The 57671-nt window shown below is 65.5% G+C and carries 47 protein-coding genes (1 of these 47 only partly in view); 24 read left to right on the plus strand and 23 right to left on the minus strand.

Annotated features, from left to right (window positions below; genetic code table 11):
- Positions 1-13: 13 nt before the first annotated feature.
- Positions 14-1153, minus strand: a complete 1140-nt coding sequence (locus AQZ49_RS15765) for a phosphoserine transaminase (protein WP_067617610.1) — start codon at positions 1151-1153, stop codon at positions 14-16.
- Between the two features lie 193 nt (positions 1154-1346).
- Here AQZ49_RS15765 and AQZ49_RS15770 point away from each other — a divergent pair, with 193 nt between their 5' ends.
- Positions 1347-3218 (plus strand): tetratricopeptide repeat-containing sulfotransferase family protein, encoded by a 1872-nt coding sequence (locus AQZ49_RS15770; protein WP_067617613.1) that lies wholly within the window; start codon positions 1347-1349, stop codon positions 3216-3218.
- Here AQZ49_RS15770 and AQZ49_RS15775 read toward each other — a convergent pair.
- Positions 3211-4068 (minus strand): AraC family transcriptional regulator, encoded by an 858-nt coding sequence (locus AQZ49_RS15775; RefSeq protein ID WP_067617615.1) that lies wholly within the window; start codon positions 4066-4068, stop codon positions 3211-3213. The two genes, AQZ49_RS15770 and AQZ49_RS15775, sit on opposite strands and share 8 nt — an antisense overlap.
- A gap of 195 nt (positions 4069-4263) precedes the next feature.
- Between AQZ49_RS15775 and AQZ49_RS15780 the strand changes: the two genes are divergently transcribed.
- Positions 4264-4971: an extensin family protein gene (locus AQZ49_RS15780; protein WP_067617617.1), complete on the plus strand. Its 708-nt coding sequence runs from the start codon at positions 4264-4266 to the stop codon at positions 4969-4971.
- 7 nt (positions 4972-4978) lie between these two features.
- Here AQZ49_RS15780 and AQZ49_RS15785 read toward each other — a convergent pair whose 3' ends face one another.
- The 7 genes from AQZ49_RS15785 to AQZ49_RS15815 all read right to left on the minus strand — a co-directional run bounded on the left by AQZ49_RS15785 (position 4979) and on the right by AQZ49_RS15815 (position 12483).
- The gene (locus tag AQZ49_RS15785; protein ID WP_067617788.1) at positions 4979-5593 is read right to left on the minus strand and encodes a response regulator transcription factor; all 615 of its coding nucleotides are present in this window, start codon (positions 5591-5593) and stop codon (positions 4979-4981) included.
- Positions 5594-5857: 264 nt separating this feature from the next.
- Positions 5858-6649 (minus strand): proteasome-type protease, encoded by a 792-nt coding sequence (locus AQZ49_RS15790; RefSeq protein WP_067617619.1) that lies wholly within the window; start codon positions 6647-6649, stop codon positions 5858-5860.
- Positions 6650-6905: 256 nt separating this feature from the next.
- Positions 6906-7745, minus strand: a complete 840-nt coding sequence (locus AQZ49_RS15795) for a transglutaminase family protein (protein WP_067617622.1) — start codon at positions 7743-7745, stop codon at positions 6906-6908.
- A gap of 4 nt (positions 7746-7749) precedes the next feature.
- Positions 7750-8697, minus strand: coding sequence for an alpha-E domain-containing protein (locus tag AQZ49_RS15800; RefSeq protein WP_067617624.1), 948 nt, complete (start codon positions 8695-8697; stop codon positions 7750-7752).
- A 27-nt stretch (positions 8698-8724) separates the two neighbouring features.
- On the minus strand, positions 8725-10149 hold the full coding sequence (locus AQZ49_RS15805; protein WP_067617627.1) for a circularly permuted type 2 ATP-grasp protein: 1425 nt from the start codon (positions 10147-10149) through the stop codon (positions 8725-8727).
- 122 nt (positions 10150-10271) lie between these two features.
- Complete coding sequence (locus AQZ49_RS15810) at positions 10272-11573, minus strand: MFS transporter (protein ID WP_067617630.1); 1302 nt, start codon at positions 11571-11573, stop codon at positions 10272-10274.
- A gap of 64 nt (positions 11574-11637) precedes the next feature.
- A complete protein-coding gene (locus AQZ49_RS15815) occupies positions 11638-12483 on the minus strand; it encodes an alpha/beta hydrolase family protein (RefSeq protein ID WP_156428345.1) in 846 nt (281 codons plus the stop codon).
- A gap of 193 nt (positions 12484-12676) precedes the next feature.
- Between AQZ49_RS15815 and AQZ49_RS15820 the strand changes: the two genes are divergently transcribed.
- The 3 genes from AQZ49_RS15820 to AQZ49_RS15830 all read left to right on the plus strand — a co-directional run bounded on the left by AQZ49_RS15820 (position 12677) and on the right by AQZ49_RS15830 (position 15974).
- Positions 12677-13135, plus strand: a complete 459-nt coding sequence (locus AQZ49_RS15820; protein WP_067617794.1) for a DUF3455 domain-containing protein — start codon at positions 12677-12679, stop codon at positions 13133-13135.
- Between the two features lie 78 nt (positions 13136-13213).
- Positions 13214-15400, plus strand: coding sequence for an excinuclease ABC subunit UvrB (gene uvrB / locus AQZ49_RS15825; RefSeq protein WP_067617633.1), 2187 nt, complete (start codon positions 13214-13216; stop codon positions 15398-15400).
- Between the two features lie 22 nt (positions 15401-15422).
- A complete protein-coding gene (locus AQZ49_RS15830) occupies positions 15423-15974 on the plus strand; it encodes a hypothetical protein (RefSeq protein ID WP_067617636.1) in 552 nt (183 codons plus the stop codon).
- A 146-nt stretch (positions 15975-16120) separates the two neighbouring features.
- Here AQZ49_RS15830 and AQZ49_RS15835 read toward each other — a convergent pair whose 3' ends face one another.
- From AQZ49_RS15835 to tsaD, 4 genes are all read right to left on the minus strand, one after another.
- Positions 16121-16591 (minus strand): hypothetical protein, encoded by a 471-nt coding sequence (locus AQZ49_RS15835; RefSeq protein ID WP_067617639.1) that lies wholly within the window; start codon positions 16589-16591, stop codon positions 16121-16123.
- 13 nt (positions 16592-16604) lie between these two features.
- A complete protein-coding gene (locus AQZ49_RS15840) occupies positions 16605-18044 on the minus strand; it encodes a lipopolysaccharide biosynthesis protein (RefSeq protein ID WP_231739273.1) in 1440 nt (479 codons plus the stop codon).
- 127 nt (positions 18045-18171) lie between these two features.
- Positions 18172-19191 (minus strand): NAD(P)H-dependent glycerol-3-phosphate dehydrogenase, encoded by a 1020-nt coding sequence (locus tag AQZ49_RS15845; RefSeq protein WP_067617642.1) that lies wholly within the window; start codon positions 19189-19191, stop codon positions 18172-18174.
- The gene (tsaD, locus tag AQZ49_RS15850; RefSeq protein WP_067617645.1) at positions 19188-20237 is read right to left on the minus strand and encodes a tRNA (adenosine(37)-N6)-threonylcarbamoyltransferase complex transferase subunit TsaD; all 1050 of its coding nucleotides are present in this window, start codon (positions 20235-20237) and stop codon (positions 19188-19190) included. The genes AQZ49_RS15845 and tsaD overlap by 4 nt, the downstream gene beginning before the upstream one ends.
- Before the next feature lie 45 nt (positions 20238-20282).
- On the opposite strand from tsaD, the gene hemC reads away from it, so the two are divergent.
- The 3 genes from hemC to AQZ49_RS15865 are packed head-to-tail and all read left to right on the plus strand — an operon-like array spanning position 20283 to position 22874.
- Positions 20283-21260: a hydroxymethylbilane synthase gene (hemC, locus tag AQZ49_RS15855; protein WP_082701827.1), complete on the plus strand. Its 978-nt coding sequence runs from the start codon at positions 20283-20285 to the stop codon at positions 21258-21260.
- Positions 21261-21941, plus strand: a complete 681-nt coding sequence (locus tag AQZ49_RS15860) for a uroporphyrinogen-III synthase (protein WP_067617648.1) — start codon at positions 21261-21263, stop codon at positions 21939-21941. It abuts the gene before it with no gap.
- Positions 21942-21974: 33 nt separating this feature from the next.
- Positions 21975-22874 (plus strand): hypothetical protein, encoded by a 900-nt coding sequence (locus AQZ49_RS15865; RefSeq protein ID WP_067617651.1) that lies wholly within the window; start codon positions 21975-21977, stop codon positions 22872-22874.
- Here AQZ49_RS15865 and AQZ49_RS15870 read toward each other — a convergent pair whose 3' ends face one another.
- Both AQZ49_RS15870 and AQZ49_RS15875 read right to left on the minus strand, forming a co-directional pair.
- Positions 22875-24083, minus strand: coding sequence for a UbiH/UbiF/VisC/COQ6 family ubiquinone biosynthesis hydroxylase (locus AQZ49_RS15870; protein ID WP_197411085.1), 1209 nt, complete (start codon positions 24081-24083; stop codon positions 22875-22877).
- Between the two features lie 8 nt (positions 24084-24091).
- Positions 24092-25798 carry an alkaline phosphatase family protein gene (locus tag AQZ49_RS15875; RefSeq protein WP_067617657.1) on the minus strand — a complete coding sequence of 569 codons (1707 nt, stop codon included), beginning with the start codon at positions 25796-25798 and terminating at the stop codon, positions 24092-24094.
- Between the two features lie 132 nt (positions 25799-25930).
- Here AQZ49_RS15875 and AQZ49_RS15880 point away from each other — a divergent pair, with 132 nt between their 5' ends.
- Positions 25931-28051, plus strand: coding sequence for a protein-disulfide reductase DsbD family protein (locus AQZ49_RS15880; protein WP_067617659.1), 2121 nt, complete (start codon positions 25931-25933; stop codon positions 28049-28051).
- On the opposite strand, the gene AQZ49_RS15885 is transcribed toward AQZ49_RS15880, so the two are convergent.
- Together AQZ49_RS15885 and AQZ49_RS15890 are read right to left on the minus strand one after the other, a co-directional pair.
- Positions 28023-28778 carry an SDR family NAD(P)-dependent oxidoreductase gene (locus AQZ49_RS15885; protein WP_067617662.1) on the minus strand — a complete coding sequence of 252 codons (756 nt, stop codon included), beginning with the start codon at positions 28776-28778 and terminating at the stop codon, positions 28023-28025. The genes AQZ49_RS15880 and AQZ49_RS15885 overlap by 29 nt on opposite strands.
- Before the next feature lie 20 nt (positions 28779-28798).
- Positions 28799-30829, minus strand: coding sequence for a tetratricopeptide repeat-containing sulfotransferase family protein (locus tag AQZ49_RS15890; protein WP_067617665.1), 2031 nt, complete (start codon positions 30827-30829; stop codon positions 28799-28801).
- Between the two features lie 445 nt (positions 30830-31274).
- Between AQZ49_RS15890 and AQZ49_RS15895 the strand changes: the two genes are divergently transcribed.
- The 11 genes from AQZ49_RS15895 (at position 31275) to AQZ49_RS15945 (ending at position 43013) form a co-directional block, all read left to right on the plus strand.
- A complete protein-coding gene (locus tag AQZ49_RS15895) occupies positions 31275-33824 on the plus strand; it encodes a TonB-dependent receptor (protein ID WP_067617668.1) in 2550 nt (849 codons plus the stop codon).
- Positions 33825-33992: 168 nt separating this feature from the next.
- The gene (locus tag AQZ49_RS15900; RefSeq protein ID WP_067617803.1) at positions 33993-34703 is read left to right on the plus strand and encodes a TetR/AcrR family transcriptional regulator; all 711 of its coding nucleotides are present in this window, start codon (positions 33993-33995) and stop codon (positions 34701-34703) included.
- Positions 34704-34923: 220 nt separating this feature from the next.
- Positions 34924-36072, plus strand: coding sequence for an amine dehydrogenase large subunit (locus AQZ49_RS15905; protein WP_231739269.1), 1149 nt, complete (start codon positions 34924-34926; stop codon positions 36070-36072).
- A 25-nt stretch (positions 36073-36097) separates the two neighbouring features.
- Positions 36098-36679: a MauE/DoxX family redox-associated membrane protein gene (locus AQZ49_RS15910; RefSeq protein WP_067617676.1), complete on the plus strand. Its 582-nt coding sequence runs from the start codon at positions 36098-36100 to the stop codon at positions 36677-36679.
- 8 nt (positions 36680-36687) lie between these two features.
- Entirely contained in the window at positions 36688-37290 is a 603-nt protein-coding gene (locus AQZ49_RS15915) for a redoxin family protein (RefSeq protein ID WP_067617678.1), read from the plus strand.
- Positions 37291-37407: 117 nt separating this feature from the next.
- Positions 37408-37950 (plus strand): methylamine dehydrogenase light chain, encoded by a 543-nt coding sequence (locus tag AQZ49_RS15920; protein ID WP_067617681.1) that lies wholly within the window; start codon positions 37408-37410, stop codon positions 37948-37950.
- On the plus strand, positions 37917-38480 hold the full coding sequence (locus AQZ49_RS15925) for a cytochrome C (protein WP_231739270.1): 564 nt from the start codon (positions 37917-37919) through the stop codon (positions 38478-38480). Before AQZ49_RS15920 ends, AQZ49_RS15925 begins: the two co-directional genes overlap by 34 nt.
- A complete protein-coding gene (locus AQZ49_RS15930; RefSeq protein WP_067617684.1) occupies positions 38477-39376 on the plus strand; it encodes an XdhC family protein in 900 nt (299 codons plus the stop codon). Before AQZ49_RS15925 ends, AQZ49_RS15930 begins: the two co-directional genes overlap by 4 nt.
- A complete protein-coding gene (locus AQZ49_RS15935) occupies positions 39346-39936 on the plus strand; it encodes a nucleotidyltransferase family protein (protein WP_067617686.1) in 591 nt (196 codons plus the stop codon). Before AQZ49_RS15930 ends, AQZ49_RS15935 begins: the two co-directional genes overlap by 31 nt.
- 165 nt (positions 39937-40101) lie before the next feature.
- Entirely contained in the window at positions 40102-42315 is a 2214-nt protein-coding gene (locus AQZ49_RS15940; protein WP_067617688.1) for a TonB-dependent receptor, read from the plus strand.
- Between the two features lie 14 nt (positions 42316-42329).
- A complete protein-coding gene (locus tag AQZ49_RS15945) occupies positions 42330-43013 on the plus strand; it encodes a Fe2+-dependent dioxygenase (protein ID WP_067617690.1) in 684 nt (227 codons plus the stop codon).
- A gap of 58 nt (positions 43014-43071) precedes the next feature.
- On the opposite strand, the gene AQZ49_RS15950 is transcribed toward AQZ49_RS15945, so the two are convergent.
- Together AQZ49_RS15950 and ppk2 are read right to left on the minus strand one after the other, a co-directional pair.
- On the minus strand, positions 43072-44694 hold the full coding sequence (locus AQZ49_RS15950) for an inorganic phosphate transporter (RefSeq protein ID WP_067617692.1): 1623 nt from the start codon (positions 44692-44694) through the stop codon (positions 43072-43074).
- 157 nt (positions 44695-44851) lie between these two features.
- Positions 44852-45778, minus strand: coding sequence for a polyphosphate kinase 2 (gene ppk2 / locus AQZ49_RS15955; protein ID WP_067617694.1), 927 nt, complete (start codon positions 45776-45778; stop codon positions 44852-44854).
- A 169-nt stretch (positions 45779-45947) separates the two neighbouring features.
- Between ppk2 and AQZ49_RS15960 the strand changes: the two genes are divergently transcribed.
- The 3 genes from AQZ49_RS15960 to AQZ49_RS15970 all read left to right on the plus strand — a co-directional run bounded on the left by AQZ49_RS15960 (position 45948) and on the right by AQZ49_RS15970 (position 48632).
- Positions 45948-47360: a M20/M25/M40 family metallo-hydrolase gene (locus AQZ49_RS15960; RefSeq protein ID WP_369819147.1), complete on the plus strand. Its 1413-nt coding sequence runs from the start codon at positions 45948-45950 to the stop codon at positions 47358-47360.
- 153 nt (positions 47361-47513) lie between these two features.
- Positions 47514-47975, plus strand: a complete 462-nt coding sequence (locus AQZ49_RS15965; protein ID WP_067617697.1) for a hypothetical protein — start codon at positions 47514-47516, stop codon at positions 47973-47975.
- 84 nt (positions 47976-48059) lie between these two features.
- On the plus strand, positions 48060-48632 hold the full coding sequence (locus AQZ49_RS15970) for a carboxymuconolactone decarboxylase family protein (protein WP_067617700.1): 573 nt from the start codon (positions 48060-48062) through the stop codon (positions 48630-48632).
- Positions 48633-48701: 69 nt separating this feature from the next.
- Here the strand turns inward: AQZ49_RS15970 and AQZ49_RS15975 are convergent, their stop codons facing one another.
- The 4 genes from AQZ49_RS15975 to AQZ49_RS15990 form a co-directional block, all read right to left on the minus strand.
- Positions 48702-49205: a DUF1993 domain-containing protein gene (locus tag AQZ49_RS15975; RefSeq protein ID WP_067617703.1), complete on the minus strand. Its 504-nt coding sequence runs from the start codon at positions 49203-49205 to the stop codon at positions 48702-48704.
- A gap of 26 nt (positions 49206-49231) precedes the next feature.
- Entirely contained in the window at positions 49232-52048 is a 2817-nt protein-coding gene (locus tag AQZ49_RS15980) for a M16 family metallopeptidase (protein WP_067617706.1), read from the minus strand.
- Positions 52049-52343: 295 nt separating this feature from the next.
- Positions 52344-53816 (minus strand): chemotaxis protein CheW, encoded by a 1473-nt coding sequence (locus AQZ49_RS15985; RefSeq protein WP_067617709.1) that lies wholly within the window; start codon positions 53814-53816, stop codon positions 52344-52346.
- Between the two features lie 10 nt (positions 53817-53826).
- Positions 53827-56577 (minus strand): methyl-accepting chemotaxis protein, encoded by a 2751-nt coding sequence (locus AQZ49_RS15990; RefSeq protein ID WP_156428341.1) that lies wholly within the window; start codon positions 56575-56577, stop codon positions 53827-53829.
- A 262-nt stretch (positions 56578-56839) separates the two neighbouring features.
- Between AQZ49_RS15990 and AQZ49_RS15995 the strand changes: the two genes are divergently transcribed.
- Positions 56840-57671, plus strand: the 5' portion of a protein-coding gene (locus tag AQZ49_RS15995; protein WP_231739271.1) for a GGDEF domain-containing protein. It continues 599 nt past the right edge of the window; only the first 832 of its 1431 coding nucleotides appear in the window; the start codon lies at positions 56840-56842; its stop codon lies beyond the right edge, outside the window.

Raw genomic sequence — 57671 nt, forward strand, 5'->3', positions numbered from 1 at the left:
GGACAAGGGGGTGTCAGGCGGCGTGTGCGGGGGTGGTCAGTTGCGCCCAGGCCCAGTCGAACCAGGGGCCCAGCGCGGCAACATCGGCGGCATCGACAGTGGCACCGCACCATACGCGCAAACCGGCCGGCGCATCGCGGTATCCGGCGATATCGAACGCTGCGCCTTCCTTTTCGAGCAGCCCGGCAAACGCCTTGATGAAATCCGCATCGGCGCCCTTGACGGTCAGGCAGACCGAGGTGCGCGAACGGGTGCCGCTGTCGACCGCCAGATGACCGAGCCAGTCGCGTTCGGCGACGATCTTGTCGAGCGCATGGGCATTGGCGGCACAACGCGCCTTCAGCCCGGCCAGCCCGCCGACCGATTTGGCCCATTCGAGCGCAAAGATGGCGTCTTCGACCGCCAGCATCGACGGGGTGTTGATCGTTTCACCCTTGAACACGCCTTCGGTCAGCTTGCCCTTCGACACCAGCCGGAACACTTTGGGCAACGGCCATGCGGGGGTATGGCTTTCCAGCCGCTCGACCGCGCGGGGGCCCAGGATGATCACCCCGTGGCCACCTTCGCCGCCCAGCACTTTCTGCCAGGAGAACGTGGCGACATCGATCTTGTCCCACGGAATGTCATAGGCGAACACCGCGCTGGTCGCATCGGCAAACGACAGGCCCTGACGATCGTCGGGGATCCATTCGCCATCGGGCACGCGCACCCCCGAGGTGGTGCCGTTCCAGGTGAACAGCACGTCGTTGGTCCAGTCGACTTTGTCGAGATCGGGCAATTGGCCGTAATCGGCACGCATTACTGTGGGTTCGAGGCGCAATTGCTTGACCGCGTCGGTCACCCAGCCTTCGCCAAAGCTTTCCCAGGCCAGCGTCGTCACCGGGCGGGCGCCCAGCATCGTCCACATCGCCATTTCGAACGCGCCGGTGTCAGACCCCGGAACGATGCCGATGCGGTGCGTATCGGGCAGTTCGAGCACTTCGCGCATCAGATCGATCGCCAGCGCCAGACGCTGTTTGCCGATCTTTGCACGATGCGAACGCCCAAGCGATGCCGTGGCCAGTTTGTCGGGGGAATATCCAGGCGGCTTTGCACAAGGCCCGGAAGAAAAGAATGGACGCGCCGGTTTGGCGGCGGGACGCAGATCAGTCATGTAGTCTCTCCTTGCAGAGAGCACGCGCGGCGTTGGGACCGCGTGGCCCGGCGTCGCTCATAGTGGCGTCGCGGGGCCTGTCAACTGCCGAACGCTGGCGCGCCCCTGAACATCTGGCCATCACGGCCGTCCTTTCCAGTGTGCGGGAACCGACCGCCTGCCGACAGTCGGCAGCAATTGAGGGGCTAAGAACATGACTGCTGCTTGCGCATTTCCGGATTGCGATCAGACCGATGGCAACGCGTTTGAACCGACACGGGCCGCGCTTGCGCGGGGGGATTTTCATACCGCCGCAGACCTTGCATTGGCGGCCCTGACGCGCAACGGCGCAGATCCCGAGGGCTGGCGCCTGCTCGGCGATGCGGCACGGCGGATCGATCAGCCCGACTCCGCGCGTGAGGCCTATACGCGGGCGCTGGAACTGCGGCCGCACGATGCCGATTGCTGGTATGTGCTCGGCACGCTGCTGGTCGAACAGCATCAGCTTGACGATGCCATCACCGCCTTTGACGCCGCGCGCAAACGCGATGCCGCGCGCATCGACAGCCATACCAACCTGGCCCTGCTGCATTATGTGCAAGGGGCTTATGACCTGGCGCTGGCGGTGCTGACCGAGGCGCTTTCGCGCGATCCGGACAATCTGCGCGCGTTGCTGCTGGCCGCACGGGTGCAGCATCGGCGCGGCCGTTTGGCCGAGGCAGAGGCACTGTGCCAACTGGTACTGTCGCACGATGCGTCGTGGACGGTCGCCCTGCAAGTGTTGGGCCGGGTGCTGCTCGATGCCGGACACCCGTTTCAGGCCGAAGTCGTGCTGCGCGATCTGCTGCGCGTCGAACCCGGCAATGCCGAAGCGCGTCATGAACTGGGCGTAGTGCTCAAAGTGCTCGGCCGGCTTGAAGAAGCACGGGCGCAGTTCGAGACCGCGCTGCACATCGACCCCCATCAGCACGCGACATATGGCCCGCTCGCCGACTTGGTCGATTTTTCGAGCGATCCCGTCTGGACCGAACGGTTTGTCGTCGAAACGCAGGCGCTGGCTGCCGATCCGCGCCGCCTGCAAGGGCGCAACGACCCGTTGATCGCCATGCACTACGCCACCGCCAAGGCCCTCGATGTCAGCGACGATCCGGCCGCCGCGATCGCGCATTATCGCGCCGGGGCCGGTCTGCAGCGTGCCCAACTGGCCTATGACGAGGCGCAACAGGCCGCGCTCCACGATGCGATCCGGGCCACGTTCACCCCGGCGCTGATGCGCGACCACGGGTTGGTCGGCAATCCCTCGCAGGTGCCGGTGTTCATTGTCGGCATGGCGCGGTCGGGATCGACACTGGTCGAACAGGTGCTGGCCAGCCATCCGGCGGTGTTCGGCGGCGACGAGGCACGCCACCTGCCCCAGGCGATCGATGCCTGTGCAACGGCTTGCCCGCCACTGCCCGCCTATCCGGCGCTGGCCGGCGTGCTGACGCAGGATCAGGCCGATGCGATTGCCACAGGGTGGCTGTCGGCGGCGACCGCCGAGGCCGGCAGCGCCTTGCGCGTGACCGACAAGCTGTTGACCAATTACGCCTATCTTGGCCTGATCGCGATGCTGTTTCCCAACGCAAAGATCATCCACACGTTGCGCGATCCGGTCGACACCTGCCTGTCGGCCTATGGCACACTGTTTGCCGACACGATGGCGCACACCTACGATTTCGGAGAACTGGCGCGCCATTATGATCGCTATCTCGATCTCATGGCGCATTGGCGCGCGGTGCTGCCTGCCGGGATGATGACCACCGTGCGCTATGAAGACATCGTGCACGATCTGGAAGGCGAAGCACGGCGGCTGGTCGATTTCATCGGGCTGGACTGGGATGCGCGGTGCCTGGCCTTTCATGCCTCGCGGCGCGCGGTCAAGACGGCCAGCGTGGTGCAAGTGCGACGCCCCATCCACACCCGGTCGGTGGCGCGCTGGCGCCGCTATGGCCCTGCGCTCGACCCGTTGATCACCGCGCTGGAACCGACGCGCGGCAAACCGGGCGGTCTGGAAATTGTGGCCGAGATGGCCCTGCAGGTCAGGTGATCAGCGGGCCCCGGTTCATCGGATGGCTGCGTTCCAGTTCGATGCGTTTGGCCAGTTGCCGGTTGAGCACGGTCGGCTGTTCGGCAAAGGCGGCCGGGGTCATTCCGGTGAAATGCTTCATTTCGCGGATCAGGTGCGACTGGTCGTAATAGCCTTCGGCCAGGATCGTATCGAGATCGGCGTCCCTGTGAGTCAGCGCAATCGCGGTGCGCAGCGCGCGGAACTTGCGCGCCAGCACTTTGGGAGGCGCCCCGAAATAGCGTTTGCAGCGCCGCTCGACCTGGCTCAGCGAAAGGCCGGTGCGCGCCACCAGGTCGGGCAGATGCGGGGTCACGCTGCCCGCCAGCCAGGCGTTCACTTCGTGCACAAAGGCGTGAAAATCGGCACTGGCCTGGGTCATCAGGCTTTTGATCAGGTCCTCGAAGATCGCCACCCGCGCATCGAAATCGGCAATCGGCAGCAAAGTCGCGCGCGCCTCCAGCACCGCCGGGCCCAGCAGGTCGACCGCATCGAACAACCGGTTGGCCGCCGCCGATGCATCCATCGGCACCAGCCCCGCCCATCCGGCGGGCATCAGGCCCGCACCCAGCACATCGATCGCGCCCGCGCCGCTGACCCGCGTGCTGCCGGTGGTGGGTCCCATGATGCAGCAGTCGGGGATCGCCTGCACCGTGCCGTCGACAAATTCGCATTGCCCGTCGCGGCCTGCGAAGATAAAACGAAATTGTGCAAAATCAGCGCGATCGACCGCGTCAAAGCGGGCATCGTCGTGCCGCACCTGATAGAAGAACGACACGTATTCGGCCAGTTCCGGGCCCGGTTGCCGAAAGTCCACGACAAGATCGGTCATGTCCACCACTCCCCCATCGCCCGCGCAGCACGCTACACCCCGCAGGGATCACCGGGAAAGCCTCTTTATGCGGACTTTGTACAACCCCCGCACCGGCGCACTGGTCCGATCCGCGCGCGGATCCGGCTGCCACCGCGTGCGGTTCCGGCGGGTGTTGAAAGCATTTGTTGACCATACTTGCGCAAAAGATACGCCATGGCCCGCATAGAACCGACTCGTGCCCAGCACATTCTGGCAATCCTGTCGGGTGCGCTGTGGTTGGCGGTGGTGCCGCTGTTGCTGCTGTCGGCCTGCGTCGGCAGCCCGTCACACCGGTCTGCGCCGCAATCGACCACCACCGCCCGGATCGCCCCTGCGCCAAGCGAGCGCCAATGTCTGGCCCAGCTTGGCCAGAGCCAGGCCAATTTCACCCCGCTGCCCGATCAGTATTTCGGCGCGGGGTGTTCGACCATCGGCACCGTGCGGCTGTCATGGCTGCGCAGCGATGATGCCCATCTGCAACTGGCCAATCTGGGCCCGGTGACCTGCTCGCTGGCGACCGCCATGCAAGGCTGGGCCCGGTTCGGCGTCGATCGCGCCGCGCGACAGATGCTGGGCAGTCCGCTTGCACGGATTGATACGTTTGGCAGCTATAATTGCCGCAATGTGGCTGGTACCGACCACCGCAGCGGCCATGCCACGGCCAGTGCGGTCGATGTGGCCGCCTTTGTGCTGGCCGACGGACGCCGCATCAGCGTGAAGGGCGACTGGTCGGAAGGCACCCCGGCAGTCCGCAATTTCCTGCGCGTGATCCGCACCAGCGCCTGTCGGCGGTTTGGCATGGTGCTGACCCCCGATTACAACGCGGCGCACCACGATCATTTTCACCTGGAAGTCGGCGTAGCCCACCCGATCTGCCATTGATCGCAGGTCAGGCAGCGTCGAGCCCGGTCGCCTCGATCCGCAGGCGCACGGCTTCTGCGGCGTGACGCGCGCCCAGCTTGCCCATCATTTTCATGCGGTGAATTTCCACCGTGCGCGGGCTGATTTCCAGATCGCGTGCAATCGCCTTGTTGCTGCACCCTTCGGCCAAGCGGTCGAGCACTTCGCGTTCACGCAGGGACAGCCGCGCAATGCGCTGGCGTGCCTCGGCCGAGCGGGCCCGCTGGGCGCGATAGGTCTCCGCCTCACGCGCGGCGCGGGCGATCGCCTCGTTGAGCGGGGCGATCTGTTGCGGCACACCCAGATAGTCGAGCGCGCCCGCCTTGATCGTGCGCACCACGCAATCGGTTTCGGGATGTTCGGCAATCGCGATCACCGGCAGCCACTGCCCTGCGCGCATCATCGCCGCGATCAACGCAGGCACCGCCTCACCCGGCGGATCGTCATGCGCGAGCACCAGCCCGCCGGATGGGGCATGCGCCAGCAGCTCATCCGTGTTGGCATATATCTCGGCATGATGCCCTGCGGCAAAGGCCAGCCGGGCGAGCTGGGCGCGGCGAGCGGAGTCGCCATCGAGGATGTGGAGGGTGACGCGTTCGATCATGGGAATCATGAACCACAGATTGATGGCATGGCGCCAATGGGGTTAGTTTCATTACGAACCCAACGCACCCGGTTCAGGTCTCCACCAGTCGCACCTTCCTAAGGGAAATTCACCTCCGGAACGGAGATGTCTGTGCAGGCAAAGGTTTTCTGAGGTCGTGTCGTCAAGCCCGACACCATCAATACACCCCAAAAGGTCAGCAGATCGTTTGTCGATACGCTGAATCTGCTAACCATTTTGGCTAAGCAGTGAACCTGAGTATGATTACGTATACCTTTCGCCATCGATCGCAGCCGCCCCGCCGGTGGCAAGATCATAGGCCGGCAGCGACTGGAACGCACGGCGCAAGGCATCGCCCCAACCGTGCGAGATCGAACGAAAATAGGCATCTTCGGCGCCGATCCGGCGCTGGTGCACGGGGGTGAACCGGTCGCGCTCGATCACCATCAGATCGAGCGGCAGACCGACCGACAGATTGGCCGCTAGCGTCGAATCGAACGACACCATCAACAGCTTCACCGCATCTTCGAACCGCATCGTGCGCTCATAGCCGCGCAGCAGGATTGGCCGCCCATATTTGGTCTCGCCAATCTGGAAGAACGGGGTGTCAAAGCTGGCTTCGATGAAGTTGCCCTCGGGATAGATCAGGAACAGGCGCGGCTCCATGCCCTTGATCTGGCCTGCCAGAATGATCGAGGCGGTAAATTTGGCACCTTCGGCCTGCGGCCCTTCGCCGGGTTCGGGAAATTCGCCGGGACCGTCGATCACCGCGCGCAGCCGGCGTCCCACTTCGCCCGCGATCTGGAACATCGTCGGCGCTTCAAGGATCGAGGGGTGGCGATCACCCGGCACTTTGTTGCGTTCTTCCAGCTCGCTGATCACCGCCTGGGTGGTCGCGAGGTTGCCCGCCGTCATCAGCGTGATGATGCGTTCGCCCGGCACGTTCCAACTGAACATCTTGCGAAAGGTCGAAATGTTGTCGACGCCGGAATTGGTGCGGGTGTCGCTCATCAGCACCAGCCCGGCATCCAGCATCATGCCCACGCAATATGTCATCGCACTACAATTCCTGCCCGGCGGGTCGAGGCCGGGTTTTAATGTCTGATTCGAAATTCGCGAGAGAGCGAATTTTAAAGGCCGCACCGGCCCGCTCCCCCACCCGACCACTCACGCAAGTGTATGGTGTTGGGTGGTCGGGTGGGGGAGCGGGCCGGTGCGGCCTTAGGAAATTTCGGCGAAGCCGGAATTTCCAGTCAGAGCCTTAGACCGGTCAACCGATTCGCAAAACCGCCAATAGGCACGGGGGCGGAAATCAGGCGGTCGCAACCGCCTGCACGCTGAGCGCGATGGACAGCGCATCGGATTGCGGCTCGGCCCCTTCGGCGGGCGTCACCGTCGAAGTCAGCCCCTTGACCGGCGCGGCATCGCGATAGTCGCGGCCCGCCGCCACCCGTACATAGCGGTCATCGGGGCAGATCGCATTGGCCACGTCGAACCCGATCCAGCCCAGCCCGTCGACAAACCCTTCGGCCCAGCCGTGCCCCGCCTCCTGTTCTGCGCGGCCGTCGATCAGCAGATAGCCGCTGACATAGCGCGCCGGAATGCCCAGCGCGCGTGCGGCGGCGATGAACACATGCGCCTGATCCTGACACACCCCGCGCCCGGCCAGCAACGCGGCCTCGGCGGTGGTCGCCACATCGGACGCGCCCAGCGTATAGACCACCGCGGCGCGCACCCGTTCGGTCAGCGCGTGCAGCGTGGCCAGTTGATCGCCGGACGCCCCGATATCCAGCCCGGCCACCAGCGCGGCAATGCGTTCGCCGCGCACCGTCAACGGCGTGTCGCGGGTAAAATGCCACAAGGGCAGATACCCGCTGTGACGCCCGACAACCCCGGCCTCGTCGCGCGTTTCGACCAGGCCATGGGCACGGATGGTCACTTCGCGGGTGCCCGGTGTCAGGCTGACCAGCGTGACTCGGTTGGCATATTCGTCGTCATAGCCGCATTCGAACGCCGCCCCGTCGCATTCGATATCCCACGCGATCACGCTTTGCCCACGCGATGCCAGCGGGGTCAGCCGCAGCCGCTGCAGCCCCCGCCGGATCGGCCCGGCAAAATGATAGGTGGTCGCGTGGTCGATCGCCAGGCGCATGACTTCACTCCACGAAGCGGTAGTCGCGCTGGATCTGCTGCGCGAGCCGGTTGTTGCAGGCCAGGAACTCGCCGATGAACTGATGCAGCCCCTGTTCGAAAATCGCCTCGATGGTCAGCGCCGACAGCCGCCCGTACCCCGATTGGTAGATCGCGTGGGCCTCGGTCTCGAACCCGTATTCGTTCGCCAGAAAGCCCATATTGGCCTGCAACTGCGCGTAACAGAATGCCAGGCTGCGCGGAAACCGCTGATCGAGGATCAGGAACGAGGCGATCCCGCGCGGATCCATCTGCCCGGCGTTGAGCCAGCGATAGGCACGCTCGCCGGCCACCGAACGCAGCACGTTTTCCCACTGCACGTTGTCTAGGCTGGACCCCACCGCCGACAGGCTGGGCAGCAACACATAGTATTTCACATCGAGAATGCGCGCGGTGTTGTCGGCGCGTTCGACGAATGTGCCGATCCCGGCAAAATGATAGATGTCATTGCGCAACATCGTGCTTTCGATCGCGCCGCGCACCTGGGTCGCCTGGCGCCGCACGGCGTCGAGCACATCGCGCAGCCGCGTTTCGGTGACCGGGCGCGCGAAAATCTCGCGCAGTTTCATCCAGCTTTCGTTGACCGCTTCCCACACTTCGCGGGTGATGCCGGTGCGCACCATGCGCGCATTGGTGCGCGCGGCCTCGATCATCGCCATCACGCTGGCCGGATTGTCGCGGTCGCGCAGCACAAAGTTGAACACGTGCGCGCCGGTCACATCATCGCCGTGCCGCGCGGCATAGGCGTGTTGCATTCCCAGCGTGATCAGCACGCTGCGCCATTCCTCGCTGGCCGCGCCGCTGTCGCGGGTCAGCGCCATGCGGAACCCCGCCTCGATCAGGCGCACCGTGTTCTCGGCCCGTTCAAGATAGCGGAACAGCCAGAATATGCCGTTTGCCGATCTGCCTAGCATGCGCTCATCCCGGCCCCGTACTCCCGCTCAATCATCCAGCACCCAACTGTCCTTGGTCCCGCCCCCTTGCGACGAATTGACCACCAGCGACCCCTTTTTCAGCGCCACCCGCGTCAGCCCGCCGGGGGTGATGTCGATGCCGTGCGGGCTGACCAGCACGAACGGGCGCAGATCGACGTGGCGCGGGGCCAACCCGGCCTTGGTAAAGATTGGCACCGTCGACAACGACAGCGTCGGCTGGGCGATATAGTTGTCGGGCCGCGCGCGCAGCTTGGCGGCGAACGTGGCGATTTCCTTTTTCGACGACGTCGGCCCGATCAGCATGCCATAGCCGCCCGATCCGTGCACTTCCTTGACCACCAGTTCGGCGAGATTGTCGAGCACATAGGCCAGCGCATCGGGTTCCGAACAACGCCAGGTCGGCACATTGGGCAGGATCGGCTTTTCGCCGGTGTAGAATTCGACGATTTCCGGCATGAAGCTGTAGATCGCCTTGTCATCCGAAATCCCGGTGCCCGGCGCGTTGGCAATGGTGATGCCCCCGGCGCGATAGACATCCATGATCCCCGCCACGCCCAGCACGCTGTCGGGATTGAACGACAGCGGATCGAGGTATTCGTCATCGACCCGGCGATAGATCACATCGACCGGTTGCCACCCGCGCGTGGTGCGCATCGCCACGCGCCCGCCTTCGACTTTCAGATCGCTGCCCTCGACCAGTTCGGCGCCCATCTGGTCGGCCAGAAAGGCATGTTCGAAATAGGCCGAATTGTAGATTCCCGGGGTCAGCACCGCGACCGTCGGCTTGTCCCCGGCAAACGCCGCCGGGGCACAGGCGGCCAGGCTGCGCGCCAGCCGCCGGGGATAGTCCGACACTTCGCGCACCCGCACGCGGGTAAACAGTTCGGGGAACATCGCCATCATCGTCTCGCGGTTCTCCAGCATGTAGGAGACCCCGGACGGGGTGCGGGCGTTGTCTTCCAGCACCATGAAATCGTCTTCGCCGGTGCGCACCAGATCGATCCCGACGATATGGGTATAGACCCCGCCGGGCGGGGTGAACCCGGCCATCTGCGGCAAATAGGCGGCATTGCCCTGCAACAGCCGTTCGGGCAGGCGCCCGGCGCGCACGATTTCCTGACGGTGATAGAGATCGTGCAGAAACGCATTGAGCGCGCGCACCCGCTGATCGATCCCGCGCGACAGCTTGCGCCACTGGCTGGCGGTGATGATGCGCGGCACCGGGTCGAACGGGATCAGTCGTTCTTCGGCATCGGCCGCGCCATAGACGTTGAAGGTGATCCCGGTGCGGCGGAAAAACGCCTCTGCCTCTACCCCCTTGCGTTTCAGCAGGCCCGGCGGCTGGGCCTCAAGCCATTGACGATACCCATCATAGGCAGGTCGAACCGTCCCGTCGGGTTCGCGCATTTCGTCATAGCACGGTGTGGTCATCGGCTCACCTCGTCTGGACCGTATTGCTTGCACAGGTCCCGGTGATCGACAAGCCGGATTGCTGCATTGCCAAGGCTTTCAGAGGATGTCCTTTGCGCGTGATGTGATCACAAGCATCCTTTTCAGCCCGAACCCGCCACGGCAACGCCCTTTTTGCGATGGCGCACGATTGCCGCAACAAACCCCAGCGCCAGCGCCTGCACCAGCACCAGCCCGACAAACCCTGTGTGATACGTGCCGGTCGCATCGCGCGCCACGCCCCACGCGATCGGGCCTACGAAGGCCCCGATCTGGCTCATCGAATTGACCATCGCGGTGGCCACCGCCATGTCGGCGGGTGCCACCAGATCGGTGCACAGCATCCACACCGACAGCGTGACCGACCCCCAGCACGCGACATAGATGGCATAGCCGATCAGCCCGAGCGTGTGCCCGCCGCCCAGCGCAAACAGCGCATAGGCCAGCAGCACCAGCGCCGTGCTGCCGATCATGAACGGCGCGCGCGTGCCGCTGCGATCCGACAACCAGCCGGTGAACAGCATGCCCGCAGCCCCCGCCAGCCCGCCCGCACTGACCAGATATCCCACCGATTGGGTCGACCACCCGGTCGCCAGCGCCAGAATCTGCGGCTCCGACAAAGTGAACGTGTAATAGGCGCAGGTGGTCAGCAACCCGACCATGCCCAGCAGCAACACCGCCGACAGCCGCAGCGCCGCCAGCGGACTGCCATGCCGGACCGGGCTGCCCCCGTCGGCGGCCAGCCGCGTGGCCAGCCAGCGCTTTTCCGCCGCGTTCAGCCAGGGCGCGCGGGCGGGCGTGTCGGGCAACAGCCACAACACCACCAACCCGACCGCCACCGCGGGCAGCCCTTCGGCCAGAAACAGCCATTGCCAGCCTTTCAGCCCGCCCATGCCGTTCAACGCCAGCAGCCAGACCGAAGCCACCCCCATCACCACCCGCGTCAGCGGTCCGGAAATGTAGAATCGGCTGATCGCCCGCCCGCGCGCCGCACGCGGAAACCACAACGACAGATAGAAGATCACGCCGGGAAAAAAGCCCGCCTCGGCCAGCCCGAGCAGGAACCGCAGCGAATAGAACTGCCACGGCGTGCGCACAAACATCATCGCCGCCGCGATCAGCCCCCAACTGATCATGATCCGCGCGATCCAGCGCCGCGCGCCGACGCGTTCGAGCAGGATGTTCGACGGAATCTCGAACAGCGCATAGGACAGGAAGAACACGCCGCCGCCGATGCCGTAGATCGTCGCCGAAAACCCCAGATCCGCGTTCATCGTCCGGGCGGCAAAGCTGATGTTCGACCGGTCCATGAACGCGACCATATAGGCCAGGCCCAGCAGCGGAATGACCCGCCAGCCGATCCGGCGCATCACCGCCCCGCCATCGACTTCACCCGCTTCGTCCATGCCGCTCCCCCTGACCGTTGTGGCGGGGACTATGGCGTCATCGCGGCACAATTGCCAAGCACGTTCAGCGGTTATCCTGATCAAGCGTACCGATCAGCGTGATCAGCGTGCGCGCCACGGCGGGATGCCCGGCAAACCCCAGGTGGGTGCAGCGCAGCGCCAGCGCCCGATCACGCTCGCCGGGCCACCCGCACGAACTGCGCGGAGACACGATCCCGTCGCGCGGGCTCCACAGCGCGATGGTCGGCACCGGCGGCTTGGCGCCGAACGCGCGATCGCCCACCGGGGGCGCATCGACGGTATGGCCGGTGATCAACTGATAGGCGCGCCAGGCGTTGTTGGCGCGACGATCGCCCGAAAACGGCGATCCCATCGTGATCACCATCGCCACCGCATCCGGGTGGCGATGCGCGATTTCGCGCGCGAACAGCCCGCCCAGGCTCCACCCGACCAGCACCAGCGGCTGCCCCTCGCGGCGCGCCATCGTCACCACGCGTTCGCACAGCCGGGCAAACCGGTCGGCACTCGGCCCGAAATTGAAACCCAGCCCCCAGTCGGCCACACGGTGCCCGGCGCCTTCGAGCGCGGTGCGCAACCCCTTCATCCGCGCGGGATGCGTGCCGAACCCGGGCAACAGCATGACCGGGTGCGAAATGTCCTGCGGCGCGCTGATTACCGGATCGCGACGTTCGGCCCGGCCTGCGCTCCACAGCTCATAGGGTGTCTTCAATTCGCTCAACAGGCGGGCCAGCGCCGGGCCGCGCGCCTCGGTCGGGCGCGGCTGAAACGCCAGCGCGCCGCGCCGCGCAATCTCGGCCCGCCAATCGCCCAGCCGCGCGCGTGCAGCGCCGACGCCATGTTCGTCAAACCACGCGACTCGGGGCAAAGAGAGGGAATTTGGCTGAATCATCATCATAAGCTGCCGGTAGTGTGATCAACCCACGATGAACGCCACCCATTTCGATTTGTTTCAAATTGATGTCAAATAACCCCTGCCTGGGCGGAAATTTTACGACATGGCCGCAGGACCGGTGCTGGCTTTTGCCCGTCCGATCCACCAGACTGCCAATCCGCCCCTGTCGGCAGTTGAAGGATACTTTGTCATGTTTTCGCTTCTCGTCCTGCTGGCCGGTGCAACGGCAACCCCTGATGCCGATCTGGCGAGCCATGCCGTGGTGCTGACCGCCCATGCCGAAGGCGCGCAGATCTATCAGTGCAAACCCGGCGAGGATGGCGTGTTGCGGTGGTCATTTCGCGAACCGATCGCCTCGCTGATGGTCGATGGCAAATCGATCGGGCACCATTATGGCGGGCCCCACTGGGCCTTGGCCGATGGCAGCTTTGTGCGCGGCACTGTCGTTACCACCGCGCCCGGCGCAACCGCCGCCGATGTCCCGTTGCTGGAACTGGCGCTGAGCGAAAACTCTGGCCAGGGCGCGCTGGCCACGGCCACGCTGGTCTATCGCCTGCACACGCGCGGCGGCGTGCTGACCGGCGCTTGCCCGACCGCAGGCGCGCTGCAACCCGTCGCCTATTCCGCCGATTACGTGTTTGCCAAATAACCGCCGATTGCGGAACGGGACAGGAACGCCCATATTGGCGCTACGTCCCAACCCACACCCGGAATTCCCGCCACCACCATGACCGAACTCGTCATCCGCAGGGGTCTTGCAGAGCCCGACACGTCTGGCACATTCGTCCCGCACAAGCCGCAGCGGCCTGAAAAGGCCGAAGGCGGCCGGCCGTTCAAAGTGGTGTCGGAATACCAGCCGGCGGGCGATCAGCCGACCGCGATCGCCGATCTGGTGGCCGCCGCGCGCGATGGCGAAAAGACCCAGGTGTTGCTGGGCGTGACCGGTTCGGGCAAGACCTTCACGATGGCCAAAGTGATCGAGGAATTGCAGCGCCCCGCGCTGATCCTGGCGCCCAACAAGATCCTCGCCGCGCAGCTCTATGGCGAATTCAAGAGCTTTTTCCCCGACAACGCGGTCGAATATTTCGTCTCGTACTACGACTATTACCAGCCCGAAGCCTATGTCCCGCGGTCCGACACGTATATCGAGAAGGAAAGCTCGGTGAACGAGGCGATCGACCGCATGCGCCATTCGGCGACGCGGTCGTTGCTCGAACGCGACGATGTGATCATCGTCGCCTCGGTCTCGTGCATCTATGGCATCGGCTCGGTCGAAACCTATTCGGCGATGATCTTCGACCTGAAAAAGGGCGATACGGTCGACAGCCGAGAGATCATCCGCAAACTGGTGGCGCTGCAATACAAGCGCAACGACCATGCCTTTGCGCGCGGCACGTTCCGCGTGCGCGGGGATTCGATCGAGATTTTCCCCTCGCACTATGAAGACACCGCCTGGCGGATCAGCTTCTTCGGCGACGAGGTCGAGGAAATCGCCGAATTCGATCCCCTGACCGGCAAGGCCGGGGTGCGGCTGGAAAAAGTGCGGGTCTATGCCAATTCGCACTATGTCACCCCCGGCCCGACGATGAAGCAGGCCGCCGATGCGATCCGCTTTGAACTGACCGAGCGGCTGAAAGAGCTGGAGGCCGAGGGCAAGCTGCTCGAAGCGCAACGGCTGGAACAGCGCACCAATTTCGATCTGGAAATGATCGCCGCCACCGGTTCGTGCGCGGGCATCGAAAACTACAGCCGGTTCCTGACCGGGCGCATGCCGGGCGAACCGCCGCCGACGCTGTTCGAATACCTGCCCGAAAACGCGCTGCTGTTTCTGGATGAAAGCCACCAGACCGTGCCCCAGGTCGGCGCGATGGCGCGCGGCGACCATCGGCGCAAGCTGACGCTGGCCGAATACGGGTTTCGCCTGCCCAGTTGCATCGACAACCGTCCGCTGCGGTTCAACGAATGGGATGCGATGCGCCCGCAGACCGTTGCCGTTTCGGCCACCCCCGCCAATTGGGAAATGGAACAGGCGGGCGGGGTGTTTGCCGAGCAGGTGATCCGCCCGACCGGGCTGATCGACCCGCCGGTACTGATCCGCCCGGTCGAGGATCAGGTGCAGGATTGCATCAACGAATGCCGCCAGGTTGCCGCCGTCGGCTATCGCACGCTGGTCACCACACTGACCAAGCGGATGGCCGAAGACCTGACCGAATTCATGCACGAGGCGGGCCTGCGCGTGCGGTACATGCATTCCGATGTCGAAACGCTGGAACGCATCGAACTGATCCGCGATCTGCGGCTGGGGGTCTATGACGTGCTGGTGGGCATCAACCTGCTGCGCGAAGGGCTCGACATTCCCGAATGCGGGCTGGTGTGCATCCTCGACGCCGACAAGGAAGGGTTCCTGCGCAGCGAAACCAGCCTGATCCAGACGATCGGCCGCGCCGCGCGCAATATCGACGGGCGGGTCATCCTCTATGCCGATCGCATGACCGGATCGATGGAACGCGCGATTGCCGAAACCGACCGCCGCCGCGCCAAGCAGCAGGCCTATAACGAAGCGCACGGGATCACCCCCGCCTCGATCAAGCGTGGTATTGCCGACATCATCGCCGACACCGCCAGCCGCGACGGGGTGATCGTCGATATCGAGGATGATGGCCGCAACAATCTGGTCGGGCACAATCTGCGCGGTTACATCGAAGACTTGGAAAAGCGCATGCGCGCCGCCGCCGCCGATCTGGAATTTGAAGAAGCAGGCCGCCTGCGCGACGAAATCCGCCGCCTCGAAGCGACCGAACTCGGCCTGCCCGAAGGCGATCGCAAGGCCCCGATCGTGGGCCGCAGCAACGAGGGCAAGCCTGGCACGCGCAAGACCCGCTATGGCAAGTCGCAGAAGAAATGGGGCCAGTGACAGCGACTTGATAGACCCTGGCTTGATAGGCAAGGCGATCCTTGCCTATAGCGTCGGCGTGAAACCCATTCGCCGCGCGGCCCTGACCGCCTTCATCCTGATCGCCGCCTGTTCACGCCCCGCGCCCCAGCCGCAGGGCGACGGTGGCCCGGTCGATGCCCATCGCCTGGCCCTGCCCGAGGCCGATCCGCCACCCGCCAACGCCGATGGCAAGGCGGTGTGGCGCAGCGATGGCGGCGTTGCGCGGTTTGGCGTTGATGGCGCCGATCCGCTGCTGACGCTGGGTTGCCACGACGGGCGACTGGTGATCACCCGGCCGATTGCCGCCGAACTGGGCGCCAGCGCGCTGTTCGCGATCGAGGGCCCGCGCCGCATCGTGCGCGTGCCGGTCGATGCGACCGCACTGCCGGGCCAGCGCGGCTATGTCTGGCAAGGCAGCATGGATGGCCACGATGTCGACACCGACGTGTTCACCGGCCCGTTCACCGGCACCCTACCCGGCGGCGGGCTGATCAAGGTAAGCAGCGGCGACCCCGCGCGCGAGATCGTGCGCCGCTGCCACGCGGGCCAATAACCCGGGGCGCGATCATGTGGCCCTCCCCGTGCGGGGAGGGGTTGGGGAGGGGCGTGCGGTGGTTGAATTGCCGTGCAATTCCTTCAGCTTGGCACACCCCCACCCAACCCTCCCCCTTCAGGGGGAGGGCTTTGCGACGGTGGCGGTCAGAGTTTTCCGAACTTCGCCTCGTAGGCGGCGGCATCGCCGCTGACCAGCAGGCGTGCCTGTTCGACCCAGGCGTCGCGCGTCGGTCGCCCGGCAAAGGCGCCCAGTTTCGTATCGATCGCGGCAATGTCCGCCTCGGTCCATGCGGCAATCTGTTCGAACCGGGTCACGCCCAGCTCTGCCAGCAGGCGGCTGAGTTTTGGACCAAGGCCCTTGATCCGGGTCAGGTCGTCGCCATCGGTAGCCACCGGCGCCGAGTCCACCACCGGCACCGCGATCGCGGCGGCGGGCGGCGCATCGATCAGCGCGGTGTTGCGTTGGGCGGGGCCCGCGCCCTCGGACAGCACGTCGCGATATTCGCGGCGGGGCGCCGGGCGCCTGCGCCGTGCCAGAACCAACCAGACCAGACTCAGCAGCACCAGCGCGGCCCCTGCGGCCAGCACCGTGTTGGCTTCGATCCATGCGATCATCACCAGACCCTCTTCATGCAGAATGTTTACGAAACAGCACGCGATCTTCCGGCCCGAACCCGAACCGCCAGATCATCGTGCAATAGACCCCGATGATCGCGGGGATGCCCAGCACCATCTCGGCCCATTCGGGCAGGCAATGCACCAGTGCCCCGACCAGTGACGCCGGGACCACCGCCCACACCAGTCCCCAGCGCCAGTTGTTGATCGGTTCGCCGACAATGCGCGCCAACAACACCGATTTGAGCAGCGAACTCGTCGCCAGCGACAAGGCCATGGCCAGCGCCGCCAGTGCCGCCTGCCACACCGCCGACAGGCCCGCCGCCTGCCCGGCCAGGATGAACCCCAGCGTCAGCGTGCCCTGCATCACGATCGTGCCCAGGCTGATCCACAAGTTGCGCATCCGCGCGACATAGATCAGCGCCGCCTCGCTCACCACCGCGGTCGCCGCGACCACTTCGGCGATCAGCAGAAACACCAGCGCCGCCGTGCCCTGGACAAACGCCGGACCACCCAGCCCCATCAGCCCGGCGCCGGGAATCGCCAACGCCAGCGCAATGCCGGTCTGTGCCGCGGTAATCCAGAACCCCACCTGGCACACTTGCGCGGCGATCGCGGCCATGTTGCCGGTGCGCACGTTACGCGTGATCACCGGGCCCAGCACCGGTTCGAAACTCGATTTCAGCTTTTGCGGCAGCGAGGCGAACTGCTGGGCGAAGTAATAGATCCCCAGCGCCGCCTCGCCGATGAAAAAGCGCAGGATGAACACATCGATCTTGCGCGTGCCCCATTCCACCGCATCGGCACCGGCCAGCGGCATGTTGCGCAAGGCCAGCCGCATCAGCGCGATCGGCCTTGGCCGCCAGCGTCGGGGCAGGCCATAAGTGCGCACCAGCGCAACCAGCGCGACCAGCGTCGCCGCAGAAACCGAGGCAAGATAGGCCAGCGCCAATCCGCCTTCGGGATAGACGAAATAGGCCAGACCTGCCGTGATCGACAGCGTCCACGGTTCGACCACCGCGCGTGCGCGCACCGTGGTCGCCACGTCGAACCGGAACGCCAGCGCGGCCAGCGCGATATCGCCCACCGCCATCACCCACACCGACAAGACCAGCAGGCGTTCGGCCAGGCTGAAATTGCCACGCGGGTACATCGATTCGGGAAACCACCAGATCAGCAGCGACATCACAACCGCCAGCACCGTGGTCACCAGCAGCGCATCGGCCACCGCATGGGTCGCGGCATCGGGATCTGCCACCTGCCCCGGGCGCTGTCCCGTGTTCGACCAGCCCGATTCATCGAGTTTCTGCGCCAGCCCGCGCTTTTGCCCCAAAGTCGCCAGTTGCCCGGCGAATTCGACCATCACCAGCGCCGAGGCAAACCGCCCCAGCGCGCTTGCCCCATAAAGGCGGCTGGCCAGAAACAGGAACGGGATGCGAGCCACCAGCCGCATCAGGAAACCAAGAATGTTGGTCCGCCCGCCCTGCGCCAGCGCGACGATATCGCCATCATCAACCGGCTCGAACGCACTGGCCCCTGCCCCATCCGGCACGGTCAAGTCATTCGGGCTGGCAACCGCCTTAACCAAACCTGGGCTCTCCCTTGATCGTCGCATCCTGTTCCGAACGCAGCGGTCGCGCCAGCAGGGCATCGACGATCGCGCGGGCGGGAACCAGTCCCGATACCAGCGCAGCCACTGCCTCTGCAATCGGCATGGCAATGCCGCGTGCCCGCGCCAGATCGGCCAGCACCGGCGCGGTGAACGCGCCTTCGGCCACGGTGCGCCGGTCGGCCAGCAGGTCGGGCGCCCGCGCGCCTTCGCCCAGCGCCTTGCCCAGCGCGAAATTGCGGCTCGACAGCGAATTGCAGGTCAGCACCAGATCGCCCAGCCCCGACAGCCCGGTCAGCGTCTCTGCCTCGGCACCGAAGGCCAGGCCAAAGCGCACCATTTCGGCAAAGCCCCGGCTGATCAGCGCGGCGCGGGCATTCTGCCCCAGCGCCAGCCCCTCGACCACGCCCGACGCCACGGCCAGCACGTTCTTGACCGCGCCGCCCACTTCCGCACCGATCAGGTCGTGCGAAAAATAGGGGCGAAAGGTCGCGCGGGCAATCGCGGGCGCCAGCCGCTGCCACTGCGCATCGCCACCGGCACAGGCCAGCGTGACCGCCGTGGGCAGCCCGGCAGCCACTTCGTGCGCGAATGTCGGACCCGACAGCACGGCCAGGCTGGCCCCCGGCATGGCCGCGCGCGCGACATCGGCCATCAGGCGCCCCGTGCCCGCCTCGATCCCTTTTGAACAGAGCACCAGATCGCCGGTGAACGCGGGCATCTGCGCCAGCACCGCGCCCAGCGCCTGTGCCGGGGTGACCAGCAGCACCACCGCCAGCCCGGCCAGATCGCGCGGATCGGCACTGGCACGGATCGAGCGGTGCAAGGCGACGCCGGGCAGATAGGCCGGATTGGCGCGGGTGTCGTTGATCGCCCCGGCCAGACCGGCCTGACGCGCCCACAGCACCACGTCGCGCCCGTCACTCGCCAGCAATTGCGCCAGCGCCGTGCCCCAGGCCCCGGCGCCGATCACGCCGATCGCATTGGTCATGCCTTGACCCCCGCGCCGCGCACCGGCGCGGCATCGGCATCGAGCGGCCAGCGCGGGCGCGCCACAAAGTCGAGCGGATCGAACAGACCGGCGGCATAGCGTTCCGCCCCGGCCCAGCCGATCATCGCCGCGTTGTCGGTGCACAGGCGCGGCGGCGGCGCCACCAGCGGCAGGCCCGCGCCATCCGCCAGCGTTTCCAGCGCCGATCGCAAGGCCCAGTTGGCCGCCACCCCGCCCGCCACCACGAGCGCGGTTACTGGCGCGCAGGCCGCGAGCGCGCGGCGCAGCCGGTCGACCAGACAATCGATCGCCGCCTGCTGGAACGATGCGGCAATATCGGCCGGATCGTACCGCCCGGATTCGTGCGCGCGCAACACCGCGCTCTTCAGTCCGGCAAACGAGAAATGCGGCTCTGCACTGCCCAGCAACGGACGCGGCAGCGGCACCGCGCGCGGATCGCCCTCACGCGCCAGCCGTTCCACCGCCGGTCCGCCGGGATAGCCCAGGCCGAGGATCTTGGCGGTCTTGTCAAACGCTTCGCCCAGCGCATCGTCGATCGTGGTGGCCAGCCGCCGATATTGGCCCAGCCCACGCACTTCGACAATCTGGCAATGCCCGCCCGACACCAGCAACAGCAGATAGGGATAGGCCAGCGCCGGATCAGCCAGGCGCGGCGACAGCGCATGGCCTTCCAGGTGGTTGACCGCGATCAGCGGCTTGTCGGCCGCCATCGCCAGCGCCTTGCCGGTGACCAGCCCGACCATCACGCCACCGATCAGGCCGGGGCCTGCCGTGGCGGCAATCGCATCGATCGCACCGAGCGCGATCCCGGCATCGGCCAGCGTGGCGGCGACCATCGGCGCCAGCACTTCGACGTGCGCGCGCGCGGCGATTTCGGGCACCACCCCGCCATAAGGGCGGTGTGCGGCATCCTGCGAGGCGATGCGCTGCGCCACCACGCGCGCGTCGAGCGTCGTGCCGGACGTGTCGATCACCGCAACAGCGGTTTCATCGCACGAGGATTCGATGCCGAGGATCAGAGCCATGGGGAGCTTTCCCTTAGAGAGAATTGCAGGTACGGCAAGCGGCGCATGACCAGCCCTTCATCGTCCCTGTCGCCCGACGCCCTGCGCAGCACGCCCTTGCCCACCCGCCCGGTGCGCCTTGGTACCCGGCAATCGCCGCTGGCCATGGCCCAGGCCGAGGAAACCCGCGCCCGGTTGTGCGCCGCGCACGGCTGGCCGATCGAGGCGGTCGAGCTGGTTCCGGTGGTCGCCAGCGGAGACCGCATTCTCGACCGGCCGCTCGCCGAAATCGGCGGCAAGGCGCTGTGGACCAAGGAACTCGACGTCTGGCTGGCCGAAGGCACCATCGACGCCGCAGTCCATTCGATGAAAGATGTCGAAACGCTGCGCCCCGCCGAACTGATGATTGCCGCGGTGCTGCCGCGCGCCGATGTGCGCGATGTGCTGATCGGTGCGGCCAGTATCGCCGCGATTGCACCTGGCGCGCGGGTCGGCACCAGCGCGCCGCGCCGCGCCGCGCAAATGCTCCATGCCCGCCCCGATCTGGTGGTGGTATCGTTTCGCGGCAATGTCGCCACCCGACTCGGGCGGCTGGAACGCGGCGAGGCCGATGTCACGCTGCTGGCCGCCGCCGGGCTCGAACGGCTGGATGTCACGTCGGTCGGCACGCCGCTCGATCCCGCCACCTGGCTGCCTGCCCCGGCCCAGGGCGCGATCGGCATCGAATGCCTGGCCGCGCGACACGACCTGATCGCGCTGTTCGACGCGATCGACCATGGCCCCAGCCACGCCGCCATCCGCGCCGAACGCGCGCTGCTGGCAGGCCTTGGCGGCACCTGCCACAGCCCGATTGCCGTGCATACCCGGCACGACACAATGGCCATGCACCTGACCGCCGCGCTGTTCAGCCCGGACGGCGTGCACCGGGTCGATGCCGAACAGCGGGTGCCGCTCGATCGGCCCGAAACCGCGATCGATCTGGCCCATGCGCTGCTCGCCGCTGCGCCCGCGCCGATCCGCGCGCATTTCAACGGCGCCGGATAGATGCGTCCGGTGCTGGTGTTGCGTCCCGAACCGGGCAACACCGCAACGTGCAGCGCCGCACGCGCCCGCGGCCTGTCGCCCCACGCCGCGCCGCTGTTCACGTATGCCGCGCGTCCATGGCACCTGCCGGCAGGCCCCGGCTGGGACGGACTGCTGATCGGCAGCGCTGCCGTGCTGCGCCATGGCGGGGCGGGTCTGGCGGCATTGCAGGCGGTTCCGGTGCATGCCGTTGGCCCGACCACCGCACGCGCTGCGCAGGAGGCGGGCTTTGTCGTGGCCCAGACCGGCAGCGGCGGGTTGCAGGCGGTGGTCGGCACGTTGCCCCCCGGCCACTATCTGCGGCTGGCAGGCGAAGCGCGCGTGCCGTTGCTACCGCCGCCCGGTGTGACAATCGACGATGTGGTAGTCTATGCCGCCCGGCCACAGCCGCTTGATGCCGCCACGATCGCGCTGATCCGGGGCAATCGGGTGCTTGCGCTGCTCCATTCGGCCGAGGCAGCGCGCCATTTCGCCGGGCAATGTGCCGCGCATGATCTGCCGCGCGCGCAGATCATGCTGGCCTGTCTGGCGCCCGGAATTGCCAAGGCCGCCGGGGCCAACTGGCAGGCTGTCGCATGTGCGCCACGGCCCGACGACGATGCAGTGCTTTCCTTGGCGCACCAAATGTGTCAAACAGTGTGACTTCGGGGCAACGGATAAAGCGAAAAAGCACGCATGCCGGAAATTACACTCGGTCCAGTGGCTGATTCGCGCCAGACCAGACGATCAGGCGGTCGCGGTCTTGGTGCGCTGCTAGGTGGGCTTGCGCTGGTTGCGCTGGGCGGTGGGGCCTGGCTCGGCTGGCATAACGGATGGTTGCACATGGCGCTGCCGCCGGGCGAAAGCCTGGCAATGGCAACGCCCGCCGCCAGTGCCAGCGCGACGACCACCGCGATTGTCACGCAGGGCAACCTGATCGCTACCAATGCCGCGCTGGCCGATGCCACCGCGCGGCTGACGGCGTTGCAACAGCGACTGGCCGAATTGAACCAGCAGGCGGTCGCCGCCTCTGACCAGGCGACTCGCGCAGAGGCCTTGCTGGTGGCATTTGCCACCCGCCGCGCGGTCGAGCGCGGGCAACCGCTGGGCTATCTGGAAACCGCCTTGCGCGTGCGCTTTGGCGCCAGCCAGCCGACCGCCGTCGACGAGATCGTTGCCGCCACGCAAAAACCGGTGACCATCGGCGGCCTGACCGAAGAATTTGCCACGCTTGAACCGCGCCTGGTCAACGGGCCGGCCAACGAAGGCACCTGGGACTGGTTGTCGCGCCAGTTCGGATCGATGTTCGTCATCCGCCACGACGACACGCCATCACCTGCGCCCGAAAGCCGCTTGGCGCGGGCGCGCGCCGCATTGGCCGGGCAACGCGTCGATCTGGCGATTGCCGAGGTTGAACGCATGCCAGGCAAAGATGCCGCCACCGACTGGCTGGCTCATGCGCGCGACTGGGAAAACGCCCAACGCGCGCTCGATCAGATCGAAAGCGCGGCGCTGTCGACCCCGACGGTGGCCCCGCCCGCAGCCAAGCCGGTCGCCATCGCGCCAGCCTCCGCCGCGCCCGCCCCGGCGCGCTGATCAGGCCTGCAACAGCGCGGGCAGCTTTCCGCTCATCCCGCGCGCTTCGTCCATGAAAAACCGCTTGAGCGTGGGGCTGCGCTGCACGCCGGCCATGCCCAGCCGCCGCACCGCCGAAGGCAGCCGTCCGGGAATGCCGAACAGGCGGGTCAGCACATCGGTCGCGCCAGAAACCATGAACCCGTCGAGCGCGCGCCAGCGTTCATAGCGCCTGAGCACTTGGGCATCGCCCGGATCGAGCCCCAGCCGCATGCCTTCGGCCAGCACTTCGGCCAGCGCAGCGACATCGCGCAGCCCCAGATTGAGGCCCTGGCCCGCGATCGGATGCATCCCGTGCGCGGCATCGCCAACCAGCACCAGTCGCTGATCCGCAACTTTGGCGGTGTGGTGAAAATTGAGCGGATAGGACGAGCGCGGCGTGGCCAGCGCGATCGCACCGAAAATGCCGCCCATCCGCCGGGTAACTTCGCCAACGAACGCCGCTTCGGGCAGGGCCAGCGGCCCGGCGGCATCCTTTTCGGCGACGGTCCACACCAGCGCGCTGCGATGGCGCCCCGCTTCATCGTCGAGCAGCGGCAACAGCGCAAACGGGCCCGCCGGATAGAAGATTTCCCAGGCCACATTGTTGTGCGGCTTTTCATGGGTCAGCCCGGCAATGATCGCACGGTGGTGATAGTTCCAGCGCGCCGGGGTAAACCCGGCCTCGTCGCGCGTAGGCGACTGGCGCCCTTCGGCGGCGACCAGCAGCCGCCCGGCCAGCACGCGGCCATCGGCCAGGGTCACCGTGACGCCGTGCGCGCCGCGTTCGCGCGTGGCGACATGGGCGTTGGGCAGGAACGTGATCAGCGGTTCGCGCGCGGCGACCGCATACATCACCAGCCGCAAGTCGCGGTTGGCGAACATCCGCCCGAGCGAGCCCTCGTCGGCTTCGGGGCGAAAATCGATCCGCCCCGGTTTCAGCCCGTCGGTCACTGCGATCGCATCGATCGGGCAGCCGCGCGCTGCCAGATCATCGGCCATGCCGAGATGGCTGTAGAGGTTCCAGCTCGCGGTCGAAATCGCCGAAGCGCGCCCGTCGAACCCTTGCGCGGTCTGTGTGGCGGGGTCCGAACTGTCGACCACCACGCTGGCAATGCCTTCGCGCGCCAGTGCGATGGCCAGCGTCATGCCGACCAGCCCGCCCCCCAGAATGACCACATCGGCTGACATATCGCTGTTCACGGCTGTGCTCCGCAAGTGGTGCCGGGCCCGGCATCCAGATCAAGACAACGCCCGTCGAACGTACCCGGCGGCGTTTTCAGACCGACCCATGCCGCCAGAGTGGGGGCAATGTCCACCGTTTCGACAGGGCTGGGCTGTTCAAATGCAGTCAGTCCCTTGCGCCAGAACAGGATCGGCACGCGCCGGTCATAATCCCACGGGCTGCCATGGGTGGCCACATAGCCAGGGCCGGGCTGGCTCAGCGCCATCACCCCGCGTTTGAGCAGCACCACGAAATCACCCGAGCGCGGCGCATAGAACGAGGCGCGCGCGCGTTCGATCAGCGTCCAGGTTTCGGGCGAGCCAGTGGGCATCGGCGTGGCCGCCAGTTCGTCGGCGGTGAACACCGCCGCGACTTGCGGTTGGCCCAGCAGATCGGCGCGCGCCGCTGCGATCGCCGCCGCCTTCTGGTCACGCGTCAGATCGCGCCGCACCCACACATCGCCCGAAGGCCCTTCGGCCAGGAACAGCCCATGCGGATCGAGATCGAGCAGCGCGCCGATGCGCTGACTCAGCGCCCTTGGCAACAGCGCAGGATCGGCACGCTGCGCCTGTGGCAGGGCCTGTTCGCGCAGCCGTTCGGGCATGTCGAAACCGCCGTGATCGGCGGTCAGCACCACGCCATAATCGATCCCGCGCGCATCCAGGCGGGCAAAGAAATCGCCCAGCGCAGCGTCCAACTGGTGCAACTGGATGCACATCTCGGTGCCTTGCGTACCATAGCCATGGCCGATGTAATCGGTCGCCGACAGGCTGATCGACAGCACGTCGGGCGTCGGCCCGCGGCCCAGCCCGTCGGTATCGACCAGCCGCGCCGCCAGATCGAGCACCGCGCGATCGAGCCGGGGTGAGGCGCGAAAGCCGGTGGCATCGCCGGCCGCCAGGGCAAAGCGCCCGGTGCCGACCGACACCGCCGCCGACGACACCGTGGTCGATCCGGCGGTGACCGCGGTCACCCCGGCGCGCACCGCCCGATCGTGCGCGGCGCAATCGCCGGGCAGGTCATAGGCGGGCGATCCGGCGGTCAGCGTGGCGGCAATCGCGGCGTTCTGTGCGGCGACGCCGGCCGAGGCGGTGGCGCCATCGAGCGTGACAAAGCCCTTGCCCTTCCACCAATAGACTTCATCGATGCGGTGCCCGCCCATCATCAGCGCAGCGCGATCCTTGCCCGACACCGCGATATTGCGACTGGTCGGCCAGACCGCCTTGATGCGTTCGCCCAGCGTGGGCACCAGCAGATGCCCGACCGAGGCGACATAATCGCCCGCCACCGCCGCCGTCTTCGTCTCGTCCTCGGCGCAATAGACCGCCTTGTTGGCGCGCGCGACCGACTGGTCGAACCAGGTGTTGGCGATGATCCCGGTGTGTGCCGGGCGCATCCCGGTCATCAGCGTGGAATGCCCCGGACAGGTCTCGGTCGCGGCGTGCGACTGGAACCCGGATGGAAACACCGCGCCGCCCGCCAGGCGCGCCATGCCGCCGGTGAAATGCGACCGGTATTGCGCAAACAGGTCGGCGGAAAACTGGTCAATGGCAATCGCGATCACCAGCCGGGGCGCATCGGGCGCGGGCGGCGCCACCACCGGATCGCGCGCCGCTGCCGGTTGGGCCAGCGGCAGGGCCAGACTCATGGCGAACAGCATGGCTTTTCGGGCGAAAGTCATGACCTTTGGGCTCCTTGTGGGGTCTGGCGCTGGACTCGGGAGGCGCGGCTACTTATCTGTGCGGCGCAAATGCCCCCCGGCATCGCGCGGCGCAAGGGGGCGTGCACCATTGGACCGCCGCGAGAGATCCCCATGCCCCAGCTTTTCCCGCTGATCCGCCGTCTTGCGCCCTGGTTTGCCGCGCTGCTGATGCTGGCGGGGTTGACCCCGGCGCATGCCGACAGCCTGCCCCCGGCGGGCCCCACGCATATCCGCGCGGCGCTGGCGGCAGAGCGCGCGGGCCATCCGGGCGAAACGATCACGCTGGCGCTGGTGATGCAGCCCGCCAGGGACTGGCACGGCTATTGGTCCAACCCCGGCGATGCCGGGCTGCCCCCCACACTCGACTGGACTTTGCCAAAAGGCGCCAGCGCCGGGGCGATGCAGTTTCCGGTGCCGCAGACACTGTTGATCGCGGGGCTGATGAACCATGTCTATGCGCATGATTTCGCGATCCTGATCCCGTTCACCCTGCCCCGCGATGCACAGCCCGGCGCAACCCTGCCGATCAGCGCAAAGGCGCAATGGCTGGCGTGCAGCGCGACAATCTGCGTGCCCGAAGACGCGGTCTTGTCCACCACCGTCACGGTTGCCCCGCCCAGCGTGGCAACGCCGGTCGATCCGCGCTTTGCCGACTGGCGCGCTGCGCTGCCCGCGCCGCTCGACCAGCCCGCGCACTTTGCCGCCACGGCCACCGGCTATCGCCTGGCCATCCCGTTTCCAGCGAGCGCCACGATCACCGCGCCGCATGTGTTCCTCGGCACCGATGGCGTGATCGATTATGCCGCGCCCCAGGCGTTCAGCCGCAACGGCGACACGCTGGTGATCGATCTGGCGCGCGCCAAGACGCCCTCGGGCCAGAACCCCAATGGCTTGCCCGGCGTGCTGTCGCTGGGCACCGATGCCAAAGGCCACGATCTGGGCGGGATCAGCTTTGCCGCGCAGCCCGGTGCAGTGCCCGCCCCCGGCACGCCGATCGGCGGCGCGACGAAAGTGCCTGCGTTTTCATGGGCCCTGCTTGGCTGGGCGGTGATCGGCGCACTGGCAGGCGGACTGGTGCTCAATGTCATGCCTTGCGTGTTTCCGATCCTCAGCCTCAAGGCGCTGGCGCTGGCGCGCGGCAACAGCCACCACGCTCATCTTGAAGCGCTGGCCTATACCGCAGGCGTGATGCTGGCCTGTCTGGCGCTGGGCGGGGTGATGCTGGCGCTGCGTGCGGCGGGTGGCGAAGTCGGCTGGGCGTTCCAGTTGCAGGACCCCGGCGTGGTTGCCGTGCTGCTGCTGCTGGCGGTGGCGATCACGCTCAATTTTGCCGGTCTCTATGAATTGCCGGGGCTGTCGCTGTCGGGCGGCGCGCCGGGCAAGGGCGGGCTGTGGGGCGCGTTCGGTACCGGGCTGCTGGCGGCGTTTGTCGCCACGCCGTGCACCGGGCCGTTCATGGCCGCCGCGATGGGCGCCGCGCTGGTCCTGCCGACGCTGGCCGCGCTGGCGGTGTTCGGCGCGCTGGGGCTTGGCCTTGCGCTGCCGTTCCTGGCGATCGGGTTCATCCCGCCGCTGCGCCGCGTGCTGCCGCGCCCCGGTGCGTGGATGGTGTGGTTCCGCCGCGCGATGGCGGTGCCGATGGCGCTGACCGTGCTGGCGCTGGTCTGGCTGGCCTGGCGGCTGGGCGGCAGCGCCTATACTTTTGCCGCGCTGGCGCTGTCCGGCGCGCTGCTGATGCTGCTGGCGCTGATCGGTGGGGCACAGACCAAGGGGCGCCGTGCCGCCACCTGGGCCGTGCCGGCCTCGATCGTGCTGGTACTGCTGGCCGCAGGCGGCGCGCCGCGTCTGGCGCGCGCCGAACGCCACGACGATGCCAGCCTGATCGGCGCAACGCCGTTCAGCGAGGGCGCGCTGGCCGCCGCGCGCGCCGCGCACCGGCCGGTGTTCGCCTATTTCACCGCCGACTGGTGCCTGACCTGCAAAGTCAACGAAAACGTCGCGATCGAAACCGCCGCCACCGCCGACGCATTCCGCAAGGCGGGCGTGGTGGTGCTGGTGGGCGACTGGACGCGGCGCGATCCGGCGATCAGCCGCTTTCTGGGCAGTGTCGGCGCCGCCGGGGTGCCGCTCTATCTGTGGTATCCGGCAGATGGCGACGCGCAGAAACTGCCACAGGTGCTGACCACCTCGGCGTTGACCGCGCTTACAACGACTGGCCGTCATCCACAGTGACATGCGCCCCGGTCACATAGGCCGAAGCGTCTGACGCAAAGAACAGCATTGGATCGTTCAGCGCCTCGATCGGGGTCAGACGGCGGCGCGGCCATGTGCCGATCTGCGCCTTGCCGGCTTCGGTCGCGAACCAGGCGGCATCGATTTCGGTCAGGATATAGCCCGGCTGCACGGTGTTGACGTTGATCCCCAGCCGCGCCCATTCGCGCGCCAACTGGCGGCCCAGATGGACCACCGCCGCCTTGCTGGCGGCATAGGCGGCGTCGCCCTGCCCGGTCATTTCGGCGGTGATCGATCCGGTCAGCACGATCCGCCCGCGTCCCGATTGTTTTGATCCGGCGGCAATCATCCGCCGCGCCGCTTCGCGCGCGGTCAGATAGACGCCCGTGAAATTGGTGTCGATCACCCGCCGCACCTGCTCTGTCGACAGATCGATCGTGCGTCCCGCCTCGGCAATCCCGGCATTGGCCAGCACCGTGTCGGGCGTGCCGAAATGCGCCTCTGCCGCATCGAACGCCGCGGCGATCGATGCCTCGTCGGTCACGTCCAGCGCCACCGGCAGTGCCGCCGCGCCGATTTCGGCCGCCAGCGCGGCAATCCGGTCGACCCGCCGCGCGCCCAGCACGACTTTCGCCCCAGCCCCGGCAAACAGCCGCGCCAGATGCGCGCCGATGCCCGAGCTTGCGCCCGTGATCAGCGCAATGCGACCATCCAGTGAATACGGCATACTGTCCGCTCCCTTGCGTGTTATGTCAGGTCCGACGGCGCATCGGGATACGCGGTTTCAACCGATCCCAGCGCATCGCGCAAGGGGCCGAGCCAGGCCTCGAACCGGCGCCAGTGATCGACCCCGTCGGTAAAGATCGGCTGACGCACTTGTTCGGAACTGGCAGTGCGCACCGCCCGGCGGTTGCGATAGAATGCCAGACAGTCGTCCTCGAACGGCACGCCGACATGGTCGAGCAACTGGCGCACTTGCGCCTCGGTATCGGCCACCATCGCCTCATAGATCACGCGATGCACCGCGCCCGGCGCGGCGCGGTCAAATGCCGCCATTTGCGTGACATAAGCGCGATAATAGCGGCCGATTTCCGCCAGATCATACGTAAACAACTGCCCGCGCGCAAAAAACTGCTTCCACCCCGAAAAGCAGCATCCCATCGGATGGCGCCGCGCATCGATGATCGTGGCGTTGGGCAGGATCAGCCGGATCAGACCAGTATACATCCAGTTGTTGGGCATCTTGTCGATGAAACGCGGCTTGCCCTCCTTGCGGTGAACACGCGTGCGATCGAGGTATTCTTCGCCCAACCGCGCCAGATCGGCCGGGGCGAGCGAGCGGACCACCTCGGAAAAGCTGGCGAATTCACCTTCTTCCACGCGCGAATGCAGCCGGTCGCCGATCATCATCAGATCGGGCAGTTCCATCGTGCCCTCGATCTGCGAATGGCTCGACAGGATCTGTTCGACCAGCGTCGATCCCGCGCGCGGCAGGCCGACGATAAAGATCGGATCATTGGCCATGCAGCCCTGCCCGGCGCGGCTGGCCAGAAACGCCGCGGTGAACAGCGCGGCATGTTCGCGCGCGCCACCCAGAATCCGCTGCTCCTCGTAATCGACACCCTTGCGGCGCAAGGCATTGCCACGGGCATAGTGGTCGAAACTGCGCGCCGCATCGCCGGCATCTTCATAGGCCTTGCCCAGCGCGAACTGGAGCTGGCTGGCCTGTTCGTCATCCTCGATGGCGTCTTCGCATGCCTCCATCGCGGCAATGTCTGCATCATCGAGCCGCACGGTCTTGAGATTGGCCAGGCTCCACCAAGCCTCACCCAGCGACGGTTCGCGGGTCAGCGCGCGGCGATAGGCGCCGATCGCATCGGTCTGGTTGCCCAGCGTCTTTTCGACATGGCCCAGGTTCAGCCAGACGCGCGGGCTGTCGACCCCGCGTTCGACCAGCGTGCGATAGATCCCGGCTGCCAGATCCTGTTCGCCCAGCCGCACCTGCAACGAAGCCTTGAGCAGCGCATGGCCGATATTGTGGGGCTCGTCATCGACCAGCACGGCGGCATGGGCCAGCGCCTCGGCCACGTCGGGCCCCATTTGCAGGATCCGTACATAAAGCTCGCGCGCGGCGGCAAAGCCCGGCGCGATGGCCAGCGTGCGCTTCAGCCAATCCATCGCTTCATCGAGCTTGCCCTGCCGCCACGCCACTTCGCCGCGCAGCCGCAGCGCCGCCGCATCGCGCGGCAGCGTACGGATGCGCGCATCGAGCAGCGTCTCAGCCCCGGCAAAATCGCTGTCGTGCATGGCCAGCGCCGCCTTGACCAGCACGGGATCGCGGGTCGATGCCTCCACGCCCTTTACATCGGCGACGCGTGCCTCGGCCTCGCGCCCGGCTTCGCGCAAGGCGCCCGACAGCGCGTGCCACGCCAACAGGAAATCGGGTTTCAACGCCACCGCGCGCTGCAGCGCGGCCACCGCCAGCCCGATTTCGCCCAGCCCGCCGTGCACCAGCGCAACCTCGAACGCGGTCATCGCCGAACGCGGCTGTTCCGCCGCCAGTTTGACCAGCACTGCGCGCGCGGCGGGCAGATCGCCCAGCGCGCGCAGGGCCTGCCCCTCGATCAGCACAGCCTGGGGATGGCCAGGCACCGCGCGCAGGATCTCGCGCGCCTGCGCCAGCGCCATGCGCGGGTCGCGGGCCAGCATGGCCGAGGCATGGGCGAACGCGGCATCAAGCGAAACCGTGGCGTCGCCTGCCGCATCGGGTCGTGCCATCGGGTATGCTCCTTGCCTCTTGTGCTGTGCGGTTGATAGGCCTGACACCCTGGCTGCGCGGCCGCAATCGTTCAAGTCCTGCGACAGATGCCCGGGCTTGTCGAGTCCCCCCTCGCGCCACCGCCATCGGGCCCGCGCCACCCTTTTTGTGCGGCCGCGAGCAAGGTCGTTGACAGTGGTCACTGTGATGGCAGATTCAATCCCGGACGGGCGACCAGATTGCATCGCATACGGTCCCGCAAGATACCGCAAGATTGCTGACACCCCATCGCACAGCGGGGTGAACGGCGGCGTTCGCGCCGCCGCGCGATGGGTCTTGCGCACGACGAACGTGTCACTTGCCCTTCGCGGGCAGGCGGCAACGCCGGCAACTGCGGGGGCATGCCCGTGGTGACCACAAACGTGGCGCAGCATTGCCGGACTGGCACGATAATGGGGGCGTACGATGATCAGGACTGAAACGCGGGTTTCGATCACCACCGGGCAGACGGGACCAGGCCGCCAGTGCCGCCAACGCAGCCTTGCCTCGACGATGCTGACAGGACTGGCCATGGCCATGCTGCCCACCGTGGCGCGCGCGCAGGAACCGCCCGCCCCGCCCCCTGACACCAGCGCCCCGGCAACGGCCAACACCGGGCTGGGCGAAATCGTTGTCACCGCGACGCACAAATCGGAAAGCATCCAGAAGGTGCCGATCAGCCTGCAGGCGTTTGACGCAACCAAGCTGGAAGAAAACCACGTCGCCAACTTTGCCGACTATGCGCAGATGTTGCCGTCGGTCTCGTTCGAAAGCCTCGGGCCCGGCCGCAGCCAGCCGTTCTTTCGCGGCATCGCGGTGGCCGGAGGGCAGTTTTCGACCGTAGGGTCCTATCTCGACGAAATCCCGATCACCGATTCGGCCAACGGCGGGTACAATTCCGAACCCGAAGTGCACATCTATGACGTGGAACGCGTCGAGGCGCTGTCGGGCCCGCAAGGCACGCTGTTCGGGGCCAGTTCGCTGGCCGGAACGCTGCGCGTGATCACCAACAAGCCAAAACTCGACAAGATCGAGGCCGGGCTGGACGTGACGGTCGACAAATATGGCCCCGGCGCGGGTGGCTATATGTTCGAAGGGTTCATCAACCTGCCGATCACGTCCAATCTGGCCATCCGCCTGATGGCGTTTGACGAACACGAAGGCGGGTACATCAACAACACCCACGGTACTTATGCCTATCAATCGCTGCCGATTACGATCGACAACGCGGCGCTGGTCAAGAAAAACTACAATCCTGACGACGAATATGGCGGCCGCGCAACGCTGTTGTGGGAACCTTCGCCCGACTGGAAGATCACGCCGTCGATCACCTATCAGCGGATCAATTCACAAGGGTCGTACAATTTCGATCCGCGCTTCGGCGATCTCAACGTGCATGATTACAGCCCGACTTACCTGATCGATCACTGGTACCAGGCGTCCCTGACGATCGAAGGCAAGATCGGCGATTTCGACCTCGTCTCTGCATCGGGCTATTTCCACCGCACGTTCTACAACGCCAACGACTATACGTATTATTCGGTGACCTATGACAAGCTGGTTGCGGCGGGTCTGGATGCCAACACCTACAACAGCTTCAAGGACAAGAACGGCAATTATATCAATCCGACGCAGCAATATTATGGCCGCACGACCGAACGCAAATGGACCCAGGAATTGCGCCTGTCGACGCCCAAATCCTGGCCGGTGCATGTGACCGGCGGCGGGTTTTTCCAGTACCAGCGCTGGAGCATCGACGACAGCTATTACATCCCGGGTGTCAGCCAGGCGACCAGCACCAGCCTGGGCATATCGCTGGCCGTACCGGGAGAATTCCAACCCGACGCCTATTATCTGGTCGAATTCGAGGATCATGCCGTCGACAAAGGGCTGTTTGCCGAAGGCAACTACGATCTGACCGACAAGATCAAGCTGCTGGCCGGGATCCGCTATTACCAGTCGCAGAACAACACCGCCGGTTTTGACGGGATCTGGACCTCAGCGGTCGCCGCCGGCTGCTGGAATACCGACCCCAACGCGGTCTACAACTTGTTCATTCACCCCTCGCGACTGAGCTGCATCAACACCAACGAAAATTATGAGCAGAAAGGCGAAACCCACAAACTGGGCGCGCAATACCAGTTCGACCAGTCCAAGATGGTCTACTTCACATATTCCACCGGGTTCCGCCCCGGCGGCGGCAACCAGATCGTCGGCGCACAACCCTACAAGGCCGATACCCTGGTCAATCTTGAAGTGGGCTGGAAAACCCGCTGGGGACGAAATTTCCGCTGGAACGGCGCGATCTATACCGAACTGTGGAAGGGGGTTCAGTACAACCTGACCCCGGCCGGGGTGCAGGGCAACAATATCACCGTCAATGCCGGCAATGCCCGGGTGAAGGGTATCGAAAGCGATTTCGAATACAAACCGATCCAGGCGCTGACCCTGTCTGCCTCGGGATCGTACAACAACGCCAAGCTGGTGACCAATTTCTGCGATCTGAATCAGCCACCCAACCGCACGCTGCTGGCCTCGTGCTCGGTGCTCAACACGTATACCTCGGTCAGCGGCGTGCCCGAAATATCCGGCGGCGATGCGGCGGCGCTGGCAGGCACCCGCTTGCCGCGCCAGCCCAAATTCAAGGGCAATGTCTCGGCGCGCTATGAATTCGATGTCAGCAGCGCAAAAAGCTTTGTCCAGGCGCAGATCTTCCACCAGTCGGGCAGCACGTCGAACCTCAATGTCGAATATGATCAATTGCTGGGCGATACGGCGGGATTCACCACGTTCAACTTTTCGTCCGGGGCGTCGATCGGCAAGTTCAGTGTGGAGGCGTTCATCGAAAATGCCTTCGATTCGCGCGGGATCATTTCGAAAAACGCCTTTTGCGAGATCCAGTACTGCGCCCAGTCGGCGCGCAGCTATCCGGTCAAGCCCCAGTATTTCGGCCTGAAAATCGGCTATAAATATTGATCCATCGCCGGCAGCCGGCGGGGCGAAAGTTTGCTCTGGCCAAACCCGGCGTCTTGGATCATTGCAGCAGATCGGGTGTCGCCGTGCCGGTACGGCGCCACAAAGCAGGATTTGCGGCATTTGGGCATGCAGACGCTTGATGACAGGGCGGCCGCACGGGACACCGAAATGGCGCGCACGCCATTGACCGATCCGGCAGCCGATCCGGTGCCTGTCGATGAAATCGCGCCCAATCTGTCGGGACGCCCCGGAACCTATCTGCGCGGCACCGCAACCGTCGATGCGATCCTGAAGGCCGCGTTGCGCGTGCTGATCAACGAAGGGGCGGGCGCCTTCACGATTCGCCGGATCGCGGCAGAGTGCGGGATGAAAGTCGGCAATGTCAGCTATCATTTCCCGCGCAAGGAATTGCTGATCCAGGTCCTGCTCGACGATCTGCTCGAATCCTATGACAAAATGCTGGAAAGCCGGGTGCGCCAGCCCGAACTGAATGCCGAACAGCGGTTGCGCCTGCTGATCGTGCTGTGCCTTGAAGATATTTCCGGAATTCGCACCACGCGGCTGTTTACCGAATTGTGGGCACTGGCCAATCACAATGCCTTCGTCGCCGACCGGGTGCGCGTGTTCTATCAGAAAGTGCACGATTTCATCGGCGAATATGTCGCCGAACTCAATCCCGCGCTGGCCCCCGACGAAGTGCGGACGGTCGCCCTGTTCATCAGCGCCGCGATGGAAGGCACCACCCCGTTCAGCGGGTTTCAAAAGCCCTGGGCGGGTCGGATGGGCGCGATTGTCACGATCGCCGCCAACCACCTGATCACGCTGGCGCGAACCGTCACACCCCAAGAAGCCCGTGGACTCGACCCCGAGGCACAATAAAGGTGTATGTCATATCAGAATCGCGCTTGACTAAAATAGGACAGGCGTCAAATCTTGGATCACAGATTGCGGAGCGGATTGGTCGAGCCCGGTATCGGGTGCCACGCCGCGACGCCCACGGCATAGCGTCCAAAGGGGGCCAGCAACGATGAAGTCCGCCGTGCATTTCCGGAACCTTGGAACAAGGCTCCCCGCTGCCATCCGGCTTGCCTGCACGACCATGCTTGGCGCCACGGCGCTGGCCGCGATGCCGGCGATGGCCGGAACCGCCTCGGTCGAGCCCGAAGAGTCTTCGGTTGCCACCCTTGCTCCGCCAAAGCCGAACTGGGTGTACCTGCAGCGCGGCTTTGTGCTGCCCGGCACGGCAATCTACGACACCGCCGATGGCAAATATCTTGCCCAGATCGAAACCCCGATCCTGGGCGATCTGGCGATCGACCCGGCCGGCAAGTATTACTATGTCGCCGAAACCGCATGGACACGGCGCCTGCACGGCACGCGCCAGGATTACATCTCTGTCTATGATGCCACCACGCTCAAGCTGGAAGGCGACATCGATATTCCGGGCCGCATCCTGGTCGGCAGCCGCGAACACAATTTCATCCTGAGCGATGATGGCAAGACCGGCTATATCTATGATTTCAGCCCGATTTCGTCGATCAACGTGGTCGATCTGGTCAAGCGCAAGTTCGTCCGCAACGTTGAATTGCCCGGCTGCGCAGACCTGATCCCCAATCCCGGCGTGGGCCTGGCCGCGCTGTGTTCGGATGGATCGCTGGCCTCGATCAACCTGACTGGCGGCAAGACCGACATCACCCGCACCGATCCGTTCTTCAGCGCGACCGGCGACCCGATCTTCGACAATGTCGAATTCGACCAGGCCAAGGACGAAGTGGTGATGGTCAGCTATACCGGGCTGGTCTACACCGCCAAGCTGGGGGCCAAGCCGACCGTCAGCACACCTTTTTCGATTCAGGAAGCGGCCGGCGTGCGCAAGGGCGATACCAAGCCCAACGATGTCAACTGGTATCCCGGCGGGGCCCAGCCGATCGCGCTGCACACCGCATCGGGGCACTTGTTCGTGCTGATGCACACCGGCGAATACTGGACGCACAAGCGGGGCGCGAGCGAGATCTGGGATCTCGATCTGGCCAGCCACAAAGTCGTCAAGCGCCTGCCGGTCGAGGGAGAGCCCAACGTGATCAACATCACCCAAGAGGCCAAGCCCAAGCTGATCGTGGTCGGCGAAGGCGAAGGCGGTTCGGGCGCGGGTCTGGCCGGCGATGCCGAAGTGCTCGATCCCGCCACGGGCGAAGTGAAGTACACGTTCAAGGGCGCAGGCTCCGGCCTGATCCAGGTCTTTCATTGAACCCACACGGCAGAACGACACGGCCATGAATCCCATCCTGCTTGAAACCGGCCTGACAGGCGCCTTTGGCGCCGGGATCGTGTTCATCGAGGCGGGGCTGGCCAAACTGCGCCACCGGGACTTGTTGCCCGGCGTGGTTGCCAATTACCGCCTGCTGCCCGAAACGCTGGTGGCGCCGTTTTCCGCGGCGTTGCCGGTGGTCGAACTCGGGCTGGGACTGGGCCTGGTGGCCAGTGTGCTGACCGGGGGCAGCCTGGCATGGCTGGCGCTGCCGGCCGCTGCGCTGCTGCTGGTATTTGCCGCAGCCATGGCGATCAACATCCGGCGCGGGCGTCGGGCGATTGATTGCGGGTGCGGCCGATCGCAACTGCGCCAGCCGTTGCGCTGGGGTCTGGTCGCGCGCAATATCGCGCTGGCGCTGGTGGTCGCGGTCCATGCCTTGTCCGCGCTGGACGATGCGCGCGCGCCGTTTGTCAACGTCGCGCTGGCGGTAATGGCGGGAACGGTGTTGTGGGCGATGGTGCTGTTGTTCAACGCGCTGGCCGCGCTGGCGACTTCGCCGCTGGCCGTGCAGGCGGCTCCAAAACAATTCGGCGGACGGAGATAAACCCTGCCATGCTGACAGCTCTGGTCATTTCCGCAATCTTTGGCTGGGTGGTTATCCTGGCGCTGGTGATCGCGCTGCTGGCGCTGGCCCGGCAGGTCGGCGTGCTGCATATGCGGGTGGCTCCGGCAGGTGCGCTGACCACATCGGGCGGGCCTGCGGTGGGCAACAAGGCGCCTGCGATCACGGCGATCACGCTCGATGGCGCCAGCGTCAGCGTGGGCGGCGCGGCACCCGGTTCGGCTTTGCGGCTGCTGATGTTCGTGTCGGCGACCTGCCCTTTGTGCAAGAACCTGATTCCCATGGCCAAAAGCTTTGCGCGTGACGAACGCGTGCAACTGATCTTTGTCGGCGACGACACCGCCGACGCGCAACACGCCATGATCGAACGCCATGGACTGGGCGGATACCAGTTCATCAACGGTCCCGATGTTGGACAGGCGTTCGAAGTCGGCAAACTGCCGTTCGCGGTGTTGCTCGATGCCGATGGCGTGATCCTGTCCAAGGGTCTGGTCAACAGCCGCGAGCATCTCGAAAGCCTGATCATCGCCCACGAAATGGGGGTGCATTCGGTGCAGGATTACATCGATGGATTGAAGACGGAGCTTGCCTGAAAGGCCAAGCTTCACAAATGACGATTTTTGAACCACCATGCCCGGCATGAACCGCGTCAGCCCGTTGCCACAGGCACTGGCGCGATCTGTGCCCACCGACCGGATGACGGGGGATCTATGACCATTTTCAATGCTGACAGCTTTGGCGAATCCATGTTGCGCCGCTTTGCCGGCGGCACATCGCGGCGTGGCATGCTGGCGCGGATCGGCGCTGCGCTAGTAGCTGCGCCAGTGTTCCCGGTGCTGCCGGTCAGCCGCGCAGAGGCAGCCAAGCCCGATCGTTCGCCCGAGGCCAAGACGGTGTTTGCGCGCAACGCGCAGACCAGCGACGACACCAAGTGCAACTACTGGCGCTATTGCGCGATCGACGGTTCGCTGTGCACGTGTTCGGGCGGTGGGATTCACTCGTGCCCGCCGGGCGCCGAACCTTCGCCGGTGTCGTGGGTGGGCACTTGTGTCAATCCCGACGACGGCAAGGCCTATCTGATCGCCTATCGCGACTGTTGCGGCAAAGCGTTCGTCAACAAGTGCAATTGCGATGGGTCCGACCGCGAAACGCAGCTCTATACCCAGCAGCTCAACAACGACATCATCTGGTGCTTTGGCGTCAAGAACAAGGAATACCATTGTTCGACCGCGGTGCTGGTGGGCGCGGCCTGATCATCATGCGCAATTTTGGCGCCATTTGCACGGCGTTGATGCTGGGTGCGGGGGCGCTGGCATTCGGCCTGACGCTCCACGCCGCGCCCGCACAAATCGATCCGCACAGCGTGATGAGCGACCCGGCGCAGGCGCGCAGCGACTATATCGAACATTGCGGCGGGTGCCACGGCATCCGGGGCGATACGGTGCCGGCACATCTGCCCGAATTGGAAGGCCGGGTCGGCTGGTTCATGTGCACGCCCGAAGCGCGCGCCTATCTGATCCGCCTGCCCAATGTCGCGCATAGCCGGATCACCGACAATGCCGAACTGGCCGACATGATGAACTATGTCGTGTTCGTGCTGGGTGAAGGCAGCGCGCCGGTCGGCACGCGCCCGTTCACCGCCGACGAAGTCGCGCACGAACGGGTCCACGCGCTGACCAACATGAACCTGACCGCCGAACGGCTGCGGCTGGCCAACCAGTTGGTGCACCAGTGCCACGCGCCCGAATCGATCCGCCAGCTCTATCCCGGTGAAAAGCAGTGATCGCCGCGCGCCCTGTCGATGCCTTGCGTCTGATTGACCGAGGCGCGCGCGAAGGCGTGGACGGCGTACTGATCACGCTGGTGGCGATCGAGGGCACATCTTCGCGCGCGATCGGCACGCAGATGGCGGTGCTTGCCGATGGCCGACAGATCGGGTCGTTTTCGGGCGGCTGCGCCGAGCGCGCGATTGTTGCCGAAGCCGCCGAAGTGCTGGCAGAGGGACGGCCGCGCACGGTGCGTTATGGCGTGGGATCGCCCTATATCGATGTGCGCCTGCCCTGCGGGGGCGGCATAGACCTCCTGTTCACCCCGCGGCCCGATGCGCGGCTGGTGGCCGAGGCATTGGCCCGGCTCGACCGGCGCGAGCCGGCGCGCCTGACGCTGGGCACGCATGAACAACGTTATGCACCCGCACTGCGACTGGTCGCGCTGGGGCATGGCGAGGACTTGCTGGCGCTGGTGCGGCTGGCGCGCGCCTATGGCGTGGATGTGGCAGGGTATGCTCCCCTGCCCGATGCCGCGCCCGATCAGGGTGTCGCCCCGTTGCTGACCCCGTCGCGCCTGCCCGATTTTGTCAGCGATGCATGGACCGCGATCGTGTTCGTATTCCATGACCGCGACTGGGAAGAATTCCTGCTGCCCCAGGCGCTGGAACGTCCGGCGTTCTATCACGGGGCCGTCGGCAGCCGGCGGACGCATTTTACACGGTTGGAACGGCTGCGGGCGATGGATGTGCCCCAGGCCCGCATCGAAGCCTTGCGCGGGTCGATCGGCCTGATCCCGGGCACCCGCAACCCGGCCACGCTGGCGCTGTCGATCCTGGCCGAGCTCGTGCAGGATTACGAAGCCTGTGCGGGCCAGGCCGTATGGCACGCGGGGCGCGTGCTGGGCGCGTGACACCCGGCGCGATTGCGCTGGTGCTGCTGGCGGCAGGACGCGGCGAGCGCTTTGGCGGAGGCAAACTGGCCCAGCCGCTGGCGGGAAAGCCGCTGGCGCGGCACGCTGCCGACAGCCTGCGCACGATCGGCTTTGCCCACCACATTGCGGTGATCGGCCCCGACACACCGCCTTTGCCCGGCTATGCCACGGTGCTGCTCGACCCTCCCGGTGCGCCGCAATCGCGTTCGCTGGCGCTGGGCGTCGCGGCGGCCCGCAGCAGCGGCGCGCTGGCGGTGATGGTCGCATTGGCCGACATGCCCATGGTTCCCCTCGCGCATGTCCACGCTCTGCTGGCGGCGTTCGACGGCGATCGGTTGGCCAGCGTTGGCCCGCACAGCACAATGCCCCCAGCCCTGTTCGGGGCACGCCATTTCAACGCCTTGTGCGCGATGACCGGCGATCGCGGCGCGGGTGCGTTGTTGCGCGACGCCCCGACCCTGCCACTGCCCGCCGACGCCGCGCTCGATGTCGATCATCCGGCCGATCTTGAGCGCGCCGCGCGCCTGATCACGCGCTGAATTCTCTGCGGAACTGACGAGACGACGCGCGCCCACCGGGCGCGGCGCGACCTGCACGCGTATGATTTGCGTATTAATGCAAATGGTTCGCAAAAGTCTTGTTGCAAACCTGTCGCAACACCAATACATCGTTTTTGCGAGTCATTTGCAACAAGAAAGACCCCCATGTCGTCCAATCGGAAAATCGCCTGCATTGCGGGCATCACTGCGCTTGCCCTCAACACGGCACCCGCCGAGGCCGCGCCGGATGCCAGCGCCGACGACGCCACCACCATCGTCGTCAACGGCACGCAGACCACACCCGGCGGCACGCAAGTGGCCACCCCACGCATCGCCGGGGACCAGCATGACATCGCCCAGTCGGTCACCGTGCTCGACAAGGAACTGCTCGACGCGCAAGGGGCAACCTCGCTGGCCGATGCCCTGCGCAACGTGCCGGGCATCACGCTGGGCGGCGCCGAGGGCGGACAGATCGGCAACAATATCAATCTCAACGGCTTTACCGCGCGCACCGATATCTTTCTCGACGGGTTCCGCGATCGCGGGCAATATTACCGCGACACGTTCGCGCTGGAAAGTGTCGAGGTGCTGATGGGCCCGTCCTCGATGCTGTTCGGGCGCGGATCGACCGGCGGCGCGATCAACCAGGTGCCACATCAGGCCAAGCTGAAGCCGTCTGCGCAGCTCAGCACTTCGGTCAACACCAATGGCATGGTGCGCGCGACCGCCGGGATCGATGAACCGCTGTCATCGACAGCCGCGCTGCGGATCGACGCCATGTGGCAGGACGGCGCGCCCACCACGCGCAAGGACATGACCGACCACGATTATGGCTTTGCCCCCACGCTGAAGCTGGGGATCGGCACGCCAACTGTGGTCACACTGTCGGGGCTGGTGCAGCACAACCGCGATCGCCCCGATTACGGGGTATCGCCGCTCAATGGCGCGCCGGTGGCGGTGCCGCGCAACACAGTCTATGGCTATGACACCGATCGCACGATCCAGGATGTCACGGCGGGCAGCGCGGCCATCGCCCACACCTTTTCGCCGCACCTGTCGCTGCGCAACCAGGTGCAGTACAATGCGGTTACCACCGATGCGATCGAGACGGCGGCCAACACCATCGGCACGATCGGCGCCAATGGCTTTACCGCGCTGACCCCGTCAGCCACCAGCAGCCTGCCGCTGACATCGCTCGGCGTGCGGCTGCAAAGCCACGACCGGGTGATCCACGATACCTCGCTGTTCGACCAGACCGAGCTCAAGGCCGATTTCGCCGCCGGAGCGCTGCACCATGCCATTCTGGTCGGCAGCGAACTGGGCCGCGACACCTATCGTAACCAGGCCTATTACCGCAACGGCACCTGCAACGGCACGCCGCTCAATGCCACCGGCGCGATCACCGGCTATGTCGGGTGCGTGTCGCTGCTCGATCCCGGCTATGGCGACAGCCCGGCGGCCGTGCCCGAATTGCCGGGCAACTATGCCACGGGGCGCGCCGATACGCTGGGCCTCTATGCCAACGACACGCTGGCGATCGGCAGCCAGGTCAAGCTGGTCGGCGGGCTGCGCTGGGACAGCTATAGCGCCACCATCACCAATTCGATCAATCTGGCCAACACCAAGGGCAACACCACGCTGCCCTATGCCCGGCAGACCGTGCATTATACCAGCGTGCGCGCAGGCGCGATCTGGCAACCCGCCAAGACGCAATCCTATTATGCCAGTTTCAGCACCTCGTTCGATCCGGCGCTGGAACAACTGACTTCGACCACCGGACTGTCCGCGCCGCTGCCGCCGGAAACCAACCATGCCTTTGAAGCGGGCGGCAAATGGGATTTTCTCCACGGGCGGCTGCATGCCAGCGCGGCGGCCTTCCAGATCACCCAGTACAATTCCCGATCGCAGAATTCCGATAACACCTACACCGCCAACGGCACGGTGCGCGTGCGCGGGGTGCGGCTGGGCGCGGATGGCGCGATCACCACCGGATGGCAGGTCTATGCCGCCTACAACCACCTCGACGCCCGGATCATCCAGGCGATTGCAGTGGGGACACAAGGCATGGTCCCGCTCAACACCCCACGCGATTCGGGCACAGTCTGGTCCACGTTCGATCTCGACCATCACTGGCAGATCGGCGGCGGCGCGACGTATGTGGGCAAACGCTATGCCAACAACACCGACACCGTGGCAGTGGGCAGCTATGTCCGCGCCGATGCCACGATCGCCTGGCGCCAGCCGCGCTATGACTTGCGCGTCAACGTGTTCAATCTGACCAATGCCCACTATTATGACGCACTGATCGCCTCTGACGGTGGCCGCTCGGTGCCCGGTACGGGCCGCACCGCGTTGTTCACGTTCGCCTGGCACATGTAAGGGACCCCTGCGCCATGATGCTGAAAATCCCCGCCGTGCTGTCACCTGGCCAGGTGGCACAAGTGCGCGGCCTGATCGAAAGTGCAGAGGGCTGGGTCGACGGGCTGGCCACCGCCGGATGGCAGGGCGCACCGGTCAAGCGCAACCACCAGATGGACGAGCAGGCCCCCGCCGCCCGCGCAGCGCAACGGATCATCCTGGCCGCGCTGGAAACCAACCCGACCTTCATCAGCGCGGCGCTGCCCCATGCGGTCTATCCGCCGATGTTCAATCGCTATGGCGCCGGCCAAACCTTTGGCGCCCATGTCGATGGCGCAGTCCGGCTCAACCCGCAGACCGGCGCGCAGATGCGCACCGATGTGTCGGCCACGCTGTTCCTCAACGATCCGGATGACTATGACGGCGGCGAATTGCAGGTGATCGACACATTCGCCACGCACGGCGTCAAACTGGCGGCGGGCGACCTGGTGCTCTATCCCGCCACCAGCCTGCACCAGGTTACCCCGGTCACGCGCGGCGTGCGCCTGGCGTCGTTTTTCTGGGTGCAATCAATGATCCGCGATGATGCCCGTCGCGAACTGGCGTTCGATCTGGACAGCGCGATCCAGCGCCTGAGCCGGACCGGGGGCGATGATGCCGCGCGCACCGCGCTGGTGGGCTGTTATCACAACCTGTTGCGGATGTGGGCGCAGACCTGAACAGGAAAGGCTCCACCCCGAGGATCGGGATGGAGCCTTTTGCATACGTACGAACCGATCAGATGATGTGGCTCAATCCGACATAGAGCGCGCCCGACAGCAGGATCGACACCGGCAGCGTCAACACCCAGGCAATCGCCAGATTGCGCAGCGTGCCCCATTGCAGGCCCGATCCGTTGCCGGCCATCGCCCCGGCCACACCCGATGACAGCACGTGGGTGGTCGAAACCGGCAGGCCGAAGTTGTCGGCCGCGCTGATCGTTGCCATCGTCACCAGTTCGGCCACCGCGCCCTGCGCATAAGTCAGGTGGCTCTTGCCGATCTTTTCACCGACCGTGACGACAATGCGTTTCCAGCCGATCATCGTGCCAAGCCCCAGCGCGATCGCCACCGCGACCTTGACCCAGGTCGGGATGAACTGCGTCGCCTTGTCGAGGTTCTTCTTGTACCCGTCGAGCGCCTTGGCTTCATCGGTGGTCAGCGGCACGGCCTTTTCCTTGGCCAGACGCTTCATCGCCGAAGAGGTCAGGTACATGTCGTTGCGGATGTTGCGGGTAACCGCTGCGGGCACTTTGGCCAGCGAACCGTAGCCTGCCACCTGACGGTCGATATCGTTCGACAAGACACCCAGCGCGGCCAGCGTGGTCGGGCCGAACTTGTGCACCGCGATATAGCGGGTGATTTCGGTGCGCGCAGCCTCGACCGGCATGGCGGCCGGTGCGGGTCCGGCATTGGGCACGGCATGGGCGGTGAACACCGCCCCGGCCGCGACCGAGCTGGCGTGGAACTGCGCTTCATACGAAGCAGGCACCGCGCGGTTGAGCGCATAGGCAGTGGGCACGATCCCGATCAGGATCAACATGATCAGGCCCATGCCCTTTTGCCCGTCGTTCGACCCGTGGGCAAACGACACGCCGGTGCACGTCAGCACCAGCAGACCACGGATCCACAGCGGCGGCGGCGCATTGCCGACCGGTTCCTTGTAGAGCGATTCGACGCGGACCAGCGCCTTGACCGCGATGATCAGCAACAGCGCGGCGGCAAACCCGATCAGCGGCGAAAACAGCAGGGCCTGGCCGATCTTGACCGCCTGGTCCCAATCGACCCCGGCGGTGCCGTCGCGCCCGTGCATCATCGCATTGGCAACGCCCACGCCGATGATCGAACCGATCAGCGTGTGCGAAGACGATGACGGCAGGCCCAGATACCACGTGCCCAGGTTCCAGATGATCGCCGCGATCAGCAGCGCGAACACCATGGCAAACCCGCTCTGGCTGCCGACCTGCAGGATCAGTTCGACCGGCAGCAGCGAAACGATGCCAAAGGCGACCGCGCCGGTCGACACCATCACGCCCAGAAAGTTGAAGAACCCCGACCACACCACGGCCACATGCGCGGGCAGCGAATGGGTATAGATGACCGTCGCCACCGCGTTGGCCGTGTCGTGGAAGCCGTTGACGAATTCAAAGCCGAGCGCGATCAGCAAGGCAACGAACAGCAACAGGAACGGCAGAAACGTGATCGAGGACACCCCGGCGGCGGTGGCATCGGTAAAGATGCTGTAGCCGACGAAGCCGAGCCCGGCGACCAGTACGGCCAGAAACCCGTACAGGCCGATATCGCCCAGTCCTGCATCCAGATTGGGTCGCGCACTGTCTGGCGCGACGGCGGTGGCGTTCATAGTGGTAAGCTCCCCATACACCAATATGACTCACGATTAGCAGACGTCGTGTGACACCGGTGTGACGGTATGGGGGATTCTTGTTGTGTTAACTGTTCGGGCCGGTGCTTCTTGGCGGCGGCACCGGGCCGGCGCCGCCTGCGGCACACACCACCGTTCAAAAAATTTCGGGCACGAACATGTCACCGGGAATCGGGTGGCGGATATAGTCGGGATTGCGCACGCGCGGGGGCAGCACCACGGTCGGCTTGCGCACGTCGTCATAGGGCACCTGGCTCAGCAGGTGGGCGATGCAGTTCAGCCGGGCGCGGCGCTTGTCGTCGGCATGGACCACCCACCACGGCGCTTCGGCGATATGGGTGTGTTCCAGCATCGCTTCCTTGGCGCGGGTGTAATCTTCCCACCGGCGGCGGCTTTCGACATCCATCGGCGACAGTTTCCACTGCTTGAGCGGATCGTGAATGCGCATCTGGAAACGGAACTGCTGTTCGGCATCGGTGATCGAGAACCAGTATTTGACCAGAATGATGCCCGATCGCACCAGCATGCGTTCAAATTCGGGCACCGAGCGGAAGAACTCTTCCACATCGTCTTCGGTGCAGAACCCCATCACCCGCTCCACCCCGGCGCGGTTGTACCACGACCGGTCGAACAGCACGATTTCGCCCGCCGCCGGCAGATGCGGCACATAGCGCTGGAAATACCACTGGGTCTTTTCCCGCTCTGACGGGGCGGGCAGCGCGACCACCCGCACCACGCGGGGGTTCAACCGCTGGGTGATGCGTTTGATCGCACCGCCCTTGCCGGCCGAATCGCGCCCCTCGAACAGCACGACCACTTTCAGCTTTTGCTGCACCACCCAATCCTGCAGGCGGATCAGTTCGTGCTGCAGCCGAAACAGCTCGCGAAAATAGGTGCGCCGGTCGAGCTCGCCGGCATGGCGCTGCGCCGCCTCGGCCAGGTCGGCATCGTCGGCGAGCATATGCGCCAGGCTTTCGGACAGCTCTGCCTCAAGCTCTTCGTCAAAGCTGTCTTCGATTTCCTGTTGCAACCGGGCGCTGGTCTGCGGGTCCAAGGGTGTCATCTGGGCTGATTTCCTTTTTCGCATGCTTGCCGCCCGGATATGTCAGCACCATGACGACGCACCGCACGCGCGCGTGCCGTGCCTGTCGCGATGAAACCGTTTGCGATTCCGGCACCGGACCGCCTAGGTATGACCGTCACAATATAGGCATGCAAAGGGAAAAATCGGCATGAGATTCACTGGCTTGGCGCTTGTCGCCGGTCTTTTGGCAGGCACCGTTCAGGCGCAGACCGCACCGCTGCCCATGCCGCACCGCGATGACGTGGCCCCTGCCCCGGTCGCGCCAGCCCTGATCGCGTTGCAGGATCGCGCCAGCCACGACGACACCGCCTATGCGATCGTGGCGGGCCTGACCACCGAAGTCGGCCCGCGCCCCGATGGCAGCGAGGCCGAAGGCCGCGCGCGCGACTGGGCGGTGGCGCGGTTGCAGGCACTGGGTTTCGCCAATGTCCATGTCGAACCGTTTGACGTGCCGACCTGGCAACGCGGCGCCGAAAGCGCAGACGTGATCGCGCCGGCGCATCAGCCGCTGCATGTGGCCGGCCTTGGCAATTCGGCACCGACCCCGCCGGGCGGGCTGACCCTGCCGATCGCCTATTTTGCCAGCTATAACGACTTGCTGCTCGCCCCGCCCGGCAGCCTGACCGGCAAGATCGCGTTTGTGTCCAACGCCATGGCCCCCACGCAAGACGGTTCCAGCTATGGCAGCGAAGGCCGCGCGCGCTTCATGGGGCCCAGCGAAGCGGCCCGGCGCGGCGCGGCGGCCATCGTGATCCGTTCGATCGGCACCGACCACAGCCGCGCGCCCCACACCGGGGTCACCGATTTTGCCCCCGGTGTAACCCCGATCCCCGCAGCCGCACTGTCGGTATCCGATGCCGAAAACCTGGAACGGCTGGTCAAGCTGGGCAAGCCGGTCGTGCTGCACCTGCTGCTCGATGATCACCAGCTCGGCATGCGCCCCTCGGGCAATGTCGTGGCCGAAGTGCCGGGCACCGATCCGGCGGCAGGGGTGATCCTGATCGGCGGCCACCTCGACAGTTGGGATCTGGGCACCGGGGCAATCGACGATGGTGCGGGCGTGGCGATCACCGCCGCCGCCGCGCATCTGGTGCAGGCCAGCGGCCCGCATCGCCGCACCATTCGCGTGGTGTGGTTCGGCGATGAGGAAACCGGCGGTTTTGGCGGCATCGCCTATGCCAAAGCCCATGCCCGTGAACCCCACGCGCTGGCCGCCGAAAGCGATCTGGGCGCCGATCGCGTGTGGCGTTTCGGCACCGAACTGCCCACCAGCGCGGCCCCTGTCGTGCCGCGCCTTGCCGCTGCGCTCGGCCTGTTGGGCGTGGTGCACGGCGCCAAGCTGGTCGATGGCGGCACCGATGTCGAACCGATGCTGGCGCTGGGCGTTGCAGGGATCGACCTCAATCAGTCGGCCTTGCGCTATTTCGACTGGCACCACACCCCCGAAGACACGCTCGACCGGATCGATCCCGAACAGTTGCGCCAGAATGTCGCCGCCTGGGCCACCGTGCTGGCGATTGTAGCCGACGCACCCGAAGACCTGACAGCGGCAAAGCGCTGACCGTCGTATTCAAGAACCACCTGAACGGGACACCGGTTTGCCGTTAATTACCCGGACACGTAACGATCGATAATTATGTCTCGGCGGCGGTTGGACAGTTGAGCCAATTGTCGCAGACTTATCCTGAATTCTTGGGGAAGAAGGACACAAGCCATGAAAACCACAATCAAAATGGCGCTGATCGGCGCCGTCAGCGTGATGGCCCTGCCGATCGCGGCGCATGCCCAATGGTGGCACCAGCACCCCGGCTATCTGCGCGCGATGTCGGATGCGCGCATGGCCTATGCGCTGGTGACGCATCATGACCCGCGCGATCCGGCGCAGGCGGTCGAGGAAAGCCGGGCTGCCAACGAGATCCTGGCCGCCTACAACGATCTGAAGCACGCCGCGATCGACGACGGCAAGAACATCAACGATCAGCCCCCGGCCGATTTCCAGTGGGGCGACCACCGCAGCCGCCTGCAGCGCGCCAACGAGATGCTGTACTCGGCCAGACGCGATCTCCAGGCCGAAGAGGACAATCCCGCCGCCGCGGGCCTGCGCGACCGGGCCATCGCCCATCTGGGCGAAGCCAGCCACCTGGTCGGCGAGGCCCAGCGAGTCTGGCACTTCTGATCATCGAAGACCCAGACAAAGCGCCCGGTGCCAACCACCGGGCGCTTTTTTCCGCCCCGACCAGAGCAAAGGGATACTCCCGCGATGCGACTGCCGCAAATCGATCACACCACCCTTACCGGCGATGACCTGGCGCTTTACGAAGACATGAAGGCGGGGATCGCAACCAGCTTTACCGGCTTTACCGCGATCGATGCGCACGATGACCTGATCGGGCCATGGAACCCGTGGCTGTCGTTTCCGCAATATGGCGGCCCGGTGTGGAATCTGGTCAAGGCGCTGGCAACGCACAGCACGCTGCCCAAGCCGATCCGCGAGATCGCCATTCTGGTCACCGGCGCCCATTTCAATTCCGCCTATGAGCTTTACGCCCATATTCTGGTCGCCGAAGCGCGCGGCCTGTCGGATACCAAGATCCGCACCATCACGGCGGGCTCACGCCCCGCAGACTTGTCCCAGGAAGAAGGTCTGGCCTATGATTTCGCGCGCGAACTGGTCACCGGCGGGGTCGTGCCCGAACTGATCTATCGCGAAATGGTCGCCACCTTTGGCCAGGATGGCACGGCCGAATTCATCTATCTGGTCGGGCTCTATTGCTCGGTGTCGGTCACGCTCAACGGGTTCAAGGTGCCATTGCCGGCCGACGAGGACCTGTAACGGCATCTTGCGTGGCGCTGAGCGATTGATGGGACATTCCGGCATCGCCGGAATGTCCCATCAGACCGTTCAGGCCGCCACTGCCGCGCCTTGCAGATAATCCATCTTGCCGATGGCCACACCCTTCATGCGCAACAACGCATAGGCGATCATCAGGTGGAAAAAGAAATTGGGCATGGTGAAATCGGTCACCAGCCCAAGGCCGGTGAAGGTCATTTTCATGTTGGGGAATTCCAGCACGATCTCGGCAGTTTCGCGCCCTTCGAACGCCGCCGGATCGGCTTCACGCAGATAGGCGATCGTCTTGGCGATGCGTTCGCGCAACTGCGCCAGGCTGGTTTCGTCATCGGCCATCGGACGCGGCGGCACTTGCGCCAGGCGTGTTACCAGCAACTTGGCCGTGTCGCAGGCAATCTGCACCTGGCGCGACAGCGGCAGCATGTCGGGGGCCAGGCGCGCATCCACCAGTTCGCGATCGTCGATGCCGCTCGCGATCGCCTTGGCCAGCAAGTGATCGAGCACCCCCAGCTTTTGCAAAAAGACGGGCACCGTGATGTCATAGAGATCGGCCATCAAATCATCCTCTTCTGGTAAAACATCTATTTGGCCCGTGACACCACCGTCACGGGGTTGGTGTCGGCAGACAGCCGGGCAAACAGCGCGCGCACATCCTCGGCGGTCACCGCCTCCAGGCCCGCACCGGTTTCCAACACGTTGGCACGCACGCGCGGATCGCGCAGCACCAGCGGCAGCATCGTCGCCCAGAACGCATTGCCTTCCATATCCTTGACCCGCCCTTCGACCAGCGGGCGACGCGCGCGTTCCAGTTCGTCGGGCGTCACCGGTTTGGCGGCCAGATCCTTCACTTCGCCATCGAGCAGGGCGCGGAACGTGGCGAAATTGGCGGGCGGGGTTTCCAGCGCCGCACCCAGCCAGCCCAGCCCCGGCAATTGCGTTCCGGCATTGGCATCAGTCATCGGCGAATAGGTCAACCCCAGCTTTTCACGCACGGTGTCGATCAGCCGCGATTGCAGCACACTGGCGGCCACGCGCGCGGTATAGCTGAGGCGCGGATCGGTGAAATAGTCAGGCAACAGCCAATAGGCGCCATACCACGCCTGATCCGCACGGCCTGCATGCAGCCCGACGTGCGGCTGCGCCGACGGCGCCGGCAAGGCGATGTGCGGCACGATCTCTTCGCGCGGCGGCAGGACGGGCCCTGCGCCGAATGTCGCCGCCGTTGCGGCAATCGCCTGATCGACGGTGACATCGCCCACCACCACCACATCGGCAGGGCCCGACAGCGCGGTCTTCAACAGCCGGGGCAAGTCGTCGGGGCGCGTCGCGGCAATATCCGCGCTGGAAGGAATGTCGGAATAGCGCGTGTCGCCCCCGGTCAGCGTGCTGCGCAAGGTGCGGCTGACCACCGCCCCGGCATTGGCATCCAGTTGCCCCGCGATCATCGGCCCCAGCGCGGTAATCTTGTCGGCCAGTTCGGTGCGGAACCCGGCATCGCGGGTTTCTGCCGCCAGGACCTGCATTTCGCTGGTGAAATCGGCCGGGCGGGTGGTCCCGCCGATCACATAGGCGCGCGGATCGGCCTTGAATTCCGTCGCGATCGTGCGGCCCGCGCTTTGTGCCCAGCGGTCGATATCCCCCGCCGCCAGTTTGCCCGTGCCACCCAGCGGCAGGAATTGCGTGGCCCACAAGGCATGGATCAGCGCCGGATCGGCCCCGGCACGGCCATTGCCGAACAGGACTTTGACGGTGATGTGGTCCTTTTCGTAGGTCGTCGGCTTGACGATCAGGCGGCTGCCATTGGCAAAGCGTACCGTGGTGGTGCCGAGCGCAGCATCGTCGGCCCGCGCGGTCACCACGCCCGGCGCGCCAAAGCCGGTATAGGGCCAGACCACCGCGGCCTGCGCCGCGCGCGCCACGATCGGCGCCTGGATATCGGCGGTCAGCGCGGATTCGAGCGCTGGGATGCCGACCGGCCCGGCTTGCGCCGCGCGGAACAGCACCGGCCCCGATCCGGCGAAAACACGGCCCAGCGCGGCGTGGATATCCGCCGGAGTCAGGCCGGGCACCACGTCGCGCGTCAACGCCAGATCCTGCGCCGGGCTGGTGAACAACTGGTCGTCGTTGACCGTTCCGACCAGCGTGTCGGCAATTTCACCATCCTTGCGCGTGGTGGCATTGGCGGCGGCGGCTTCGAGTTGGGTCATCACCTGGGTGATCGCGCGTTTCAGATCATCGGGTCCGGCGCCATCGGCCAGCAACCGGCGCTGTTCGGCGACCACAGCCGCCAACGCGGCCTGCCATTTGTCGGGCGCGGCGGAAATCTGCAGAAATGTCAGCGATGCCACGCCATAGAGCGAGGCCATCGCCTCACCCTGTGCCTGCACGAACGGGGCGCCGGGGCGCGCCGCGGCATCGGCCAGGCGGTTGTTGAAGATGGTCGTGGCCACCACTTCGGCCAGCTTTTCGCGATCATAGCGTTCGGTTTCGGCGCGCGGATCGACCGGGCGCTGCCACGACAGGCTGAGCGTGTCGGGCGCACCGGGGGCGATGAATTCGCCCGCGCGATGCGCCGGGTGCGGCGTGCCGGGGTCGATCGTGTCGGCGGGTGCAGCCGGCTTCCAGTCGGCAAAGCGCGCCTTGATTTCCGCCTCGACTTTGGCCGGGTCGATATTGCCGACGATCACGATGGTCGCGTTGTCGGGACGATAATTGGCCTGGTAATAGCGGCGCAGGCGTTCGGGCGTCGCCGCCTTGATCGTTTCGACCAGCCCGATCGGCCAGCGCTGCGGCAGACGCGTGCCCGCCAGTGCATTGTTCAGATCGGCCTTGATCGACTGATAGCCCGGGGTGTCGCGCAGCCGTTCTTCTGACAGGATCACCCCGCGTTCGGCCTCGACCGCCGCCGGGGCCAGCGTCAGGCGTTCGCCGATTTCGCGAAACAGTGTCAGCCCGGTGTCGAGCGCTCCGCCGTCGGTCTTGGGAAAGGTGAACATATAGACGGTTTCGTCTTGCGCGGTGAACGCATTGGTATCGGGGCCGAACCGCAGGCCCTGGCGTTCGAGCATGTGCACCACTTCGCCATCGGCGATGTTGGTGCTGCCGCGAAACGCCATGTGTTCCAGATAATGCGCCAGCCCCTGTTCCTCGTCGCGCTCTTTGAGCGACCCGGACCCGATGCGCAGCCGCATGGCCACACCGTCGGCCGGCGTGTCGTTGTGCATGATCGCATAGCGCAGGCCATTGGGCAGCGTGCCGAACCGCACCGCCGGGTCGGCTGGACGATGCAGGTAATCCTGCGCCCAATGGCCCGGCTGCTTGACCGGCGCATCATCCGCCAGCGCGGGTTGAGCAGACAGCACCAGGGCCAGCAGACTGACCGAACGGCAAAGCTTCATGCAGGACATCCCTTTTGATCCCGGTTGGTGAGGAATGGCACACTTGCGCCCTGCCGACCCGATGCCGCGCATCCGGGGGCTGTCCGCAACGGGAACAGCATCGCCTTGCAGTGCCGGTGAACCACCCCGCACCCAGTGCATACAAGATATAAATGCCGCCTGAACAGGGTCATTCAGGGCTGTTGGCGAATTCCCGGAAGTCTGCCCGCCCGGCCACCATAACCTGATGGTATCGCTGTGGTCGGGCGGGGAGCAGGGGCGGACGGGTTTGAGACGCGCCTTGCGCAGCCTGGTATCAATCGCGATCCTGGATCAGGCTGGCCAGGTCAACCACCGAACAGGTCTTGCCTTCGCTGGTGATGATCACCCGGCCCGGAAGGTTGTCGGGCCCGCCAGCATCGCGGCGGTTGCCCACTTCGTGCGGCACCAGTCGTTCGACCGCACGCAAGGTATCAAGCAGAAATCCCGCCGAACGGCTGCCGTCGGTGGCAATCAGGATGAATTGCGGCGCCTGTGCACCCTCCACGCCAAGCAGACGGGCCAGATCGATGATCGGCAGCGCCTTGCCGCGATGGGGGATGACCCCTTCGAATCGCGACAGGCCGGGTTCGAAGGCAATGCTTTGCAACCGGTCGAGCGGCAGGATTTCGGCCACATGTTCCAGCGGCACGGCATGTTGCCCCTGCCCCAGCGTGAACACCAGAAACGGCTGCCGTTTGCCGCCAAACCGGGCATCGTCGCGCGCCCGGTCGGTCAATTCGGCATCGCTGCCTTCTTCCATCCGCGCCAGATTGGCGAGTACCGGGCTGGCAGCCAGCGCGGCGCCGTCGAGCATGAAAATCGGCGGAACCCCGTCGAGAACACCCGCAATCAGGCTTTCTTCATCGATGGCAAAGCCATCGAGCGCCAGCCATGTTTCGCGGCGGATGCGGATCATGTCCTGCACCGCATCGATCCGCAGCGCGACGCGCCCCCCCTCGTTCAGCCGCACCACCACCGTGGCCATCGTGCGCGCCGGGCTGCACGTGCCCAGCCCCAGCAGGTGCAACGTGTCGGCGACAGGAATCCGCCGCCCGTTGTAATCGACGCTGGCCATCCACAACGGATCGCTCAACGCCGCAGGCTGCACCGCGCAGGCCGGCACTGCCGCCTCGATCACATCGGCAGCCAGGCCGAACCGGTGATCGCCCACGCCAAAGGTCAGCGTCGCCGTGCCACCGGCCAGCTTGACGCTGTCGGCCACCAGCCGGTCGGCCCCCTGGATCAGTCCGGGAAGACGCGCCAGCGCCTCGACATCGAGAATGACGCCGCTGCGACCGTCAAGCACGAAACCGGCGCTGATCAGCCCCAGTGATGCAGTCAGATGCCCCGGAATCAGGCTGATGGCGGTCTGCCGATCGTTGCCCAGATCGACCACGCCGCAAATCTGGTGCACCCCCACTCCGATCACCCCGTGCGGTGTGCGCAACACCATGATCACCGCAGGGGCGATCGCATCTGATGCGGCTTCGACACCGGGGTGCATCAGGTGCAGCAAGTCGACCACCGGCACCAGCGCCCCGCGCAGATCGATGGCGCCGGTCACTTCGGCCAACGTGCGCGGGATCGCCGACAGAGCCGCCGGGTGCGGCACCACCTCACGGATCGCCGCAATCGGCACGGCCAGATACATCGGGCCGATCCGGGTCAACCCATGGAGTGTGGATTGCGCCTGCAACGCAGGCGCCCCGTCAGTGTCAGGCGTCAGATCTGTCGCCGCGGTGGCCATGGCGCGGGACTCAGGCCGCCGCGCTGTCCGACCGACCGCTGGCCGTGCGCGACAGGCGATGGATCAGGTCGACCACTTCGGCCGAGACGGTATCCTGCGACTGGGCAGAGGCGCTGATCGCCTCGATCGCATCGCCGGTGCGCATGACCGCATCCATGATCCCGCCAAAGGCGCCCGATGCCTCGCGCGAGCGTTCGGTGCCATGGCCGATGCGGCCGATCGACTGGTCGATCAGGCGGCTGATATCGCGTGCGGCAGTCGACGAGCGTTCGGCCAGTTTGCGCACTTCGCCCGCCACCACGCTGAACCCCACCCCGTGTTCACCCGCGCGCGCCGCCTCGATTTCGGCATTGAATGCCAAGAGGTTGGTCTGGCCGGCGATTTCGCCGATGATCGCGACGATTTCGGCAATCCCCGAGGCGGAAGTCTGGATCAGCTCGATCGCCTCGATCGCCTTGGCCAGCGCCTCGTTGCCCTTTTCGGCATTGGCACGGGTCGATTGCGACAGGCCGCTGGCGACTTTGGTGGCATCGTTGATCGCCGAAATCGATGTCGACAGGCGTTCGACCAGACTGCCCAGATCGCCCGCGCGGGCGCCGATCTCGCGCTCCATCAGCACCTGGTCGGTGATGTCGAAGGCATATTTGATAATCCGCACCGGTTCTCCGTGCAGATCGAGCAGCGGGTTGTAGGTCGCCTGAATCCACACATCGCGGTCATATTTACCCACGCGGTGGAACCGGCCCGCGCAATATTCGCCCCGGTTCAGCTTGCGCCAGAAATCGGCGTAGTCGCGGCTGCGGATATAGTCGGGCGAACAGAACATCGCATGGTGCTGCCCGGCAATCTCGCGCTGGGAATAGCCCATCGTCGACAGAAAATGATCGTTGGCCGACAGCACTTTGCCGTCCAGATCAAACTCGATCACCGCCAGCGACTTGCCGATTGCCTGGACTTTGGCCTGAAACTCGTTGGCGGCGATCTTTTCGCGAGTCACATCGGTGGCGACCTTGCACACTTTTTTCGGTTTGCCGTCGGCGCCCAGAATCGGATCGTAACTGGCCTGGATCCAGAATTCCTCACCTCCCTTGCGCACACGCTTGAACTCGCCGCTGATAGACTCGCCGCGCGCCAGCCGTTCCCAGAACGTGGCATATTCGGCCGAGGCCGCGGTTTGCGCATCGCACAACATGCGATGATGGCGCCCCTGGATTTCATCGAGGCGATACCCCGACACGGCCAGAAAATTGGCATTGGCGGTGATGATATTGCCCGACAGGTCAAATTCGATCGTCGCCTGGCTGCGGTTGATTGCCTCGATCTTTTCCTTCTGTTCGATCGCCAGTTCGTGGCTCTGGGTGATGTCATGGGCAAACTTGACCACTTTGGCCACTTTGCCATCCAGATCGAGCACCGGATTGTAGGTGGCCCTGACCCACACGTCACGCCCGCCGCGCGCCACCCGGCGGAACACCCCGGCCACATATTCACCTTGCGCCAGTTGCCGCCAGAACTGCGCATAGTCGGCACTGGCAACATAGCCGGGATCGCAGAACATCGAATGGTGCCGCCCGATCACCTCTTCGGCGGCATAGCCCATGGCGGTCAGGAAATTGGCGTTGACGGCCAGCACTTTGCCGGTCGTGTCAAATTCGATCACGGCCTGGCTGCGATCGATGGCCGACAGCTTGCTGTCGGCTTCCAGCGCCTGCTTGCGCTGCTCGGTCACGTCCATCGCGACCTTCATGATCTTGTAAGGCTGGTTGTCGGCGTCGAAAATCGGATTGTAGCTGGCCTGAATCCAGACTTCGCTGCCGTCCTTGCATATGCGCTGGTATTCGCCCTGGTCGAAATCGCCGCTCCCCAGCTTTTTCCAGAACTGGCGATAGGCAGGGCTGGCGGCATAGTCCTTGGCGCAGAAAATGCGGTGGTGGGCGCCGCGCAGGTCGTCGAGCGAATAGCCCATCAGATCGAGGAAATTGGCGTTGGCGGTCAGCACCCGACCTTCCAGATCGAATTCGATCAGCGCAAAGGCCCGATCGATCGCGGCCAGCCTGCTGACGGATTCTGCGCGCTGGTTCCATTCAGCGGTTACATCGATGGCATAAGACAGCACCGAAACCAGCATTTCGCCATCCATCGTGGGCACAAACACCTCGCGCAGCCACACGTCATGGCCCGCGCTGCTGCGGTGCTTGCGCACGATCAGATCGTGGTGCGCCTGGGCAAACTGTCCCCACCACGCCGCCGGATCGGCAGGGCGCGAGGCATCGGTCCACAACGCGGTAAACGGCTGACCCGCCAGATCATCAAACGATGTTCCGACCAGCGAGGCATAGAGCGCGTTGCCGCCCCTGATCGTGCCATCGGGCGCATATTGGCAGATGGCCAGCGCATGGTTGATGGCGTCGAAACGGTGCTTCAACAAGGCCAGATTGGCGTCGCTGCCACTGTGCCCCATGAACAGCACGCTGCCGCCGTGGCCTTCGGCCAGGCACGCGACACCCTGAAAATCGGCATGGCTTCCCCGCAATTCCACGGTTTCGCCCGCACGCACGCGATGCCAGGCTGCATCGGCATCGGCAAACAGGCCACCAAACGCGGCCTTGCCCGCGATGCCGTCACCCAGACTGTGCGTGGCCGTGCCGTTGGCCCCGGTCACGACCCCGGTCTTGCCGTCAAACGACAGGATAACCAGGCTGTCGGCCAGATGCGCTGCGGCCTGACCCACCAGATCAAGTCGCGGTTGCTGGACTGTCATCGTGCATTCCCCAAACCCGTCGCGGCACCCGACGACACCATCGGACACGCCGTCTCTCGGCGATCCGGCAAACGTTTATCGGGGCAAACCCGTTAAGCTCCCGATGAGTGCGCAAATCCGGGAGATCACCTAGGCCCGCACACTGGCACGCGACGGCCAGGGCATCTTGTCCACAATGGAACCTATCCATTGCAGTGCGACCCGACCTGTCAGAGAGGCACCCGGTGCTGCCGTCATGGCCAGCCATCGGAGGGTTCCACCAGTGTCAGGCACTTTGCCCCAGTCCGCGATCCAGCGCGCCAGCAGCGAATGGTCGGCGCACGTGGCGCAAACCCGCCCGGCCATCCGCGCGCTGCTGGTCAGCATCGTGACCGGGCACCGCGATGATCTCCACCAACGCTATCTGGCCTATCTGGGCGATGACCAGGCCATCGCCGACGTGTTTTCAGACCCCGCCGCGCGCGCCGACTTCGCCGACCGCTTTATCCGCTGGCTGCACGCGTTGCTGACGCTCGACCCCGCGGAACGCGACGCGTTTCAAACCCGGCAGGCCGAAGTCGGCAAGCTGATGTCGCGCATCGGTTTGCCCGCGCATGCGCTGTCGCGTTCGATGCGCAAATTGAAACTGTGGTTTATCACACAGTTGCGCGATCAGCCGATCGACCGCGCTGACGTGCTCGACGCGATGGCCCATGTAATCGTGGTGATCGACACCGCGATCGAAATTCGCGAACAGGGCTATCTGACCGACCGCGCCCAACAGGCGCGCGCCGAGGAAGCCTATCGCCTGCACGCGCTGGGACAGAACCTTGCCATGGAGCGCGAGCGCCAGCGCGCCGCGCTGATGGACTGGCTGCAAGGGCTGCTCGCGCGGCTCTACCAGGCCCAGGACGCAACCGACCTGCCCCGGCTGGAAAAATCGGAATTCGGGCTGTGGTTCGATCACAAGGCGCAACTGATGTTCGAAGGCGCGCCCGATCTTGCCCTGATTGCCAAGGCGATCGAACGCATCGATCGCACGATCATCCCGCAGTTTGCCGCCCTGCTCGATGCCGACCGGGGCGAACTTGGCCGGATGATCGCATTGATCCAGA

The sequence above is a fragment of the Novosphingobium sp. FSW06-99 genome (genome assembly GCF_001519065.1).
GTDB lineage: Bacteria > Pseudomonadota > Alphaproteobacteria > Sphingomonadales > Sphingomonadaceae > Novosphingobium.

Excerpts from the sequence above, each read along its gene's own strand:
- AQZ49_RS15765 (WP_067617610.1), bottom strand. The coding sequence starts at position 1,153 with ATGACTGATCTGCGTCCCGCCGCCAAACCGGCGCGTCCATTCTTTTCT.
- AQZ49_RS15770 (WP_067617613.1), top strand. The coding sequence starts at position 1,347 with ATGACTGCTGCTTGCGCATTTCCGGATTGCGATCAGACCGATGGCAAC.
- AQZ49_RS15775 (WP_067617615.1), bottom strand. The coding sequence starts at position 4,068 with ATGACCGATCTTGTCGTGGACTTTCGGCAACCGGGCCCGGAACTGGCC.
- AQZ49_RS15780 (WP_067617617.1), top strand. The coding sequence starts at position 4,264 with ATGGCCCGCATAGAACCGACTCGTGCCCAGCACATTCTGGCAATCCTG.
- AQZ49_RS15785 (WP_067617788.1), bottom strand. The coding sequence starts at position 5,593 with ATGATCGAACGCGTCACCCTCCACATCCTCGATGGCGACTCCGCTCGC.
- AQZ49_RS15790 (WP_067617619.1), bottom strand. The coding sequence starts at position 6,649 with ATGACATATTGCGTGGGCATGATGCTGGATGCCGGGCTGGTGCTGATG.
- AQZ49_RS15795 (WP_067617622.1), bottom strand. The coding sequence starts at position 7,745 with ATGCGCCTGGCGATCGACCACGCGACCACCTATCATTTTGCCGGGCCG.
- AQZ49_RS15800 (WP_067617624.1), bottom strand. The coding sequence starts at position 8,697 with ATGCTAGGCAGATCGGCAAACGGCATATTCTGGCTGTTCCGCTATCTT.
- AQZ49_RS15805 (WP_067617627.1), bottom strand. The coding sequence starts at position 10,149 with ATGACCACACCGTGCTATGACGAAATGCGCGAACCCGACGGGACGGTT.
- AQZ49_RS15810 (WP_067617630.1), bottom strand. The coding sequence starts at position 11,573 with ATGGACGAAGCGGGTGAAGTCGATGGCGGGGCGGTGATGCGCCGGATC.
- AQZ49_RS15815 (WP_156428345.1), bottom strand. The coding sequence starts at position 12,483 with ATGATTCAGCCAAATTCCCTCTCTTTGCCCCGAGTCGCGTGGTTTGAC.
- AQZ49_RS15820 (WP_067617794.1), top strand. The coding sequence starts at position 12,677 with ATGTTTTCGCTTCTCGTCCTGCTGGCCGGTGCAACGGCAACCCCTGAT.
- uvrB (WP_067617633.1), top strand. The coding sequence starts at position 13,214 with ATGACCGAACTCGTCATCCGCAGGGGTCTTGCAGAGCCCGACACGTCT.
- AQZ49_RS15835 (WP_067617639.1), bottom strand. The coding sequence starts at position 16,591 with ATGATCGCATGGATCGAAGCCAACACGGTGCTGGCCGCAGGGGCCGCG.
- AQZ49_RS15840 (WP_231739273.1), bottom strand. The coding sequence starts at position 18,044 with ATGCGGCTGGTGGCTCGCATCCCGTTCCTGTTTCTGGCCAGCCGCCTT.
- AQZ49_RS15845 (WP_067617642.1), bottom strand. The coding sequence starts at position 19,191 with ATGACCAATGCGATCGGCGTGATCGGCGCCGGGGCCTGGGGCACGGCG.
- tsaD (WP_067617645.1), bottom strand. The coding sequence starts at position 20,237 with ATGGCTCTGATCCTCGGCATCGAATCCTCGTGCGATGAAACCGCTGTT.
- hemC (WP_082701827.1), top strand. The coding sequence starts at position 20,283 with ATGACCAGCCCTTCATCGTCCCTGTCGCCCGACGCCCTGCGCAGCACG.
- AQZ49_RS15860 (WP_067617648.1), top strand. The coding sequence starts at position 21,261 with ATGCGTCCGGTGCTGGTGTTGCGTCCCGAACCGGGCAACACCGCAACG.
- AQZ49_RS15865 (WP_067617651.1), top strand. The coding sequence starts at position 21,975 with ATGCCGGAAATTACACTCGGTCCAGTGGCTGATTCGCGCCAGACCAGA.
- AQZ49_RS15870 (WP_197411085.1), bottom strand. The coding sequence starts at position 24,083 with ATGTCAGCCGATGTGGTCATTCTGGGGGGCGGGCTGGTCGGCATGACG.
- AQZ49_RS15875 (WP_067617657.1), bottom strand. The coding sequence starts at position 25,798 with ATGACTTTCGCCCGAAAAGCCATGCTGTTCGCCATGAGTCTGGCCCTG.
- AQZ49_RS15880 (WP_067617659.1), top strand. The coding sequence starts at position 25,931 with ATGCCCCAGCTTTTCCCGCTGATCCGCCGTCTTGCGCCCTGGTTTGCC.
- AQZ49_RS15885 (WP_067617662.1), bottom strand. The coding sequence starts at position 28,778 with ATGCCGTATTCACTGGATGGTCGCATTGCGCTGATCACGGGCGCAAGC.
- AQZ49_RS15890 (WP_067617665.1), bottom strand. The coding sequence starts at position 30,829 with ATGGCACGACCCGATGCGGCAGGCGACGCCACGGTTTCGCTTGATGCC.
- AQZ49_RS15895 (WP_067617668.1), top strand. The coding sequence starts at position 31,275 with ATGATCAGGACTGAAACGCGGGTTTCGATCACCACCGGGCAGACGGGA.
- AQZ49_RS15900 (WP_067617803.1), top strand. The coding sequence starts at position 33,993 with ATGGCGCGCACGCCATTGACCGATCCGGCAGCCGATCCGGTGCCTGTC.
- AQZ49_RS15905 (WP_231739269.1), top strand. The coding sequence starts at position 34,924 with ATGCTTGGCGCCACGGCGCTGGCCGCGATGCCGGCGATGGCCGGAACC.
- AQZ49_RS15910 (WP_067617676.1), top strand. The coding sequence starts at position 36,098 with ATGAATCCCATCCTGCTTGAAACCGGCCTGACAGGCGCCTTTGGCGCC.
- AQZ49_RS15915 (WP_067617678.1), top strand. The coding sequence starts at position 36,688 with ATGCTGACAGCTCTGGTCATTTCCGCAATCTTTGGCTGGGTGGTTATC.
- AQZ49_RS15920 (WP_067617681.1), top strand. The coding sequence starts at position 37,408 with ATGACCATTTTCAATGCTGACAGCTTTGGCGAATCCATGTTGCGCCGC.
- AQZ49_RS15935 (WP_067617686.1), top strand. The coding sequence starts at position 39,346 with ATGGCACGCGGGGCGCGTGCTGGGCGCGTGACACCCGGCGCGATTGCG.
- AQZ49_RS15940 (WP_067617688.1), top strand. The coding sequence starts at position 40,102 with ATGTCGTCCAATCGGAAAATCGCCTGCATTGCGGGCATCACTGCGCTT.
- AQZ49_RS15945 (WP_067617690.1), top strand. The coding sequence starts at position 42,330 with ATGATGCTGAAAATCCCCGCCGTGCTGTCACCTGGCCAGGTGGCACAA.
- AQZ49_RS15950 (WP_067617692.1), bottom strand. The coding sequence starts at position 44,694 with ATGAACGCCACCGCCGTCGCGCCAGACAGTGCGCGACCCAATCTGGAT.
- ppk2 (WP_067617694.1), bottom strand. The coding sequence starts at position 45,778 with ATGACACCCTTGGACCCGCAGACCAGCGCCCGGTTGCAACAGGAAATC.
- AQZ49_RS15960 (WP_369819147.1), top strand. The coding sequence starts at position 45,948 with ATGAGATTCACTGGCTTGGCGCTTGTCGCCGGTCTTTTGGCAGGCACC.
- AQZ49_RS15965 (WP_067617697.1), top strand. The coding sequence starts at position 47,514 with ATGAAAACCACAATCAAAATGGCGCTGATCGGCGCCGTCAGCGTGATG.
- AQZ49_RS15970 (WP_067617700.1), top strand. The coding sequence starts at position 48,060 with ATGCGACTGCCGCAAATCGATCACACCACCCTTACCGGCGATGACCTG.
- AQZ49_RS15975 (WP_067617703.1), bottom strand. The coding sequence starts at position 49,205 with ATGGCCGATCTCTATGACATCACGGTGCCCGTCTTTTTGCAAAAGCTG.
- AQZ49_RS15980 (WP_067617706.1), bottom strand. The coding sequence starts at position 52,048 with ATGAAGCTTTGCCGTTCGGTCAGTCTGCTGGCCCTGGTGCTGTCTGCT.
- AQZ49_RS15985 (WP_067617709.1), bottom strand. The coding sequence starts at position 53,816 with ATGGCCACCGCGGCGACAGATCTGACGCCTGACACTGACGGGGCGCCT.
- AQZ49_RS15990 (WP_156428341.1), bottom strand. The coding sequence starts at position 56,577 with ATGACAGTCCAGCAACCGCGACTTGATCTGGTGGGTCAGGCCGCAGCG.